At 62.7% G+C, this 56,513-nt stretch carries 54 protein-coding genes and 1 other RNA gene (2 of these 55 only partly in view); 35 read left to right on the forward strand and 20 right to left on the reverse strand.

What is annotated here, in order from left to right; all coding sequences use genetic code 11:
• The 8 genes from VPH40_RS26485 to VPH40_RS26520 form a co-directional block, all read left to right on the forward strand.
• Nucleotides 1-56, forward strand: partial view of a class I SAM-dependent methyltransferase gene (locus tag VPH40_RS26485; RefSeq protein ID WP_442906692.1) — the 3' portion only. Its footprint begins 1,186 nt before the window's first position; 56 of the gene's 1,242 nt are visible here — the last part of the coding sequence; its start codon lies off the left edge, out of view; it ends in the stop codon at nt 54-56.
• A gap of 2 nt (nt 57-58) precedes the next feature.
• Nucleotides 59-607 carry a chalcone isomerase family protein gene (locus VPH40_RS26490; RefSeq protein WP_305054614.1) on the forward strand — a complete coding sequence of 183 codons (549 nt, stop codon included), beginning with the start codon at nt 59-61 and terminating at the stop codon, nt 605-607.
• The gene (locus VPH40_RS26495; RefSeq protein WP_328574916.1) at nt 604-1,887 is read left to right on the forward strand and encodes an MFS transporter; all 1,284 of its coding nucleotides are present in this window, start codon (nt 604-606) and stop codon (nt 1,885-1,887) included. Before VPH40_RS26490 ends, VPH40_RS26495 begins: the two co-directional genes overlap by 4 nt.
• Nucleotides 1,875-2,435, forward strand: coding sequence for a DUF3833 domain-containing protein (locus tag VPH40_RS26500; RefSeq protein ID WP_442906693.1), 561 nt, complete (start codon nt 1,875-1,877; stop codon nt 2,433-2,435). The genes VPH40_RS26495 and VPH40_RS26500 overlap by 13 nt, the downstream gene beginning before the upstream one ends.
• Nucleotides 2,432-3,199 carry an SDR family NAD(P)-dependent oxidoreductase gene (locus VPH40_RS26505; RefSeq protein ID WP_328574917.1) on the forward strand — a complete coding sequence of 256 codons (768 nt, stop codon included), beginning with the start codon at nt 2,432-2,434 and terminating at the stop codon, nt 3,197-3,199. The genes VPH40_RS26500 and VPH40_RS26505 overlap by 4 nt, the downstream gene beginning before the upstream one ends.
• A complete protein-coding gene (locus VPH40_RS26510) occupies nt 3,196-3,633 on the forward strand; it encodes a nuclear transport factor 2 family protein (protein ID WP_289900372.1) in 438 nt (145 codons plus the stop codon). The genes VPH40_RS26505 and VPH40_RS26510 overlap by 4 nt, the downstream gene beginning before the upstream one ends.
• A gap of 975 nt (nt 3,634-4,608) precedes the next feature.
• Nucleotides 4,609-5,688 (forward strand): porin, encoded by a 1,080-nt coding sequence (locus tag VPH40_RS26515; RefSeq protein ID WP_099665437.1) that lies wholly within the window; start codon nt 4,609-4,611, stop codon nt 5,686-5,688.
• 151 nt (nt 5,689-5,839) lie between these two features.
• Nucleotides 5,840-6,382, forward strand: a complete 543-nt coding sequence (locus VPH40_RS26520) for a hypothetical protein (RefSeq protein ID WP_328574918.1) — start codon at nt 5,840-5,842, stop codon at nt 6,380-6,382.
• A 73-nt stretch (nt 6,383-6,455) separates the two neighbouring features.
• On the opposite strand, the gene VPH40_RS26525 is transcribed toward VPH40_RS26520, so the two are convergent.
• On the reverse strand, nt 6,456-8,159 hold the full coding sequence (locus tag VPH40_RS26525; protein WP_328574919.1) for a thiamine pyrophosphate-binding protein: 1,704 nt from the start codon (nt 8,157-8,159) through the stop codon (nt 6,456-6,458).
• A gap of 232 nt (nt 8,160-8,391) precedes the next feature.
• Between VPH40_RS26525 and rnpB the strand changes: the two genes are divergently transcribed.
• From rnpB to VPH40_RS26610, 17 genes are all read left to right on the forward strand, one after another.
• Nucleotides 8,392-8,731: RNase P RNA component class A (gene rnpB, locus VPH40_RS26530), an RNA gene on the forward strand.
• 660 nt (nt 8,732-9,391) lie between these two features.
• Nucleotides 9,392-9,820 (forward strand): division/cell wall cluster transcriptional repressor MraZ, encoded by a 429-nt coding sequence (gene mraZ / locus VPH40_RS26535; protein ID WP_034748899.1) that lies wholly within the window; start codon nt 9,392-9,394, stop codon nt 9,818-9,820.
• Between the two features lie 9 nt (nt 9,821-9,829).
• Nucleotides 9,830-10,807, forward strand: a complete 978-nt coding sequence (gene rsmH, locus VPH40_RS26540; protein ID WP_099665434.1) for a 16S rRNA (cytosine(1402)-N(4))-methyltransferase RsmH — start codon at nt 9,830-9,832, stop codon at nt 10,805-10,807.
• Entirely contained in the window at nt 10,804-11,073 is a 270-nt protein-coding gene (ftsL, locus tag VPH40_RS26545) for a cell division protein FtsL (protein ID WP_034748894.1), read from the forward strand. The genes rsmH and ftsL overlap by 4 nt, the downstream gene beginning before the upstream one ends.
• On the forward strand, nt 11,073-12,851 hold the full coding sequence (locus VPH40_RS26550) for a peptidoglycan D,D-transpeptidase FtsI family protein (RefSeq protein WP_034748891.1): 1,779 nt from the start codon (nt 11,073-11,075) through the stop codon (nt 12,849-12,851). Before ftsL ends, VPH40_RS26550 begins: the two co-directional genes overlap by 1 nt.
• 8 nt (nt 12,852-12,859) lie before the next feature.
• Nucleotides 12,860-14,368 (forward strand): UDP-N-acetylmuramoyl-L-alanyl-D-glutamate--2,6-diaminopimelate ligase, encoded by a 1,509-nt coding sequence (locus VPH40_RS26555; protein WP_305054619.1) that lies wholly within the window; start codon nt 12,860-12,862, stop codon nt 14,366-14,368.
• 11 nt (nt 14,369-14,379) lie between these two features.
• Nucleotides 14,380-15,810, forward strand: a complete 1,431-nt coding sequence (locus VPH40_RS26560; protein WP_328574942.1) for a UDP-N-acetylmuramoyl-tripeptide--D-alanyl-D-alanine ligase — start codon at nt 14,380-14,382, stop codon at nt 15,808-15,810.
• Between the two features lie 2 nt (nt 15,811-15,812).
• Nucleotides 15,813-16,988 (forward strand): phospho-N-acetylmuramoyl-pentapeptide-transferase, encoded by a 1,176-nt coding sequence (gene mraY / locus VPH40_RS26565; RefSeq protein WP_077399841.1) that lies wholly within the window; start codon nt 15,813-15,815, stop codon nt 16,986-16,988.
• Nucleotides 16,988-18,544, forward strand: a complete 1,557-nt coding sequence (murD, locus tag VPH40_RS26570) for a UDP-N-acetylmuramoyl-L-alanine--D-glutamate ligase (RefSeq protein WP_328574920.1) — start codon at nt 16,988-16,990, stop codon at nt 18,542-18,544. The genes mraY and murD overlap by 1 nt, the downstream gene beginning before the upstream one ends.
• The gene (ftsW, locus tag VPH40_RS26575) at nt 18,544-19,755 is read left to right on the forward strand and encodes a putative lipid II flippase FtsW (protein ID WP_099665431.1); all 1,212 of its coding nucleotides are present in this window, start codon (nt 18,544-18,546) and stop codon (nt 19,753-19,755) included. Before murD ends, ftsW begins: the two co-directional genes overlap by 1 nt.
• A complete protein-coding gene (gene murG / locus VPH40_RS26580; protein ID WP_328574921.1) occupies nt 19,752-20,846 on the forward strand; it encodes an undecaprenyldiphospho-muramoylpentapeptide beta-N-acetylglucosaminyltransferase in 1,095 nt (364 codons plus the stop codon). The genes ftsW and murG overlap by 4 nt, the downstream gene beginning before the upstream one ends.
• Nucleotides 20,847-20,856: 10 nt before the next feature.
• A complete protein-coding gene (gene murC, locus VPH40_RS26585) occupies nt 20,857-22,260 on the forward strand; it encodes a UDP-N-acetylmuramate--L-alanine ligase (protein ID WP_328574922.1) in 1,404 nt (467 codons plus the stop codon).
• Nucleotide 22,261: 1 nt separating this feature from the next.
• Nucleotides 22,262-23,230, forward strand: a complete 969-nt coding sequence (locus VPH40_RS26590) for a D-alanine--D-alanine ligase (RefSeq protein WP_289906882.1) — start codon at nt 22,262-22,264, stop codon at nt 23,228-23,230.
• 1 nt (nt 23,231) lies between these two features.
• Nucleotides 23,232-24,050 (forward strand): cell division protein FtsQ/DivIB, encoded by an 819-nt coding sequence (locus VPH40_RS26595; RefSeq protein ID WP_099665427.1) that lies wholly within the window; start codon nt 23,232-23,234, stop codon nt 24,048-24,050.
• Nucleotides 24,051-24,099: 49 nt separating this feature from the next.
• Nucleotides 24,100-25,332 (forward strand): cell division protein FtsA, encoded by a 1,233-nt coding sequence (ftsA, locus tag VPH40_RS26600; protein WP_010394955.1) that lies wholly within the window; start codon nt 24,100-24,102, stop codon nt 25,330-25,332.
• Nucleotides 25,333-25,486: 154 nt separating this feature from the next.
• Nucleotides 25,487-26,695, forward strand: coding sequence for a cell division protein FtsZ (gene ftsZ, locus VPH40_RS26605; protein ID WP_034748865.1), 1,209 nt, complete (start codon nt 25,487-25,489; stop codon nt 26,693-26,695).
• A 184-nt stretch (nt 26,696-26,879) separates the two neighbouring features.
• Entirely contained in the window at nt 26,880-27,386 is a 507-nt protein-coding gene (locus VPH40_RS26610; RefSeq protein WP_034784976.1) for a peroxiredoxin, read from the forward strand.
• A gap of 141 nt (nt 27,387-27,527) precedes the next feature.
• Here VPH40_RS26610 and VPH40_RS26615 read toward each other — a convergent pair whose 3' ends face one another.
• Nucleotides 27,528-28,295: a class I SAM-dependent methyltransferase gene (locus VPH40_RS26615; protein WP_328574923.1), complete on the reverse strand. Its 768-nt coding sequence runs from the start codon at nt 28,293-28,295 to the stop codon at nt 27,528-27,530.
• A gap of 104 nt (nt 28,296-28,399) precedes the next feature.
• Between VPH40_RS26615 and VPH40_RS26620 the strand changes: the two genes are divergently transcribed.
• The 3 genes from VPH40_RS26620 to lpxC all read left to right on the forward strand — a co-directional run bounded on the left by VPH40_RS26620 (nt 28,400) and on the right by lpxC (nt 31,187).
• Entirely contained in the window at nt 28,400-29,173 is a 774-nt protein-coding gene (locus VPH40_RS26620; RefSeq protein ID WP_328574924.1) for a helix-turn-helix transcriptional regulator, read from the forward strand.
• 160 nt (nt 29,174-29,333) lie between these two features.
• Complete coding sequence (locus VPH40_RS26625) at nt 29,334-30,176, forward strand: DMT family transporter (RefSeq protein ID WP_328574943.1); 843 nt, start codon at nt 29,334-29,336, stop codon at nt 30,174-30,176.
• A gap of 75 nt (nt 30,177-30,251) precedes the next feature.
• Nucleotides 30,252-31,187, forward strand: a complete 936-nt coding sequence (lpxC, locus tag VPH40_RS26630; protein WP_077399869.1) for a UDP-3-O-acyl-N-acetylglucosamine deacetylase — start codon at nt 30,252-30,254, stop codon at nt 31,185-31,187.
• Nucleotide 31,188: 1 nt separating this feature from the next.
• Here the strand turns inward: lpxC and VPH40_RS26635 are convergent, their stop codons facing one another.
• Nucleotides 31,189-31,698, reverse strand: coding sequence for a DciA family protein (locus VPH40_RS26635; RefSeq protein ID WP_099665424.1), 510 nt, complete (start codon nt 31,696-31,698; stop codon nt 31,189-31,191).
• A gap of 279 nt (nt 31,699-31,977) precedes the next feature.
• Between VPH40_RS26635 and secA the strand changes: the two genes are divergently transcribed.
• Entirely contained in the window at nt 31,978-34,746 is a 2,769-nt protein-coding gene (secA, locus tag VPH40_RS26640) for a preprotein translocase subunit SecA (RefSeq protein WP_289906887.1), read from the forward strand.
• 80 nt (nt 34,747-34,826) lie between these two features.
• On the opposite strand, the gene VPH40_RS26645 is transcribed toward secA, so the two are convergent.
• Complete coding sequence (locus VPH40_RS26645) at nt 34,827-35,906, reverse strand: alpha/beta hydrolase (protein WP_328574925.1); 1,080 nt, start codon at nt 35,904-35,906, stop codon at nt 34,827-34,829.
• 505 nt (nt 35,907-36,411) lie between these two features.
• Here VPH40_RS26645 and argJ point away from each other — a divergent pair.
• From argJ to VPH40_RS26670, 5 genes are all read left to right on the forward strand, one after another.
• Nucleotides 36,412-37,650, forward strand: a complete 1,239-nt coding sequence (gene argJ, locus VPH40_RS26650) for a bifunctional glutamate N-acetyltransferase/amino-acid acetyltransferase ArgJ (protein ID WP_230541469.1) — start codon at nt 36,412-36,414, stop codon at nt 37,648-37,650.
• Nucleotides 37,647-38,528, forward strand: a complete 882-nt coding sequence (locus tag VPH40_RS26655; RefSeq protein ID WP_289906890.1) for an ATP-binding protein — start codon at nt 37,647-37,649, stop codon at nt 38,526-38,528. The genes argJ and VPH40_RS26655 overlap by 4 nt, the downstream gene beginning before the upstream one ends.
• Complete coding sequence (locus VPH40_RS26660; protein ID WP_251351085.1) at nt 38,525-38,947, forward strand: NUDIX domain-containing protein; 423 nt, start codon at nt 38,525-38,527, stop codon at nt 38,945-38,947. Before VPH40_RS26655 ends, VPH40_RS26660 begins: the two co-directional genes overlap by 4 nt.
• Nucleotides 38,948-39,066: 119 nt before the next feature.
• Nucleotides 39,067-39,276, forward strand: coding sequence for a FitA-like ribbon-helix-helix domain-containing protein (locus VPH40_RS26665; protein WP_099668226.1), 210 nt, complete (start codon nt 39,067-39,069; stop codon nt 39,274-39,276).
• A gap of 6 nt (nt 39,277-39,282) precedes the next feature.
• Nucleotides 39,283-39,699 (forward strand): PIN domain-containing protein, encoded by a 417-nt coding sequence (locus tag VPH40_RS26670; protein WP_289900361.1) that lies wholly within the window; start codon nt 39,283-39,285, stop codon nt 39,697-39,699.
• 3 nt (nt 39,700-39,702) lie between these two features.
• Here the strand turns inward: VPH40_RS26670 and yacG are convergent, their stop codons facing one another.
• The 6 genes from yacG to VPH40_RS26700 form a co-directional block, all read right to left on the reverse strand.
• On the reverse strand, nt 39,703-39,894 hold the full coding sequence (gene yacG, locus VPH40_RS26675; protein WP_034748814.1) for a DNA gyrase inhibitor YacG: 192 nt from the start codon (nt 39,892-39,894) through the stop codon (nt 39,703-39,705).
• 18 nt (nt 39,895-39,912) lie between these two features.
• On the reverse strand, nt 39,913-40,668 hold the full coding sequence (zapD, locus tag VPH40_RS26680) for a cell division protein ZapD (protein ID WP_077399896.1): 756 nt from the start codon (nt 40,666-40,668) through the stop codon (nt 39,913-39,915).
• A gap of 62 nt (nt 40,669-40,730) precedes the next feature.
• Nucleotides 40,731-41,378 (reverse strand): dephospho-CoA kinase, encoded by a 648-nt coding sequence (gene coaE, locus VPH40_RS26685; protein WP_099665417.1) that lies wholly within the window; start codon nt 41,376-41,378, stop codon nt 40,731-40,733.
• A 31-nt stretch (nt 41,379-41,409) separates the two neighbouring features.
• Entirely contained in the window at nt 41,410-42,279 is an 870-nt protein-coding gene (locus VPH40_RS26690; protein ID WP_289900359.1) for a prepilin peptidase, read from the reverse strand.
• Between the two features lie 106 nt (nt 42,280-42,385).
• A complete protein-coding gene (locus VPH40_RS26695) occupies nt 42,386-43,582 on the reverse strand; it encodes a type II secretion system F family protein (RefSeq protein ID WP_305054628.1) in 1,197 nt (398 codons plus the stop codon).
• Between the two features lie 73 nt (nt 43,583-43,655).
• Entirely contained in the window at nt 43,656-45,128 is a 1,473-nt protein-coding gene (locus VPH40_RS26700; protein WP_305054629.1) for a DHA2 family efflux MFS transporter permease subunit, read from the reverse strand.
• 207 nt (nt 45,129-45,335) lie between these two features.
• On the opposite strand from VPH40_RS26700, the gene VPH40_RS26705 reads away from it, so the two are divergent.
• Entirely contained in the window at nt 45,336-46,493 is a 1,158-nt protein-coding gene (locus tag VPH40_RS26705; protein ID WP_328574926.1) for a hypothetical protein, read from the forward strand.
• A 3-nt stretch (nt 46,494-46,496) separates the two neighbouring features.
• Here the strand turns inward: VPH40_RS26705 and VPH40_RS26710 are convergent, their stop codons facing one another.
• From VPH40_RS26710 to VPH40_RS26755, 10 genes are all read right to left on the reverse strand, one after another.
• Complete coding sequence (locus tag VPH40_RS26710) at nt 46,497-47,951, reverse strand: cobyric acid synthase (protein WP_328574927.1); 1,455 nt, start codon at nt 47,949-47,951, stop codon at nt 46,497-46,499.
• Entirely contained in the window at nt 47,948-48,769 is an 822-nt protein-coding gene (locus VPH40_RS26715) for an ABC transporter substrate-binding protein (RefSeq protein WP_328574928.1), read from the reverse strand. The genes VPH40_RS26710 and VPH40_RS26715 overlap by 4 nt, the downstream gene beginning before the upstream one ends.
• Nucleotides 48,766-49,677, reverse strand: a complete 912-nt coding sequence (locus tag VPH40_RS26720; protein ID WP_289919537.1) for a cobalamin-binding protein — start codon at nt 49,675-49,677, stop codon at nt 48,766-48,768. Before VPH40_RS26720 ends, VPH40_RS26715 begins: the two co-directional genes overlap by 4 nt.
• A complete protein-coding gene (gene cobD, locus VPH40_RS26725) occupies nt 49,674-50,660 on the reverse strand; it encodes a threonine-phosphate decarboxylase CobD (protein WP_328574929.1) in 987 nt (328 codons plus the stop codon). The genes VPH40_RS26720 and cobD overlap by 4 nt, the downstream gene beginning before the upstream one ends.
• Nucleotides 50,653-51,606: an adenosylcobinamide-phosphate synthase CbiB gene (gene cbiB / locus VPH40_RS26730; protein ID WP_328574930.1), complete on the reverse strand. Its 954-nt coding sequence runs from the start codon at nt 51,604-51,606 to the stop codon at nt 50,653-50,655. Before cbiB ends, cobD begins: the two co-directional genes overlap by 8 nt.
• Nucleotides 51,600-52,166: a bifunctional adenosylcobinamide kinase/adenosylcobinamide-phosphate guanylyltransferase gene (cobU, locus tag VPH40_RS26735; RefSeq protein WP_289919534.1), complete on the reverse strand. Its 567-nt coding sequence runs from the start codon at nt 52,164-52,166 to the stop codon at nt 51,600-51,602. The genes cbiB and cobU overlap by 7 nt, the downstream gene beginning before the upstream one ends.
• Before the next feature lie 7 nt (nt 52,167-52,173).
• Nucleotides 52,174-52,806 (reverse strand): cob(I)yrinic acid a,c-diamide adenosyltransferase, encoded by a 633-nt coding sequence (gene cobO, locus VPH40_RS26740; RefSeq protein ID WP_099665407.1) that lies wholly within the window; start codon nt 52,804-52,806, stop codon nt 52,174-52,176.
• Between the two features lies 1 nt (nt 52,807).
• Nucleotides 52,808-53,575, reverse strand: coding sequence for an ABC transporter ATP-binding protein (locus tag VPH40_RS26745; RefSeq protein WP_328574931.1), 768 nt, complete (start codon nt 53,573-53,575; stop codon nt 52,808-52,810).
• The gene (locus VPH40_RS26750) at nt 53,572-54,597 is read right to left on the reverse strand and encodes a FecCD family ABC transporter permease (RefSeq protein WP_305054639.1); all 1,026 of its coding nucleotides are present in this window, start codon (nt 54,595-54,597) and stop codon (nt 53,572-53,574) included. Before VPH40_RS26750 ends, VPH40_RS26745 begins: the two co-directional genes overlap by 4 nt.
• A gap of 85 nt (nt 54,598-54,682) precedes the next feature.
• A protein-coding gene (locus tag VPH40_RS26755; protein ID WP_328574932.1) for a TonB-dependent receptor domain-containing protein crosses the window boundary here: on the reverse strand, nt 54,683-56,513 show its 3' portion. 32 nt of this gene lie beyond the right edge of the window; the window shows 1,831 of its 1,863 coding nt (coding positions 33-1,863); its start codon lies beyond the right edge, outside the window; the stop codon is at nt 54,683-54,685.

Genomic DNA, 56,513 nt, shown 5'->3' on the forward strand with positions numbered 1-56,513 from the left:
CCGCCTTCCAGGCGCACAACACGGATGTGATGCAATTTACCCTGATCAAGGAGTGATGATGCGCCAGCTGCTTGCCACTGTCGTGCTGTCGTTGACCATGTTTGGCGCCGCGGCCGCGCCGCCGGCCTTTATCGCGGCCGACGTGCCCGAAGCCCGCCTGGCGGGCGAGGGGGAATACACGTGGTTCGGCATGCGTATTTATCGGGCGCAACTTTGGGTGGGCGCGAACGGTTACCAGGGCGCGGCGTCGGCAACGGCACCCTTCGTGCTGGAATTGCGTTACGCGCGTTCGCTCGACGGCAAGAAGATCGCCGAAGCCAGTTATGAACAGATGCAGAAAATCGGCGCCGGCACGCCGGAGCAGCGCCTGGCGTGGCTGGCCACCATGCAGCGCATCTTTCCTGACGTCAAGGAAGACCAGCGCATCGCGGGCGCCTACCGGGCCGGCATCGCGCCCGGCGTGCGCTTTTATCTCGATGGCAAGGTGCTGGCCGACGTGAACGATGGCGACTTCGCGCGCGCCTTCTTCGCCATCTGGCTGTCGCCGTCGAGCACGGCGCCGAAGCTGCGCGCCGCCTTGCTGCAGAGTGCGGCGCCGCTGCCATGAATGCCGGGGCCTGCGCCTTGAGCCTGCCGGCCTTGTTCAGTTATGGCCTGTTCGGCTTGCCGCTGGCCATGCTGGCGCTGCCCATCTATATATATGTGGCGCCGTTTTATGCGCAGCGCAGCAGCCTTGATCTGGCGCAAATCGGCGCAGTGCTGCTGGCGGCGCGCATTGCCGCCGCCTTCATCGACCCGGCCCTCGGCGCCTGGATGGCGCGAGGCGGGCGCAGCTATGCCGTGCTGGTCGGCGCATCGCTGCCGCTGCTGTTGCTGGGCTTTGGCGCCCTGTTCCATCCGCCGGCCATGCCGCAAGCGGCCACCCTGGCCTGGTTCCTGGCTGCCTTGCTGCTCGTGTACGCCGCCTATGGCCTGGCCGGCATCGCGCATCAGAGCTGGGGCGCGGCCTTGAGCCAGGCGCGCGCGCAGCGGGCGCGGGTGACGGCCGTGCGCGAAGGTTGCGGCTTGCTCGGCGTGATCCTGGCGGCGGGGCTGACTTCCGTGCTCGGCTATGACGGCCTGTCGCTGGCCTTTGCCTGCTGCCTGCTGGCGGCAGGTGCGTTGCTGCTGGCGCGCGCGCCGCGTCCGGTCTTGCGCCAAGGCACGGCGGCGCTGCCCGCTGGCGCCTGGCGCCTGCCATTTCGCCAGCGCGCGTTTCGCTGGCTGTTTGCCATCCTGCTCGTCAATGGCGTGGCTGCCGCCATTCCCGCCACCCTGTTCCTGTTCTTTGCCAGCGACTATTTGCGTCTGGGCCAATACGCGGGACCGTTCCTGATCGTCTACTTTTGCGCGGCGGCCGCTTCCATGCCCGTGTGGGTGGCCCTGGCGCGCCGCTTTGGCGAGGCGCGCGCCTGGGGCGGCGCCATGCTGCTGGCCGCCAGCGTGTTTGTCTGGGCGTATGGCCTGGGCGAGGGCGCCGCCTGGGGTTTTGCCGCCATCTGCCTGCTGTCGGGCCTGGCGTTGGGCGCCGACCTGGCCTTGCCGCCGGCCCTGCTGGCAGGGTTGATCGGCGCGGCTGGCCATGCCGGGCGGCACGAAGCGGCGTATTTCGGCTGGTGGAACTGGGGCGTGCAAATGAGCCTGGCGCTGGCGGCCGGCATCGCGTTGCCCCTGCTGGCCTGGCTCGGCTATGTGCCGGGCAGCGGCAGCGGCGGCTTGCCGGCCCTGTCTGCCGCCTACGCCGTGCTGCCCTGTGTTTTGAAACTGCTGGCGGCGCTCATGCTGTGGCGCGCGCCGCTACAACATATATATAGTGACCATCGGGAGAATCGCGCATGCGCTTCATGACTTATTGCAAACGTTGCCTGCCGCTGGCCGCCTTGCTGCTGGCTCTGGCCGCCTGTTCCACGCCGCCCACGCCGGCCACGTACGCGCAGGAATTGCCCGTACTGGATCTGCAACAGTATTTCAACGGCACGCTCGATGCCCACGGCATCTTCCAGGATCGCTCCGGCAAAGTGGTCAAGCGTTTCACCGTGGTGATGCGGGCCAGCTGGGTGGGCGAGACGGGGACCCTGGACGAGGATTTCACGTATGCGGACGGCAGCCGGCAACGACGCGTGTGGACCTTGCACAAGACGGCGCCCGGGCGCTTCATCGGCACGGCGCCCGACGTGATCGGGGAAGCCATCGGCGAAGTGGCGGGCAATGCGCTGCGCTGGCAATACGTGCTGGCGCTGCCCGTCGATGGCACGCTCTACCACGTCGACTTCGAGGACTGGATGTTCTTGATGGATGACAAGGTCATGCTCAACCGCGCCGCCATGAGCAAGTTCGGCTTCAGCCTGGGCGCCGTCACCTTATCGTTCAGCAAGCGTCCACAGGCGGCCCCATGAATCGCAAGATCCGCAATTGGGCCGGCAAGCGCGTGTGGATCATCGGCGCGTCCAGCGGCATCGGCGCCGCGTGCGCCACCTTGCTGCTGGAGCAGGGCGCGTGCGTGGCCTTGTCTGCCCGCCACCGCGCCAGCCTGGAACAGCTGTGCGAGGGACAGCCGCTGGCACAGGCCTTGCCGCTCGATATCACGCAGCATGCGCAAGTGCGGGCCGTCTGCATGCAATTGCAGCAGCAGTGGACGCATATCGACCTGATACTGGTGGTCGCTGGCGGCTATCAGGCCATGCGCGCCGATAGCTTCGACCTCGAGGCGGCCCAGGGCTTGCTGGCCCTGAACGTAGGTGGCGTCTTCAATTGCCTGGAGCCGGCCTTGCCGTGGCTGTTGCGCCAGGGCAGCGGCGGCATCGGCATCGTCGGCTCGGTGGCCGGCTATGGCGGCTTGCCCAAGGCGCTCGCGTATGGCGCCAGCAAGGCGGCGCTGATCAACCTGACGGAGTCGTTGTATTTGGACTTGCATCCGCGTGGGATTGATGTGTATCAAATCAACCCTGGTTTTGTCGCCACGCCTTTGACGGCGAACAATGATTTCACCATGCCGGCCCTGATGACGGCACAGGACGCGGCCGCCGCCATGCTCGACGGGATCGAACGGGGGCAATTCCACATCCACTTTCCGAAACGCTTTACCAATACCATGCGCCTGGCGCGGCTGTTGCCGTACCGCGCCTATTTTTGGCTGATCCGCAAGGTGACGGGCCTATGAGCGCAACCATGGAAGGTGCGCTGGCGCGCCTGGTGGCGTTTTACGAGCACCTGAGCCTGGAGAGCCTGGCCCAGCTGGGTGCCGTGTACGCGCCAGACGCCCATTTCAAGGACCCGTTCAACGAGGTGGAGGGCCATGCCGCCATCCTGGCCATCTTCGAGCACATGTTCGTGCAAGTCGATGCCCCGCGGTTTGTCGTGCTGGAAAGCCTGGGGCAGGGGGAGCAAGCGTTCCTGACCTGGGAGTTTCGCTTTCGCATGAAACGCCTGCTATCTGGCGAACAATGTATTCGTGGAGCAACACATGTACGTTTCGACGGGCTGGGGCGGGTGGTATTGCACCGCGATTATTGGGATGCGGCGGAAGAATTGTATGAAAAATTGCCGGTGCTGGGCCCTTTCATGCGCATGCTCCGGCGCGCAAGCCGGCGCTAAGCATGTTTCTTGATGCTTTTAAGCAAAAAAAGCGAAAAAGAAAAAGTAAATTGTGTGGAATTGGGTTGGCGAAAACTTGATTTCGATCAATGTGTCGTTTTTATGACACAAATATGTCAAAATATTGAGAAGGCAACATTGTAAGAAATTGTTTCAACTGATGCGAAATTTACAAGCAAGAGTCGTCCTCATCCGTTCCAAGCGGGCACCCGGCGCGCGTGCCGGAAAACATGGAAAACATTTCTATGTGAGCAATTTAAATTACCGGAAAGTCAGTAATTATATTGATACTCTGCCTATTTTCCCCACGCGCGCGCCGACATCGAAAATCGCGCCTACGCCCCTGAATAATGCGGCAACGCACCAAAACAGGGCGTCATATTTCCCATTTGCGGGCATCCGGCAGCAAACATTGGCGATGCCGTGTATGCTTCGTCCCGTTTATCCATTATCGCCTGACAAATTGTGCGCTTTGTCGCGTAAATCATGCAGGGCAAATGGCGGGTAAAGCATGTTGACGTTTTAATCATGCGCCTGATACTGTTGCACTAATACAACGGGTGTCGACAAGGCATGCGTTATGATGGAATGGTCAATCAGGCCAATGCATTGGTTGGCAAGGGGCACTGGCTCTGTCGCGTAGTACGGTTGGCGATGACCGGGATGCCTGAAAACGCACTCGGCCTGGTACCGGAAGTAACATGTTGGAACTTGATGGAATGTGAAACGGTCGTTATAGTGCCGCTTCCGGTGCCCTTTGAGCACCGAACCGGCGCATGAAAATACGGTCGCTCTGCAGCCTTCAAGCTTATCGGTGCAATAGCGTGCCGATACCGATATGAATTGTTCCCCTGACCGGAACAGCAATGTGGCAGGTGGAGACCTTGCCCTCACTCATAAAAAGCGCTCTGTTAGAGCGCAGCTCGAGATGCATAGGCTGTATTACTTTTTGCTTCAAAATTAAAGGAAATCGCAATGAAAAAAACTCTGATCACCCTGGCAGTTCTGGCAGCAGCCACCGGCGTAGCCCAAGCTCAATCGAGCGTTGTTATCTACGGTACCGTTGACGCTGGTTTCGTCAGCGAGCGCGGCGGCAAAGCTGGCTCCGTGAATAAACTGGACAGCGGCGTTGCTTCGGCTTCCCGTCTGGGCTTCAAAGGTACCGAAGATCTGGGCAGCGGCCTGTCGGCTCTGTTCGTTCTGGAAGCTGGTTTCGGCGTGGACAACGGCGCGCAAGGTAAAGACGAAGGCCTGTTCGGTCGTCAATCTTACGTAGGTCTGAGCAGCAAAACGAGCGGTACCCTGACCCTGGGTCGTCAATACACCCCTTGGTACAACACCCTGTCGAAAGTTGCTGATCCATTCGCAGTGGGCTACGCTGGTTCCGCCAAGAACCTGTTCCCAGCGAACACCCGCACCAGCAACACCGTGCTGTACACCTCGCCAAACTTCAACGGCTTTGACGCTGACGTGGCTTACACCTTCGGCGAAAAAGCTGAGTCGAACAAGTACGGCCGTCAAATCGGCGCGTCGGCTGGCTACTCGAACGGTCCTTTGAACGCACGTCTGGCTTACAACAACACCAGCAACGACGACATCGGCGTTCAAGCCGCTAGCGCACGTAACTGGTTGGCTGCAGCTAACTACGACTTCGCAGTTGTTAAAGCTTACGTCGCATACGGCGCAAACAAAGGCCTGAAGAGCGCCCAGTTGAATAACAAAGGTGTTGATGCTAACGGCAACAACTACTACAACTACGCTCCAGCTGCTGCTAGCACCGACAGCAACAACATCCTGGTCGGCGCAACCGTACCTGTTGGCCCAGCTGGCACCGTGATGGCTTCGTTCATCCGCACGAACGACAAAACCGCTGCTAACGCTGATGCTGATCAATGGGCAGTGGGCTACTCGTACGCTCTGTCGAAGCGCACCAGCACCTACGCTTCGTACGCCAAGATCAAGAACAAAAACAACGCTACCTACACTGTTGGTAACAACAGCAACGTTGGTTCGGGCGACAAAGCCTTCAACGTTGGCGTTCGTCACTCGTTCTAATATTCGCGCAAGCGAAGCTTAGTACCGCTGTCAGCATCCCTTCGGGGATGCTGACAAGCAAGGAAACGCGTCTCCAGGCTAGTCCTGGCGGCGCGTTTTTGCATTGGCGGCGCCAGTTATAATGGCGCCGTTACTCAAGTAAAGGAATGCCATGTATTCATCCACTTCGCCGCGCCTGGCTGTCTTGCTGGCCGCGCTGCTGTTCGCTGGCGCCACAGGCGCCTCAGTCGCTGCCGTCAAGGGCAAGAAGCCGGCCGGACTGGAGCGCTATGGCGTGGCCGTCTATTCCGACCTGTGCCTGCAAAAGGATAGCGGCGAAATCGGTGGCCAGCGCGTGACCCTGCATCGCTTCGCCGAGGCCGATTCCGTCATCTATGAATTCACGGCAGGCGCCCTGAGCTGGCCCATCGTGGCCAACGACGTCAACCTGGACGCCGCCACGGGCGCCTTCGACTTCACCATCGCCGGCGCCGACAGCGAAGAGCGCACCATCGTCGGCAAGTTTTCCAAGGACGGCCAGACCCTGACCCTGGAAGGCGATTATTGCGGCGGCAACGTGCGCATGCCCATGAAGCTGAACCGCGTGCGCGATTTCGGCCGCCCTTTGAAAAACTGCACGCCATGCCCGCCGATGCCGCAGGCGCCCGCCGAGGCAGTGCCTGCAGAGGAAAGCGCACCAGCACCCGCTGCCTGAGCGATTGCCGCTGTGAAAAAGAAAAAGGCCCGGTATCGACCGGGCCTTTGCTATTTTCAGCGCAGCAAGGGGCTTACTGGGCCGCTTGCGCTTTTTCCGCATTCGCCCGGATGGTGGCCAGGGTCGCGTTCGGCGTGATCAGGTTGCCGTCGTAGCGCAGCTCGATCAAGGCCGGCAAGTTGTTGGCCTTGGCGTGTGCCAGCGCCCGCCGCAGGGCAGGAGCGAACTCTTCTGTCGTAGCCACCACTTCGCCATGCGCGCCATACGCTTGCGCCAGCGCCGCAAAATCCGGGTTGTGCAGGGTCGTGCCCGACACGCGGCCCGGGTAATCGCGTTCCTGGTGCATGCGGATGGTGCCGAACATCTGGTTATTGAAGACGATGATGACCACGCCCGCCTGGTATTGCACGGCGGTGGCCAATTCCTGGCCATTCATCATGTATTCGCCGTCGCCGGCGAAGGTGATCACGGTGCGCTCGGGGTGCACGATCTTCGCCGCCACGCCGGACGGCACGCCATAGCCCATGGCGCCGTTGGTCGGCGCCAGCTGCGTGCGCATGCCGCCGTAGCGGTAAAAACGATGCGCCCACGAGGCGTAATTGCCGGCGCCGTTCGTCAGGATGGTGTCAGCGGGGGCCTGTGCCATGATCTCTTGCGTCACTTGCCACAGGTCCAGCGGCGCCTGGCCATCCTGGAAGATGGGCGGGCGCTCCTGGTAGGCGGCCAGCTCGGCTTTCGCTTCGGCCGGATTATGTTTCCATGCGGCAGCATCGACAGGGGCCATGGCGGCCAGCATGGCGCACACTTGCGGCATGCCGCTGTTGATCATCAGTTCGGCCTGGTAAACGCTGCCCAGCTCTTCGGCATCCGTATGGATGTGCACCAGGCGCTGGCGCGGCACGGGCGAGTCGAACAGGGTGTAGCCGCCCGTCGTCATTTCGCCCAGGCGCGGGCCGATGGCGATGACCAGGTCGGCATTTTTCACGCGCGCGGCCAGTTTCGGGTTGATGCCGATGCCGACGTCGCCGATGTAGTTCGGGTGGGCATTGTCGAGCAAGTCCTGGAAGCGGAAGGCGCAGGCGACGGGCAGGTGATTGCTTTCCGCGAACTGTTGCAGGTCGGCACACGCTTGCGGCGTCCAGGTGGTGCCGCCCAGCAAGACCAGCGGCTGTTTCGCGGTGGCCAGCATGCTGCGCAGCTGCTGCAGCTGGGCGTCCGATGGCGCTGCCTGCACCGGCTGGTAGGCGCGCGTGTCGGCCACTGTGGCCAGCGAAATGAGCATGTCTTCCGGCAAGGCCAGCACGACGGGGCCGGGACGCCCGCTGGTGGCCACCTGGAAGGCGCGCGCCAGGTATTCGGGGATGCGCTGGGCGCGGTCGATCTGCGCCACCCACTTGGCCATCTGGCCGTACATGCGGCGGTAGTCGATTTCCTGGAACGCTTCGCGGTCGACGAAATCATTGCCCACCTGGCCGATGAACAGGATCATTGGCGTGGAATCCTGGTAGGCCGTGTGCACGCCGATCGAGGCGTTGGTGGCGCCCGGTCCGCGCGTGACGAAGCAGATGCCTGGCTTGCCCGTCAGCTTGCCATAGGCTTCGGCCATGAAGGCGGCGCCGCCTTCCTGGCGGTTGATGATGAAGCGGATGCCCGAGTCGTGCAGGGCGTCGAGCACGTCGAGGTAGCTTTCGCCAGGCACGCCAAAGGCGGTGTCGACACCGTGGATCTGCAGGGCATCGACCAGGATCTGGCCGCCGGTACGGGATTGTTGCGTCATGTTCGGCTCTTTATATTCTAGTGGGTGGCAAAGAAATGGGGCAAGCGGTGCGCATGCGCTTGCATGCAAGCAGCTTGCCTCATTCTATGTGAGCCGATTTGGCCCGGCTTTTGAAATGGCGACACCGAATTACACAATCCCCCGGGGTGACGACGAGGGCGCCCGGCGGGCGGCGCCGCGCCTGTACCGGCCTTTTTGCAGAAACATGCTGCGGCGCGGTACAATGGCGGGTGAAGCAGGCCAGACAGTCGCTGGCCGGCGCAGCAATGCGCTGGCGGGAGGAAGGTCCGGACTCCATAGAGCGGGGTGACGGTTAACGGCCGTCCGTCGAAAGCCGCAAGGTATAAGGCGAGGAATAGGGCCACAGAGACGAGCGTATTAAGTTACGGTGAAACGCGGTAACCTCCACCTGGTGCAATTTCAAATAGGCACGCGATGATGCTGCTCGCGGAGCGTGCGGGTAGAAAGCTTGAGCGCCCGAGTAATCTGGCGCCTAGAGGAATGACTGTCATAGCGCCAACCTGCAAGGGAAGGCGCCGTAACAAAATCCGGCCTACCGGCCTGCTTCACTTGAATTCCGTTCCCTGGCCTGCCAGGGAGCACCTCGGCAGCGGCGGCTTTTCCTGCTGCGCGCCACGCAAAAGCCCCGCAACGGGGCTTTTTTTGTTTCTAAAAGTATAGCACTTAAGATAAAGTTGTATATACAACTAAAAGTGAATAATTGGTTAAAGTTTCTTATCTACAATTAATTGCTGCATTGCAAAAATAGTTTTCCTGCGTCAGGCCAACCCCTGAAAACAGGGCCGATACGCGCCGTGGATGATTATTTTTTGCTTTAAACCAAGTCTTACGTTGCGGCTGATTGCTGTTGTGTCTGGATGACGAAATTATTGTCATGTGTCAACTAACTGTAAAAAATTCAATTTTTCGATTTCGTTTTTTTCGATGTTTACGGTAGGAAAACACATGTGTGCAGATGAGGTAGCACATTCACTATCTTTCATAAGTATCTAATTTATCGATATATTTTTATTTGAGACTCCTTCAACGATATGCGCTAAGTCCTTAATTTCATTAATAAAATTCCTGTTTTGCCAATCGGAAACCGCTTGACCACTATCTTTGCTTCCTCTAAAGTGGGCAACTGTGTGAAAAAGTGTGTTTTTGTGGGAAATTTTCCCTTTTCATCATGATGCGCAAGCGTCGCAACCCAAGCTCAAAAAAGGTCTTCCGTGTTTCAAGGCGCGTCCGCAATCAATCTCGATGCCAAAGGCAGGATGTCTATCCCTGCCAAGCACCGTGACGCGCTGGCGATTCAATGCGAAGGCCGCTTGACCCTGACCAAACACCCCGATGGTTGCCTGCTGTTTTTCCCCCGTCCCGTGTGGGAAAGCCACCGCCAGCAAATCGCCGCCTGGCCCATGTCGGCGCGCGCCTGGCAGCGCATCTTCCTCGGCAACGCCGTCGACGTCGAGCTGGACTCGGCCGGCCGCGTGCTGATCTCGCCTGAATTGCGTAACGCCGTCGGGCTGGCGCGCGAAGTCATGATGATCGGCATGGGCAGCCACTTTGAAATATGGGATGCCGCCAAGTTGGCCGACAAAGAACAGCAGGCGATCGATGCCGGCACCCCCGATGTACTTTCCAATTTTTCTTTCTAAGGCTCCGTAATGACACAACTCACGGTGCCGGAATTTCAGCATCGCACGGTGCTGCTCGATGAAGCGGTCGATGCGCTCGACCTGTCGGGCGACCGCGCGCACGGCGTTTACGTCGACGGCACGTTTGGCCGCGGCGGCCATAGCCGCCTGATTTTGTCGCGCCTGGCCGCCGATGCGCGCCTGATCGGCTTCGACAAGGACTTGCAGGCGATCGCCACGGCCGAACAGATCGGCGACCCCCGCTTTGAAATCGTCCACGACAGCTTTGCCACCATGACGGCCAGCCTGGCCGAACGCGGCGTGCAGCAGGTGGACGGCATCCTGCTCGACCTGGGCATCTCGTCGCCGCAGGTCGACGACGCGGCGCGCGGTTTCAGCTTCCGCAACGACGGACCGCTGGACATGCGCATGGATACCACGCGCGGCATCTCCGCGGCCGAATGGCTGGCGGTGGAAACCGAGCAGAATTTAGAGAAAGTGATACGCGATTATGGGGAAGAACGGTTTGCTTTTCAGATTGCAAAGGCGATTGTTGCTGGCCGGGCAGTCCAGCCAATTTCAAGCACACGACAGCTTGCCGGCATCGTGGCAGGCGCCGTCAAGACCCGCGAGAAGGGTAAGGACCCCGCTACCCGCACCTTTCAGGCCATACGCATTTTCATTAACAAAGAGCTCGAGGATCTCGAGATCGGCCTGAACCAGGCGTATGCCTGCCTGGCGCCCGGCGCGCGCATGGCCGTGATCAGTTTCCATTCGCTGGAAGACCGCATGGTCAAGCGCTTCTTCGCCTCGAAGGCGAACGTGGAGCAGCCTGACCGCCGCCTGCCGATCCGCGCGGTGGACTTGCCGCAGCCGGAAATGAAGCTGATTTCGAAGATGAAGCCGTCCGACGCCGAGATCGAGGGCAACCCCCGTTCGCGTTCGGCCGTGATGCGCGTGGCGCAGCGCCTGCCGCTGGCCGCCCCTGCAAACGGCGGCGCCCGATGACTGGCAAGCTGTGTGTCGTGCTGTCGGCCCTGCTGGTGTGCTGCGGCCTGTCGCTGGTGAACGCGCAATACCAGTCGCGCCACCTGTTGATCGACCTGGAGCGCGCGCAAGCGCTGTCGCGCCAGCTCGACATCGACTGGGCGCAACTGCAGCTGGACCAGTCCACTTTGGGCAAGCATGAACGCATCGAATCGATCGCGCGGCGCGACCTGAGCATGACGCCGCTGACGGCGGCGCGTACGCAATACCTGACGGAGGGCGAATAATGAAGTTGGGCGGTAACAGCAACGGCCGGGTGGCGGCATCGAAAGGCGTGCCATTCTCGAAGAACCCCGTACTGGCGGTGCGCCTGCCCGTCTGGCGTTCGCGCGTCGTGCTGTTCCTGCTGTTCTTCGCTTTCGCCGGCCTGGGCGCGCGCGCGCTGTGGCTGCAGGGCGTCTCGACGCAGTTCCTGCAAAAGCAGGGCAAGGCGCGCTATGAGCGCACGCTGGAATTGCCGGCCACGCGCGGCAAGATCACCGACCGCAATGGCCAGGTGCTCGCCTCGTCCGTCCCCGTGAAAGCCATCTGGGCCATTCCCGACGACGTGCTGCAGGCGTCGCCCGAAAAAATCAATGCGTTGGCCGGCCTGCTGGAAATGAACGTCAACGAATTGCGCAAGAAGCTCGATTCGGACCGCAGCTTCGTTTACCTGAAACGCCAGGTCGAGATGGACGTGGCCGACAAGATTTCCAAGCTGGGCATCGACGGCATCGACGAGCGCAAGGAATACAAGCGCTTTTATCCACAGGGCGAAGTGATGACCCACGTGGTGGGCTTTACCAACGTGGAAGACGTGGGCCAGGAAAGCATGGAGCTGGCGCAGCAGAAGACCCTCGTCGGCACCACCGGCAGCCGCCGCGTGATCAAGGACCGCCTGGGCCACATCGTCGAAGATATCGGCTTCATCCACGAACCGCACGACGGCAAGGACCTGACCCTGTCCGTCGACAGCAAGATCCAGTACATCGCCTTCACGCAGTTGAAGGAAGCGGTGGAAAAATTCAATGCGAAGGCCGGCGGCGCCGTGGTGCTCGACGTGCACACGGGCGAAGTGCTGGCCCTGGCCAATTACCCCAGCTACGACCCGAACGACCGCCGCAAGCTCACGGGCCAGCAGCTGCGCAACCGCGTCATGACCGATACTTTTGAACCTGGTTCGACCCTGAAACCGATTACGGTCTCGCTGGCGCTCGACACGGGCCGCGTCAAGCCGGGCACCCTGATCGACACGGGGCCGGGCCGCTACACCATCGCCGACCGCACGATCACCGACACCAAGCCGCATGGCGTGATCAATGTCTCCGAAATCATCGAAATGTCGTCGAACATCGGCACCTCGAAGATCGCGCTGGGCATGCCGTCGCAGGAAATGTGGGAAATGTTTACCAAGGTGGGCTTCGGCCAGCAGCCGAAATGGGGTTTTCCCGGCGCCGTGGCCGGCCGCGTGCGTCCGTATAAATCGTGGCGCCCTGTGGAACAGGCGACCATGAGCTACGGTAACGGCATTTCCGTCTCGCTGATCCAGCTGGCGCGCTCGTACATGATGTTCGCGCGCGACGGCGACACGATTCCCCTGTCGTTCCAGAAGGTCAATGAACTGCCCGTGGGGCAGCAAGTGATCAAGCCGAAGACGGCCGCCGAAATGCGCGCCATGCTGGAACTGGTGGTCTCCGGCGCGCACGGCTCGGCCAAGCGCGCCCAGGTCGCCGGCTACCGCGTGGGCGGCAAGACGGGTACCGCCTATAAAGTGGAAAACGGCCGCTATGCGATGCCGCGCAAATATATCGGCTCGTTCGTGGGCATGGTGCCGATGTCGGCGCCGCGCTTCATCATTGCCGTGATGATCGATGAACCGACCGGCCCTGCCCACTATGGCGGCCAGGTTGCCGCTCCCGCTTTCGCGGCGATTGCGACCAACGCGCTGCGCGCGATGAACGTACCGCCCGATTCCTCCGTTACCGAAATCGTGGTCCCGGCCAATGCCGGTCCGGAGGCCATGTGAAGTCACTCATGACCATACAAGACATCAGTTTGTGGATCAAAGCGGCTGCCCCGTCCGGGCAGCTGACGTCCGACTCGCGCCGCGTGCAGCGCGGCGACGTGTTTTTCGCCTATGCGGACGCCACCCATTTCATCGACGCCGCCATCGAGCAGGGCGCCGCTGCCATCGTGCATGACGCCGTTGAATGGAACGCCGCATGGAATGTGCCGCATCTGCTGGTCGGCGACCTGAAACGCCTGGCTGGCCCCGTGGCGCATGCTGTTTACGACATGCCCGACAGCGCCATGTTCAGCGCCGGCGTCACGGGCACGAACGGCAAGACCTCGTGCGCGCTGTGGCTGGCGCAAGCTCTGGCACGCCTGGGTGAAACGTCGTCCGTCATCGGCACCCTGGGCGTGGGCCTGTGCAAGCCGCGCGGCGCCATCGAATTCGACGTGACCGGCTACACCACGCCGGACGCCGTGCTGCTGGCGCGCAAACTCGCCGCCATGCGCGACGCCGGCGCCAAGGCCGTCGCCATCGAAGTGTCGTCGATCGGCCTGGACCAGGAACGCGCGGCCGGCATGCATTTCGATGTCGCCATGTTTACCAATTTGACGCGCGACCACCTCGACTACCATGGCGACATGGCAGCCTACGAGGCGGCCAAGGTCAAGCTGTTCGACTGGCCCGGCCTGAAAACGGCCGTCATCAACCTGGACGACCCCATGGGCTTGCGCCTGGTCCGCCACGTGGACGGCAAGCTGGCGGGCGAGTATCCGGTCATCGGCTATACCTTGCAGGATGCCGCCGCCTTGCCCGATTTGCCCGGTGTGCTGATGCTGCGCGCCAGCCAGTTCCGCAGCCGTAATGCCGGCACCGACTTCCATCTGGAATGCGCGCTGGGCGTTGCGCTGATCAAGACGCAGCTGGTGGGCCACTTCAATATCAGCAACGCGCTGGCCGTGCTGGGCGCCTTGCTGGCGCACGGAACCGGTCTGCGCGCCGCCATCGACGGCATCGAATCCCTGCAGCCGGCCCCGGGCCGCATGCAGCAGGTGGGCGGCCAGGAAGCGCCGATGGTCGTCATCGATTACGCGCATACGCCTGACGCGCTGGAAAAAACCCTGGCTGCCTTGCGCCAGGTGGCGCAGGAGCGGGGCGGCCAGCTGTGGTGCGTGTTCGGCTGCGGCGGCGACCGCGATCCGGGCAAGCGTCCGCAGATGGGCGCCATCGCGCAGCTGGCCGATCACGTGCTGGTCACCAGCGACAATCCGCGCAGCGAAGACCCGCACGCCATCATCGCGCAGATCGTCGCCGGCATGCGTGCCGACGGTCCGCAGCCGCAAGCCATCGAAGACCGCGCCGGGGCCATTTTGTCGGCCATCAAGCACGCGGCCAAGCCGGATGTGATCCTGTTGGCGGGCAAGGGCCATGAGCCGTACCAGGAAATCAAGGGCAAGAAACTGCCGTTCTCCGATGCCGACCATGCGCAGCTGGCCCTGTCCGCGCGCCTGACGATGATGAGGACGAATTGATGGATAGCCTGATGCACGCAAGCCTGGCTGAATTGATGCCGTCGCTGGACGGCGCACAGCTGACGGGCGACACCGTTTTTGACGGTGTGTCCACCGACAGCCGCAGCGCCCAAGCCGGTTCGCTGTTCGTGGCCCTGCGCGGCGAGAGTTTCGATGCCCACGATTTCCTCGACCAGGTGGCCGCGCGCGGCGTCGCCGCCGTGGTGGTCGAGCGCCTGCCGGCGGGCTGGGACAGCAGCAAGGTGCCAGCCATCGTGGTCGCCGATACCCTGGCCGCGCTGGGCCGCATCGCCAACCACTGGCGCTGCCGTTTCAATTTACCCGTCATCGGCGTCACCGGCAGCAATGGCAAGACCACCGTCAAGGAGATGATTTCATCCATCCTGGCGGCAGCCTTTGGCGAAGAAGGCCGGCTGGCCACGCGCGGCAACCTGAATAACGAGATCGGCGTGCCTCTGACCCTGTTCCGCCTGAGCGAACAGCATAAGGCAGCCGTCATCGAGATGGGCATGAACCATCCGGGCGAGATCGCCCGCCTGGCGGCGATTGCTGCGCCGACCCTGGCGATGGTCAACAACGCACAGCGCGAGCACCAGGAATTCATGCACACGGTGGTAGCGGTGGCACGCGAGAACGGCGCCGCGCTGGCAGCCCTGGCGCATGACGGCGTGGCCGTCTTCCCGCATGGCGATGAGTTCACGCCAGTGTGGCGCGAGCTGGCCGGCGCGCGCGCCGTCATCACCTTCGGCCTGTCGAAAGAGGCGGATGTCAGCTGCACGCACCGCGCGGCCGAGGATTTTGGCAGCGATCTGTTCGTCAGCGTGCGCGCACAGGACGGCGGCTTGCGCCAGTTCTTCGTGGGCTTGCAGGCGGCAGGCGAACACAATGTGCGCAATGCGCTGGCGGCCGTGGCATGCGCTATCGGCGCAGGCATCGCGCCAGAACATATCAAGCAGGGCCTGGAGGCGTTTTCTCCCGTGAGCGGCCGGCTGCAGAAAAAACGCGCCGCCAATGGCGCCACCATCATCGACGACACGTATAACGCCAATCCGGATTCGGCGCGCGCGGCCATCGATGTGCTGGCGCAGGCAGCGGCACCGCGCATCCTGGTGCTGGGCGAGATGGGCGAAGTCGGCACGCAGGGGCAGCAGTTCCACGAAGAGATCGGCGCCTACGCCGCCGCCAAAGGCATTGAACACGTGCTGGCGACGGGCGGTCTGGCGCGCCATCTGGTCAATCCGGCGCAGGCAGCCGCGAGCCAGGAATCAGGCACGGTCGTGGAGTATTTCGAACAGTTCGACGGTTTGCTGGCGGCGCTCGATGCGCATTTGTCCGGCCGTTCGGATGCAACAGTATTAATCAAGGGCTCCCGTTTCATGAAGATGGAACGGGCCGTGCAGCATTTGATTGGTTCAAACAACAATAACAAGGAAGCTCACTAATCATGCTGCTCTGGCTCGCTCATTATTTCCAGGACGACATTGGCCCATTGCGGGTCTTTAACTTCATCACGTTCCGCGCCGTCTTCGCCACCCTGACGGCGATCTTGATCGGCCTGTGCGCCGGTCCTGCCGTGATCCGCATGCTCACGCGCATGAAGGTTGGCCAGGCCGTGCGTACGGATGGCCCGCAAACGCATCTGAAAAAACACGGCACCCCCACCATGGGCGGTGTGCTGATCCTTATCGCCATCGGCATTTCCACCTTGCTGTGGGCCGACCTGTCGAACCGTTTCATCTGGCCCGTGTTGATCGTCACCTTGGGCTTTGGCGCCGTCGGCTGGGCCGACGACTACCGCAAGGTGGTGCACCAGGATCCGGAAGGCATGCGCTCGCGCGAAAAATACTTCTGGCAGTCGCTGATCGGCATCGCCGCCGCGTTTTACCTGGCGTTTTCCGTCTCCATCTCCGAGCCCAATGCCGGCCAGGTGTGGAATCTGATCTACGCCTGGGTGCAGTCGGGCTTCGCCATGGACTTGCCGCCGAAGGCCGATCTGATCGTCCCGTTCTTCAAGACCATCAGCTATCCGCTGGGTGTGTGGGGCTTCATCGCGCTGACGTATTGCGTCATCGTCGGCACCAGCAACGCCGTCAATTTCACCGATGGACTTGACGGCCTGGCCATCATGCCGACCGTGATGGTGGGCACGGCCCTGGGTCTGTTCGCCTACCTGACGGGTAATGCCACGTATGCGCGCTACCTGTTCATCCCGCATATCCCGGGCGCCGGCGAACTGGTAATCTTCTGCGGCGCGCTGGCCGGTTCCGGCCTGGCCTTCCTTTGGTATAACACCCACCCCGCGAAAGTATTCATGGGCGACGTGGGCGCGCTGGCACTGGGCGGCGCACTGGGTACCATCGCCGTCATCGTGCGCCAGGAAATCGTCCTGTTCATCATGGGCGGCATCTTCGTGGTTGAAACGCTGTCCGTGATTATCCAGGTCGTCTGGTTCAAGTACACCAAGAAGCGCTTTGGCGTTGGCCGCCGCGTCTTCCTGATGGCGCCATTGCATCACCATTTTGAACAAAAAGGCTGGAAGGAGACGCAGGTTGTCGTGCGTTTCTGGATCATCACCATGATGCTGGTGCTGCTCGGCCTGACCACCTTGAAGCTGCGCTGATGATGTACGACGCTAAAACCGCACTGGTACTGGGCCTCGGGGAGTCAGGCCTGGCCATGGCCCTGTGGCTGGCCCGCAGCGGTGCGACCGTGCGCGTGGCCGACACAAGGGAAAGCCCGGAGCGCCTGGCCGCGTTGCAGGCCGCCGTGCCGCAGGCGCAGTTCATCGCCGGCGCCTTCACGGCCGACTTGCTTGACGGCGTGGACTTTGTCACCGTCAGCCCAGGCCTCGCGCCGGGCCGCGAACTGGCGCAGATTGCGCCGGCCGCTACTGAGAAAAACATCCCCGTGTGGGGCGAAATCGAACTGTTCGCACAAGCGCTGGCCGCCTTGAAGGCGGAACGCGGCTATGCTCCGAAAGTCATCGCCATTACGGGAACGAATGGCAAGACGACCGTCACCAGCCTCGTAGGCTTGTTGTGCGAACGCGCCGGCCTTGCCACGCGCGTGGCCGGCAATATCAGCCCGGCCGCGCTGGACGTGCTGCGCGAAGTGCTCGATGCCGAGCCTGCGCCGCAGCCGGTGGATGCGGAGGCTGACGTGGCGGAACCCGCCGCCAGCACCTTGCCGCAAGCGTGGATCCTGGAATTATCCAGCTTCCAGCTGCACACGACATTCAGCCTGCAGGCCGATGCGGCCACGGTCTTGAATCTGTCGCAGGACCATCTGGACTGGCATGGCGACATGGCCGCCTACGCCGCAGACAAGGCGCGCATCTTCGGCGACCAGACCGTGCGCATATTGAACCGCGACGATGCGGCCGTGATGCACATGGCCGACCCGTTGGCCGAAACCATCACCTTCGGCACGGGCGAACCGGCGGAAGTCGACAGCTTTGGCCTGGTCAATGAACGGGGCATCTTCTGGCTGGCGCAAGCCGTACCCAGCGAAGAAGTGATCGAGAAAAAACGCAAGAAGAACGATCCGGCGCCGGAACCGGTGCCGACGATGGCGAAAAAGCTGATGCCGGCCGACGCGCTGAAAATCCGCGGCCAGCACAATGCCTCGAATGCGCTGGCGGCGCTGGCCCTGTGTCGCGCCATCGGCCTGCCATTCGCGCCGCTGCTGCATGGTTTGCGCGAATACCAGGGCGAGCCGCATCGGGTGGAGCTGATCACGGCGGTCAATGAAGTCGAGTACTACGACGACAGCAAGGGTACGAATGTGGGCGCGACCGTGGCGGCCCTGTTCGGCCTGGGCAAGGCGTTTGGCGGCGCGGAACAGCGTCTGGTGCTGATCGCCGGTGGCGATGGCAAGGGACAGGATTTCTCGCCGCTGGCCGAACCTGTATCGCGCTACGTGCGCTCCGTGGTGCTGATCGGACGCGATGCACCGGCCTTGCGCGCGGCCCTCGAGCCGGCCGGCGTGGACATCGTCGACTGCGCCACCTTGCCGGAAGCCGTCAAGCGCGCCAGCAGCCTGGCGCTGGCTGGCGATGCCGTGCTGCTGTCGCCCGCGTGCGCCAGCCTGGACATGTTCAAGAACTATGCGCACCGCGCGCAGGTGTTTGTCGACGCCGTGCGCGATATCGCGCTGGAAAACGGACAGGATATCTGATGGCTTTCCAACTGCCCTTCAGCTTTGGTTCCGGCTCGGCTGCCAAGCCGCTGGATAGCCGCGCGCGGCAATCGAAGATGATGGACTATGACAAGCCGCTGGTATGGGTCGTCCTGCTGCTCATGTTGCTGGGCATGGTGATGGTGTATTCGGCGTCGATCTCGCTGTCGGATGCGCGCAAGTTTGCCGCCTATACGAACAATTATTTTGTCGTGCGCCAGGCGCTGTTCATCGGCGTGTCGATCGTCGTCGGCGCGCTGGTGTTCCGTATCCCCGTCGCGACCTGGCAAAAGATGGCGCCGTGGCTGTTCATCGGCACCCTGGTGCTGCTGGTGATGGTGCTGATACCTGGCCTGGGCGTGTCGGTCAACGGCGGCCGCCGTTGGCTGAACCTGCCGGGCCTGCGGCCGCAGCCGTCCGAGCTGATGAAGGTGGTGATGGTGCTGTACGCGGCCGATTACACGGTGCGCAAGCAGGAATACATGCACAAGCTGACCAAGGGCTTCATGCCGATGGCGCTGGCCGTCAGCTTCGTCGGCCTGCTGCTGCTGATGGAGCCCGATCTGGGCGCCTTCGGCGTGATCGTCTGCATCGCCATGGGCATTTTGTTTTTGGGTGGTGTCAACGCCATCTGGTTCGGCGGCATCGGCGCCATGCTGACGGCGATTTTCGTTACCATCATCGCCCTGTCGAAATTCCGCCGCGAGCGGTTTTTTGCGTATCTTGACCCGTGGCAGGAAGACAATGCCCTGAACAAGGCTTACCAGTTGACACACTCGCTGATCGCCTTCGGGCGCGGCGAACTGTTTGGCGTGGGATTGGGCGGCAGCGTGGAAAAACTGCATTACCTGCCCGAAGCCCACACGGACTTTTTGCTGGCCGTGATCGGCGAGGAGCTGGGCCTGGTGGGCGTGCTGGTCGTGATCGGCATGTTTTACTGGATTATCAAGCGGGCGTTCGACATCGGCCGCCAGGCGATCGCCATCGACCAAACCTTCGCGGGACTGACGGCGAAAGGCATCGCCATCTGGATCGGCGTGCAGACCTTCATCAACATGGGCGTGAACCTGGGCCTGCTGCCGACCAAGGGCCTGACCTTGCCCTTGATGAGTTATGGCGGCACGGGCGTACTGATTAACTGTATCGGCCTGGCGATTTTGCTGCGCATCGATTACGAAAACCGGATCCTCATGCGGGGAGGCCGGCTATGAATAACGCGACGAACTTGAAAACGACGAAAAGACTGATGATCATGGCGGCCGGTACCGGCGGCCATATTTTCCCTGGCTTGGCGATTGCGCAGACGATGCGCGCGCGCGGCTGGGAAGTGAGCTGGCTGGGCACGACTCACGGCATGGAGCAGGAGCTGGTGCCGAAGAGCGGCATTCCCATGGATGCCATCGCATTTTCCGGCATGCGCGGCAAGGGCTTGGCGCATACCATTCAAGGCGGCTTCAAGATGCTGGCCAGCTTTTTTGCCATCCGCCGTTTCATCGCCAGCCGCAAGCCGGACGTGGTGATGGGCATGGGCGGCTACGTCACCGTGCCGGGTGGCCTGATGGCGCGCCTGAAAGGCGTGCCGCTGGTGCTGGTCAATGCCGACGCGGCGCTGCTGTTGTCGAACAAGACCCTGGTGCCGCTGGCGCAGCAAGTGTGCTTCGGCTTTCCCGCCGATTTCGGCAGCGCCGCCGGCAAGGCCGTCGTGACGGGCAATCCCGTGCGCGCGGAAATCCTCGCCATGGAGCCGCCGGCGCCGCGCTTTGCGGGCCGCAGCGGCTCATTGCGCATCCTCGTGGTAGGTGGCAGCCTGGGTGCGAAAGCGCTGAACGACAGCCTGCCTGCCGCGCTGGCGCTGATGCCGGAAGGCGAGCGTCCGCTGGTCACGCACCAGTCGGGCAAGAAGAATATCGACGCCCTGCATGCCGCGTATGCGCAGGCGGGCGTGCAAGCCAATGTGGTCGATTTCATCGACGACATGGCCAAGGCGTATACCGAGGCCGACCTGGTGATTTGCCGCGCTGGCGCCATCACCCTGTCGGAATTGACGGCGGCCGGCGTGGCCAGCGTGCTCGTGCCGCTGGTGGCGTCGACCACCAGCCACCAGCGCGACAACGCGCAATGGATGGCGCAGCAAGGCGCGGCGATTCATCTGCCGCAAACGGAAATGAGTGCCGCGTCGCTGAGCGCGCTGCTGGCGTCGCTGAGCCGCGACACTTGCCAGCAGATGGCGCAGGCAGCACTGGCAGCAGGCAAGCGCGATGCCAATGAGGCGATCGCACACGTATTGGAAAAACTGGCATGAGGTTAGCTCTGTGAAGCATAAAGTAAACAATATCCACTTTGTCGGCATTGGCGGCAGCGGCATGAGCGGCATCGCCGAAGTGCTGGTCAACCTGGGCTACAAGGTGTCGGGCTCCGACCTGGGCAGTAATGCGGCGACGCAGCGTCTGGCGAGCCTGGGCGCGACCGTCATGCTCGGTCACGCGGCAGAAAATATCGGCGACGCCGATGCGGTGGTGACGTCGGGCGCCGTCCCGCAAGACAATCCGGAAGTGGTGGCCGCCCGTGCGCGCAAGATTCCTCTGGTACCGCGCGCCGTGATGCTCGGCGAGTTGATGCGCCTGAAACGCGGCATCGCCATCGCCGGCACGCATGGCAAGACGACGACGACCAGCCTGGTCGCTTCCGTGCTGGCGCAGGGCGGTCTCGATCCGACTTTCGTCATCGGCGGCCGCCTGACCAGCGCAGGCGCGAACGCCAAGTTGGGTTCGGGCGACTACCTGGTGGCCGAAGCCGATGAATCGGATGCCTCGTTCCTGAACCTGACGCCGATGATCGAAGTGATCACGAATATCGACGCCGATCACATGGACACCTACGAGCACGATTTTGAAAAGCTCAAGCAAGCCTTCGTGCAGTTCACGCACCGCTTGCCGTTCTATGGCCGCGCCATGCTGTGCATCGACGATCCGCACGTGCGCGCCATCATCCCGTCCGTCACCAAGCCCGTCACTACCTACGGTTTCGCGGAAGACGCGCAAGTGCGCGCCATCAACGCGCGCGCCGTGGGCCTGGAAATGCATTTCACCGTGCTGCAGGAAGGCTATCCGGACCTGGACGTGGTGCTGAACCAGCCCGGCATGCACAATGTGCAGAATGCCTGCTCGGCGATTGCCATCGCGCGCGAAATCGGCATCGCCGACAGCGCCACGCAGCAGGGCCTGGCCGAGTTTTCCGGCGTGGGCCGGCGCTTCACGCGTTACGGCGACGTGGCGCTGCCGAACGGCGGTACTTTTGCGCTGGTTGACGATTTCGGCCACCATCCGGTGGAAACGGAAGTGACCCTGGCCGCCGCGCGCGCCGCCTATCCCGGCCGCCGCCTGGTGCTGGCGTTCCAGCCGCACCGCTACAGCCGCACGCGCGATCTGTTCGAGGATTTCGTGAAAGTGCTGGGCGCGCCCGATGTGCTGCTGCTGTCCGAAGTGTATGCGGCGGGCGAAGCGCCCATCGTCGCCGCCGACGGCCGCGCACTGGCGCATGCGCTGCGCGCGCGCGGCAAGATCGAACCGATTTTCGTCGAGTCCATGAAGGACATGGCCGACACCATCATGAGCGTGGCGCGCGACGGTGACGTCGTGCTGACCATGGGAGCCGGCTCGATCAGCGGCATCCCGAATCAACTGACAACGTATCAATCTCACACTGTAAAGGCCTGACGTGAACCAAGCTTCAGCTATCGACGTTAAACAATTGGGCAAGGTCGGCGTCCTGTTCGGTGGCCGTTCGGCCGAGCGCGAAGTGTCGCTGATGTCCGGCGCGGGCGTGCTGGCAGCCCTGAAAAGCCATGGCGTGGATGCGCATGGCTTCGATACGGGCGAACGCAGCCTGGCCGAATTGGCCGCTGAGCAATTTGACCGCGTCTTCATCGCGCTGCACGGCCGCTTCGGCGAAGACGGCAGCCTGCAGGGCGCGCTGGAACAACTGGGCATTCCATACACGGGCAGCGGCGTGATGGCCTGCTCGGTGGGCATGGACAAGGTTTATACCAAGATGATCTGGTTGATGCACCAGCTGCCGACGCCAAAGTACGCGGTACTGGACGACAGTTCCGACCTGGCCAAGGTCGCCGCGGAACTGGGCTTGCCGCTGATCGTCAAGCCGCCGCATGAAGGCTCGAGCATCGGCATCACGACTGTCAACGAAGCGTCGGCCTTCCAGGCCGCCTACGACATCGCCGCCGGCCTCGATGATTCGGTACTGGCCGAGGAATTCATCAAGGGCCGCGAATTCACCGTCGCGATCCTGGGCAAGGGCGCCACGGCGCGCGCGTTGCCGCCGATCGAAATCGTCGCGCCGCAAGGCAATTACGACTACCAGAACAAGTACTTCACGGACGACACGCAGTATTTCTGCCCGCCGCAGCTCGATGGCGCGATCATCGCAGAGATGGAACGCATCGCTCTGGCCGCCTACCGCGCCCTGGGCTGCGAAGGCTGGGGACGGGTCGATGTCCTGATGCGCGCGGCAGACAGCGCGTTGTTCCTGCTGGAGGTAAATACCTCGCCCGGCATGACGGGGCACTCGCTCGTGCCGATGGCGGCGCGCGCGGAAGGCACCAGCTATGAAGACCTGTGCCTGGAAATCGTCGCCGGCGCAAGCCTGAAAATGCACAAGGGACAGCGCTGATATGTGGCATGACGCTAAAAGCCTCAATACGACTGCCAACGGCTTGCTGGCCGCGGTTCTGGTCGTGTGCGTGGCCGCCGGCGTCTGGTGGGTGTCGCAGCGTCCCATGTTCGACCTGCGCACGATCAAGGTGGAAAGCGCGGACGACAAGGGCCTGCGCCACGTGAATTACCTGACCCTGCGCAGTGGCACTCTGGGCCGCATCAAGGGCAATTTCTTCACGACCAACCTGGAAAGCGTGCGCGGCGTGTTCGAATCGGTGCCTTGGGTGCGCCGTGCCAGCGTACGGCGCGAGTGGCCGAACCAGCTGATCGTGGCGCTGGAAGAACATGAGGCGCTGGGTACCTGGGGCGAGGACGGGCGCCTGCTGTCGGTCAAGGGCGACGTGTTTACGGCGAACGTGGCCGAGGCGGAAGACGACCATGAATTGCCTGCGTTTGCCGGCCCCGATGGCAGCGAAAAGGAAGTGCTGGCGACCTACGTGCAGCTGGCAAAGTGGTTTGCGCCGCTGAAGATGGTGCCGGAAACCCTGTCGCTGTCGAGCCGCTATGCGTGGACCGTAAAACTGGATAACGGCATGAGCGTGGCGCTGGGGCGCGAACAGAATCATACGACCCTGAAGGCGCGGGTCGACCGGCTGGTGGGCATTTACCCGCAGCTGGCGAGCCGGCTGGAAAATATCGACACGATCGATATGCGTTACCAGAATGGCCTGGCGCTCAGTTCCGCCGGCCTGGTGATACCGGCCGAAGGCAAGGATGGCAGGCCGGCAGCGGCAATCAAGAAGAAAAATGGCAGTCCGATTAAAAAACCGACTTAACCGAATAATCAATTAATTAATTAATAGCCCAAAAAACTAGGCGAAAGAAATGACAAAAGACGCGAAAAACCTGATCGTCGGCCTCGACATCGGCACCTCGAAAGTGGTGGCGGTGGTAGCCGAAGTGATGTCCGACGGGCGCCACGAAGTGATCGGGCTGGGCCAGCACGAATCGAAGGGCCTGAAAAAGGGCGTGGTGGTCAATATCGAGGCCACGGTGGAGTCCATCCAGCGCGCGCTGGAAGAGGCCGAGCTGATGGCCGACTGCAAGATCCGTAATGTGTATGCGGGCATTGCGGGCAGCCATATCCGCAGCTTCAATTCCAGCGGCATGGTGGCCATCAAGGACAAGGAAGTGACGGCGACCGACGTGGCGCGCGTCATCGAGACGGCAAAAGCGGTTAACATTCCGACCGATCAGCAATTGTTGCACACGGTGCCGCAGGAGTTCATCGTCGACAGCCAGGAAGATGTGCGCGAGCCTATCGGCATGAGCGGCATCCGCCTGGAGGTGAAGGTGCATATCGTCACCGGCGCCGTGTCGGCGGTGCAGAACATCGTCAAGTGCGTGCGCCGCTGCGGCCTGGAAGTGTCGGACCTGATCCTGCAGCCGATGGCGTCCGCCGATGCGGTGCTCACGCCCGACGAGAAGGAACTGGGCGTGGTGCTGATCGACATCGGCGGCGGCACGACCGATGTGGCGGTATTCTCCGATGGCGCGATCCGCCATACGGCAGTCATTCCCATCGCCGGCGACCAGATCACCAACGACATCGCCATGGCCTTGCGCACCCCGACCGCGGAAGCGGAAGAAATCAAGATCCGCTATGGCGTGGCCAAGCAGGTCCTGGCCGATCCCGGCGAATCGCTGGAAGTGCCGGGCCTGGGCGACCGCGGCCCGCGCAACCTGTCGCGCCAGGCGCTGGCGGCAGTGATCGAGCCACGTGTCGAAGAGTTGTTCGCGATGGTGCACCAGGTGGTGCGCGAATCCGGTTACGAAGGCGTGCTGTCGTCGGGCATCGTGCTCACGGGCGGTACCTCCATCATGCCCGGCATGGTGGAAATGGCGGAAGACATTTTCCTGAAACCGGCGCGCCTTGGCACGCCCGAGTATCGGGGCCAGCTGGCCGATGTGGTGCGCAGTCCGCGCTATGCCACGGTATTGGGCCTGCTGCTGGAAGCGAAGAAGCAATACCTGCGCGGCCACATCGTGACGCGTCAGGACGGCTCGGTGAAGGCAGTCTGGCAGCGCATGAAGGAATGGTTTTTAGGGAATTTTTAAGGGCTTGATTTACGCCCGGCAGGTCAGGTTTTTTGGCAGCATCGCAGGTACACACACATAACTTTATTTTATATTTAACCGCAGTTTTCAATCTCCAGTTCTCCTACCAATATGAGGCCTGGCGCTTGGAAACCGCATCTGATAGGAGCACATCATGGAGTTCGATATGGTCGATAACACAGCTTTAGGTACCGTCATCAAGGTCGTCGGCGTCGGCGGTGCGGGTGGCAATGCAGTCCAACACATGATCAACAAAGGCATGTCGGGTGTGGAGTTCATTGCCGCCAACACCGACGCACAGGCCCTGTCGACATCGAAGGCCCACAACATCATCCAGATCGGCGATACCGGTCTGGGTGCCGGCATGAAGCCTGCCGTCGGCCGCCAGCTGGCGGAAGAATCGCGCACGCGCATCGCCGATTCGCTGCGCGGCGCGCACATGGTCTTCATCGCTGCCGGCATGGGCGGCGGCACGGGCACGGGCGCCGCTCCTATCGTGGCTGAAGTGGCCAAGGAACTGGGCGCGCTGACGGTGGCCGTGGTTTCCAAGCCATTCTCGTATGAAGGCCAGAAGTGCATGGACATCGCCGACGAAGGCCTGGAGCAGCTGTCCCTGCACGTCGATTCGCTGATCATCATCCTCAACGAAAAACTGGAAGAGATCTACGAAGATGAAAGCATGCTGGAATGGATGCAGCATGCCGATGATGTGCTCAACAACGCAGTGGCTGGCATTGCCGAGATCATCAACGTGCCGGGCCATATCAACGTCGACTTCAACGACGTGAAAACCATCATGGGCGAGCAGGGCAAGGCCATGATGGGCACGGCGACGGCATCCGGCGTCGACCGCGCGCGCATCGCCGCGGAACAGGCTGTCGCTTCGCCGCTGCTGGATGGCATCGACCTGTCCGGCGCGCGCGGCGTGCTGGTCAACGTCACGGCCAGCCGTGGCTTGAAAGGTAAAGAAATCAAGGAAGTCATGGCCGCCGTGCGCGCGTTTGCCGCGCCGGACGCGTCGATCGCGCAAGGTATCGCCTACGACGACGCCATGGGCGACGACATCCGCGTTACCGTGGTGGCCACGGGCCTGGGCCGCGCGAAGAAAAACATCCAACTGGTACCGCAGCAAGTGCTGCGCACCGGCACCCACAACAGCCCGTTGACCCCTTCGGCAGCCATGGGTAGCGCGCAAGCGGCGACGACGACAGTTGGCGTGGCTACGCCGGCTGCCGGTTTCGACGGCATGAAGGCGCCGGCAGTATGGCGTCGCGAATCGGCTTCCGAGCAGGTGCGCGCGATGGAAAAGAATGGTATGGAGACGTACGATATTCCAGCCTTCCTGCGCAAACAGGCCGACTAAGGTGATGTGATGCATGCAACGATGACGGCGGCCTGAGGGCCGCCGTTTTTTTTTGCCGGCTTTTGACTTTTGACTTTGCCTTTTCGGCCGTTTTCTGCACAAATACGGCAAGTCAGGCATACTATCGCGCAGTGTCGGCATCATGCCGGCAGCATCCTCAACCGACAGTACACAAGGAGTCAACATGACCATCAAGATCGGCGACACCCTGCCAGAAGGCACCCTGGCTGAATTCATCGAAAGCGAAACCGAAGGCTGCGCACTGGGTCCGAACACGTTCAACGTGCAAGACCTGGTCAAGGGCAAGAAGATCGCCATCTTCGGCCTGCCAGGCGCTTACACCCCGACCTGCTCCGCACAGCACGTGCCGGGCTACGTCAAGCACGCCGCGGACCTGAAAGCCAAGGGCGTCGATGAAATCTGGTGCATCTCCGTCAACGACGCGTTCGTGATGGGCGCCTGGGGCCGCGACCAGAAAGCTACCGGCGTCGTGCGCATGATGGCTGACGGCAACGCCGCCTACAGCAAGGCCCTGGGCCTGGACGCCGATTTTTCCAAGCACGGCATGGGCACGCGCTCGCAGCGCTACTCGCTGCTGGTCGACAATGGCGTCGTGACGCAATTGAACATCGAGCAAGGCGGCAAGTTTGAAGTGTCGAACGCGGAAACCTTGCTGGGCCAACTGGCTTAAGTCCCTGAGAAAAAGTCCATGGCGGCGTTGCACTGCCTTGGCGTACTACTCGTACTGCCTGCGGCAATGCGCCTTGCCCTGAACATTTTTCAGGGACTTGTCCTTTTTTGACGTAAAAACGGCGCCATCGGCGCCGTTTTTTTATTGTACCGACGGCTTGCTCGCCTCGAACATGGCCGCATCGATGCTGAACGAATAATCGTCCTGCAGTGCGAAATACCGGCGCGCTTCCTCGGGCGCGCCATCGAACAGGTTGCGGATGGCGGCCACTCTTTCGCTTGGCGTGCGCATGCGGGCCACCCACTCGTCGAACTGCATGGTCAGTTTCCACACGCTGCGCAAGCTGTGCGTAAAACCCGCGTTGTCAAACTTGGCGCCCCATTCGCAGCTGCGGTAGTCGCGTACGTGGGACGCGTCGCGCAGCATTTCCACCGCTTGCAGGGTGCTGTCGTACAGGGCCGTCTTGGGCGCGACGATGTCGACGACTAATAAGGTGCCGTTCGGGCGCAGCACGCGCCACGCTTCGGCCAGCGCTCCCGCCACGTCGTTCCAGTGGTGCGCGGAAAAGCGCGTGACGACCATGTCGAAGCTGGCGTCGGCAAACGGCAGGCGGGCCACGTCGCCCTGTTGCGTGCTGATGTTGTGCAAGCCGCGCTGCACCCTGGCGCAGTCGACCACGTCGAGCATGGGCTGCGCCAGGTCATAGGCGACCACCGATTGCGCCACGGGGGCGACGGCGAAGCTGGCGTGCCCGGCGCCGCAGCCCAGGTCCAGGACGATGGGCTTGCCATGGCGGCGCGCGCATTCCTGCATCAGCACCAGGTCGGCGCCTTGCGCGTGTACGGCGCTGCTCAGGTAGGCATTGGCCGTCTTGCCAAACTGTTCGGTAACGACATCGTGCTGCTGCATGGTTTTCTCCTGTGGATGGCTGAGTTCCTGCAGAATAGGGATAAAATTATCCTGTAACAAGACCATAACTTATACTGGTATATCTACTACCATGCTTCCCCGTCATGTCGAACAAACTTGCTGAATTCATCCGCGCCCGGCGCGAAGCCGTCACCCCCGCCATGGCCGGCTTGCCCGGTGGCGGGCGGCGGCGTACGCCAGGCTTGCGGCGCGAAGAGCTGGCACAGCTGTGCGATGTCAGTCCCACCTGGCTGACGTGGCTGGAGCAGGGGCGGCCCGTGTCGGCATCGGCCAGGATGCTGGCCCGCCTGGCGCAGGTGCTGCAGCTGAGCGCGGCCGAGCGCGCCTACCTGTTCGAGGTGGCCGATAAGCATGACCCCAGTCACGGCACGGGCGAGGGCGGGGGACCTGCCGCCGCCGAGTTGGCCGCCATCGTCGCCGCCATCGACGCGCCCGCGTATATCCTGGACCGCGCATGGAATGCCGTGGCGTGGAACGGGGCGGCGTCCACGCTGTTTACGGGCTGGCTGCACGGCGACGGGGACGCGCCGAACCAGTTGCGCTTCATGTTCCTGGAACCTGGTGCGCGCGATCTGGTCGTCGGCTGGCCCGAGCGGGCGCAGCGCCTGGTGGCGGAGTTTCGCGCCGATATCGGCCGGCAGGCGGACCAGGCGCCGCTGGCTGGCCTGATCGCCGAACTGGCCGATGCCAGCCTTGAATTTCGCCAGTGGTGGGGCGCGCAGCAGGTGCAGGGCCGTGATGGCGGCTTGCGCCAGTTCCGGCATGCGCAACAGGGCCTGCTTGCGTTCAATCAAGTGACCCTGCACCTGGCGCGCCAGCACGACTTGAAACTGGTGATGCTGTTGCCTGTGTCATAAGGTAAAACGGCCGCGCTTGTTATAATCGGGCTGACCGCCTGGCCCTGCCTGTCCAGACCATGCTGTCCTGGCTCCGGCCGTCGCCATGATGACGGTCCCGCTCTTTCGCCAGGAGTCTGTCCTGATACCCCGCAATCCCAACCTGCGCAGCATCTATGTGATGCTGGTCGCCGTCGCCATGTTTTCCCTGATGGACACAGCCATGAAGCTGTTGTCCGCCCATTATCCGCCCATGCAGGTGACGGCCTTGCGCGCCCTGTCGTCGTTGCCGCTCGTCTGCCTGTACCTGCTGTACCGCGGCGCCTTCAAGAACGTGCTGAAGGTGCGCTGGCCGCTGCACCTGTTGCGCGGCGTCCTGGGCGTGCTGATGATCACCCTGTTTGCCTACGGCCTGAAGCGCATGTCGCTGGCCGAGACGTATGCGCTGTTCTTCGTCGCCCCCTTGCTGATCACCGTCCTGTCCGTCTTTATCTTGAAGGAGAAGGTTGACTTTGCGCGCTGGTGCGCCATTGCCGTGGGTTTGCTGGGCGTGCTGGTGGCGCTGCGCCCCGACGGTTCGGGATTCTTTTCGCTGGCCGGACTGGCCGTGCTGGGCTCGGCCGCCTGTTACGCCATTTCCGCCGTCACGGGCCGCATCCTCAGCCGCACGGATGCCAGCGAAAGCATGGTCTTCTGGCTGATGGTGATGATGGCCCTCGGCGGCGTGGCCCTGTCGGCGCACGAGTGGGTGAGCATCCGCCGCGAAGACTGGTGGCTGCTGGCGGGCTTGTCGCTGAGTGGCTTCCTGGGGCAGCTGGCGATTACGGAAGCGTTTCGCCATGGCAAGGCGTCCAGCGTGGCGCCGTTCGAATACTCGGCCCTGGCCTGGGGCATGGCCCTGGACTGGATGCTGTGGCGCGCCTTGCCCGACGAATACACCCTGATCGGTGCGGCCATCATCATCGGCAGCGGCATTTACCTCGTGCGCAGGGAGGCTGTCCACGCCGAGAGCGAGCATCCGTGAGTAGCGGTTGTGGTATTTCTGGCGTGGGCCATGCCATGCCGCAACGAAAATCCGGCAAATAGATATAATCGACAGATGTTAAAACAACGCACCATCAAACAACAGGTCCGCACCATCGGTGTCGGTTTGCACTCTGGCACCAAGGTGGAGCTGACTCTGCGTCCTGCCGCGATCGACACGGGCATCGTGTTTCGCCGCATCGACCTTGATCCCATCGTCGAGTTCCCCGCCAGCGCCATGGCCGTGGGCGATACGCGCATGGCTTCCGTGCTGATCAAGGATGGCGCCAGGGTTTCTACAGTGGAACACCTGATGTCGGCCGCGGCCGGCCTGGGCGTCGACAATATGTATATCGACGTGAATGCGGAAGAAATCCCCATCATGGACGGTTCCGCCTCGTCCTTCGTCTACCTGCTGCAGCAGGCTGGCGTGGAAGAGCAGCAAGCGCCAAAGAAATTTATCAAGGTCATCAAGCCTGTGGAAGTGCGTCACGGCAAGGGCGACGCGGAGAAATGGGCGCGCTTGTCGCCGTATGACGGCTTCAAGCTCGATTTCTTTATCGAATTCAATCACCCGGCCGTCGATGGCACGATGCAGCGCGCCTCCGTCGATTTCGGCGACGTGTCGTATGTGCACGACGTGGCGCGTGCGCGCACGTTTGGCTTCATGCAGGACGTGGAAAGCTTGCGCGGCATGGGTCTGGCCCGTGGCGGTTCGCTGGAAAACGCCATCGTGATGGACGAATACCGCATCCTCAACGCCGATGGCTTGCGCTATGAAGACGAGTTCGTGCGCCACAAGATCCTCGACGCGATTGGCGACCTGTACCTGGTGGGCCACCCCTTGCTCGCGTATTACACGGCGCACAAGTCGGGCCATGCGCTGAACAACCAGCTGCTGCTGGCGCTGCTGGAGCAGCCGGAATCGTATGAAATCGTTTCCTTTGATACCAATGAGGCGGCGCCGCAATCGTACCTGCGTCAAATGGAGCGCGAGTGGTCTTTGACCTGAGTTAATCCTTCGGTTCGCGGTGGTGGCGCACCATATTGCGCAGCGCCGCGATCAACTGCTCGTTCTGCTTCGACGCTGGCAGGGCCGTGCTCAGCTCTTCCAGGGCCGACATGGCTTTTTCCGGCAAGACCAGTGCCCGCGTATGCACGATGGGCGCGATGCTCTTGATCACTTGCACTTTCAGCTTGATGCCTGAAATCTGCCAGCCTTTTCTTTCCAGTTCCCCTTGTAACTTTGGCAATTGCTGCTTGAGCTTGGCCGCCAGCGCCGCGTTCGGCGTGGCCAGCACCAGTTGGCCGCTCTCGAACTGCAGGATGTCGCAATGCTCGAACATGGCCGGCAAGGCCTTGGCGCAATCTTTTTGCAGGGCGGCCAGGCGCGTGACGGTGGGCATCAGGGAGGCCATCGTCGCATTGCCGCGCAGAAAATCGGTTGCGCCCGTGACGGCCGGGCCGGAGCGGGCAAAGCCGTAGCCGCGGCGCGGCGCCGGAGAATAAGTGGGAGTTCGCATGGCCGAAACATAGCACACTAGCCCGCGCATGACGAGTGCGGCGGCGGGTGCGGTGCAGGCGGGCGGACCGTATTGCCTTACAGTATGGAAAATGTCCGCAATTTCTGCTATTTGTTTGTCATTAAGCTATTGTTATATGGCGCATTACCCCAACCATGTCGGGAACGCATGATAAAATCATCGTCTTTTGCCATAGTCGAACTCCGTGCGGTGACGCGATTACTACCGCGTTGTTCCCTACCGAGCTTTTTTTAACGGCGTTTTTTCAAGAATTCAAGCATGTCATTACTGACCCAGATTTTCGGTAGCCGCAACCAGCGGCTGCTCAAGCAATACCAAAAAACGGTACGCGAGATCAATGCGCTCGAGCCGGCCATCGAAAAGCTGTCGGATGCCGAGCTGCAAGCGAAGACGCCTGCCTTCAAGGAACGCATCGCCGCCGGCGAATCGCTCGATGCCTTGTTGCCGGAAGCCTTTGCCGTCTGCCGCGAGGCCAGCAAGCGCGTCCTGCGCATGCGCCATTTCGATGTGCAGATGATCGGCGGCATGGTCTTGCATTTCGGCAAGATCGCGGAGATGGGCACGGGCGAGGGCAAGACCCTGATGGCAACGTTGCCAGCCTACCTGAATGCCTTGTCGGGCAAGGGCGTGCATATCGTCACCGTCAATGATTACCTGGCGCAGCGCGATGCCGAGACCATGGGCCGCCTGTATGCATGGCTGGGCCTGTCGACTGGCGTAAACATGTCGCAGATGGAGCACAGCGCCAAGCAGCAGGCGTACAACTCCGACATCACGTATGGCACGAATAACGAATTCGGTTTCGACTTCCTGCGCGACAACATGGTCTACGAAGCGCGCGAGCGCGTGCAGCGCAGCCTGAACTTCGGCATCGTCGATGAAGTCGACTCGATCCTGATCGATGAAGCGCGTACGCCGCTGATCATTTCGGGCCAGGCCGAGAACCATACGGACCTGTATCACAAGATCAATGAAGTGCCTGCGCGCCTGACTTTGCAGATCGGCGAAGAAACGCCGGACGGCAAGGGCAAGGTTGAAGTACCGGGCGACTACACCAAGGATGAAAAAGCGCACCAGGTGCTGCTGACGGAAGCCGGCCACGAAAAGGCCGAAGGCATCCTGATGGAGATGGGCCTGCTGCCGGAAGGCGCCTCGCTGTACGACTCGGCCAACATCACCCTCGTGCATCACCTGTATGCGGCCCTGCGCGCGCATGCGCTGTACTTCAAGGATCAGCACTATGTGGTGCAGAACAATGAAGTGGTGATCGTCGATGAATTCACGGGCCGTCTGATGACGGGCCGCCGCTGGTCCGATGGCTTGCACCAGGCCGTCGAAGCGAAAGAGGGCGTCAAGATCCAGAACGAGAACCAGACCCTGGCCTCGATCACCTTCCAGAACTACTTCCGCATGTACGCCAAGCTGGCCGGCATGACGGGTACGGCCGATACGGAAGCGTACGAATTCCAGGAAATCTACGGCCTGGAAACGGTCGTGATTCCGCAAAACCGTCCGCTGCAGCGCAAGGACCGCCAGGATCAGGTCTATAAATCGTCGGCGGAAAAGTACAACGCGATGTTGAACGACATCCGCGACTGCTACGAGCGCGGCCAGCCCGTGCTGGTGGGTACCACCTCGATCGAGAACTCGGAACTGTTGTCGGGTATCCTGACCAAGGCCGGTTTGCCGCATAACGTGCTGAACGCGAAACAGCATGCGCGCGAAGCGGAAATCATCGCCCAGGCAGGTCGTCCGAAAGCCATCACCATCGCCACCAACATGGCCGGTCGCGGTACGGACATCGTGTTGGGCGGTAACGTCGAGAACCAGATCAAGTTTATCGAAGCCAATGCTGAACTGAGCGACGCCGACAAGGCAGCCCAGTCGCAGACCTTGCGCGATGAATGGCAATCCCTGCACGACCACGTGGTCAATGCGGGCGGCTTGCACATCATCGGCACCGAACGCCACGAATCGCGCCGCGTCGACAATCAGCTGCGCGGCCGTGCCGGCCGCCAGGGTGATCCGGGTTCGTCGCGCTTCTACCTGTCGCTCGACGACGCGCTGCTGCGCATCTTCGCCGGCGACCGCGTGCGCGCCGTGATGGACCGTTTGAAAATGCCGGAAGGCGAGCCGATCGAGGCAGGCATCGTCTCGCGTTCGATCGAATCGGCCCAGCGCAAGGTCGAAGCGCGCAACTTCGACATCCGCAAGCAATTGCTGGAATACGATGACGTCGCCAACGACCAGCGTAAAGTCATCTACCAGCAGCGTAACGAGCTGCTGGAAACGACCGATATTTCCGACATGATCGCTTCCTTGCGTCATGGCGTGTTCACCGACCTGGTGCACGAGTACGTGCCGCATGAATCGGTGGAAGAACAGTGGGATATCAAGGGCCTGGAAAATACCCTGGCGAGCGAATGGCAGCTGGACTTGCCGCTGCATGAAATGCTGGAAGCCGATTCGACCCTGACGGACGAAGAGATCCTGGAAAAAGTGCTGGCCGCGGCCGATGCCGTGTACCAGTCGAAGATCGATATCGTCGGCAAGGAATCGTTCGGCGGCTTCGAACGCAATGTCATGCTGCAAAGCGTGGACAGCCACTGGCGTGAACACCTGGCGGCGCTCGATCACCTGCGCCAGGGTATTCACCTGCGCGGTTATGCGCAGAAGAATCCGAAACAGGAATACAAGCGCGAAGCGTTTGAACTGTTTGGCCAGATGCTCGACATGATCAAGAACGACGTCACGAAACACGTGATGACGGTGCGTATCCAGTCGCGCGAAGAAGTCGATGCGGCCGAACAGGCGATGCAGCAGTCGCACGTGGAAAACGTGCACTACCAGCACGCCGAATTCGACCCGAACGCGGCGCCGGAAGAACTGCTGGCTCCTTCGGCCGGCGGCAACATGGACAACGTCGACGACATGAGCGTGAGCATGGGCGTCAAAGTGGGCCGTAACGACCCATGCCCTTGCGGCAGCGGCAAGAAGTACAAGGCTTGCCACGGCAAGCTGGCGTAAAGCCCGCTGCATGGCCTGAACAAGAACGGAGACCGCGGTCTCCGTTTTTTTATGCCCGGCATGCCTTGCCCGGTCCCGGCTCAGGGAAAGGCCCAGTATTGCGGCGCCTGCGAGGGAATGCCCTTCAAGCCGCCGCGATTTTTTGCCCGTTGCCCCGTCTTGATCATGGTGGCGATATCGGTCAGCAAGACGCGGTTGCTGGCGAAGTAATCGTGCCCCATGAAGTTCATGATGACGGCCGAGGCATCGACGAGCTCCATGCCGGGAATGCCGACGACGGGACCGCGGATGTCGCCTATCCTGTCCCAGTCGGCAAAGTTGTAGGAAGCGCGGATGGCCTTGTCGTTCGCGGACGCGTACAGGGTGGCGGAGAGCTTGAGGCTGGCAAAGCGGGGGGCGATCTGGTCGCGGAAGACATCGGCATTGATGTCCGGCGCCGCCAGCACCACCTGCTTGAACAGGGGCAGCAGGTCGGGGCGCTTTTCCAGCAGGTTGGCCAGGGCCACGGTCATCGGACGGTTGCCCATGCTGTGGGCGATGAGGTAGATATCGGTGGCCGAGGAGTGCTCCGCGAAATCGGCCAGGAACGCCTGCAGGTGCGCCTGCGTCCATTCGGCGGAATTCTGGTCGTATTCGTAGCCGGCCATCGAGCCTTTCGATGGCCAGCTGTAGAACACGGGCAGGGCGCCGATATCGAGGTCGACCGCCATCTGCGCCGTGCGCCGGGCGGCGTCGTCAAAGGAATTGCTGTAGCCGTGGATATAGATGAAGGCGGCGCGGCGTTCCGGTGCGGCTTGAATGCTTGCCTTGACGGTGGCGAGGAAATCCGCGCGCGACAGGCGCGTGGTTCCCTTGATCAGCACATATTTTTGCGCATCGTCGCCGGACAGGATGGCGTACCACGGCGGCAGCGGCAGTTCGCCCGGCGCTCTTTTTTCCGGGATGCTGACGAGGACGCTGCCGTAGCTCAGGTGGGGCGCGGCGCGGTTGGGCTGCCAGCCATAGCTGCGGCTGCTGGCCTGGTATTGCCTGTCGGTGGCGTAGTACACGGTGACGTGCACGGCGCCGGCCGGCGGTGGATCGTTGCCAGGCTTGGCCATGCCGCTGCTGCCCGTGAGCATGCCGCTGCTGCCGGCCAGGTTGCCCAGATTGCCGACCAAGCCGCCGATGCCTAACCATGAGCTGTTCCATGGGAAGGTTGGCGGTGGTCGTCCCACCCCGGTCGCGGGTGGAAATTCTGCGGCTGGCGGCGTTTCAGCGGCCGGCGGCGCTGTGGATGCCAGATCGGTGGCGTGGCCGATGGCATGATCGGCCGGTTCGCCTGGCAGCGTACAGGCCATCAACGAGGCAAGCAGGCAAAGCAGGCAGCATAAACACCATAGACGCAACGGGCGTGACGAGCCTGAATCGCTGCGATGCATGCGGTAGGATTTTCCATGCGCCATAACATTCCCTCCCCGGGCGCTTGTGCGAGACGTGTGATCGTCTGTTCCTATACCTTAGCGCCGCCAGGCGGCGGCGTTCTGATAAATCGCAAGCTTGGTCATGTTGCCGACCCGCTTCGCGACTGCCCTGGCCGGCGCGACTATTCCCTTGCCGCATGTTCACCGGCGCCGCGAAGGCGCTACAATAGCGCTTCCCTTTTCCCTCGCAGAAGAAATCACCATGGCCGTCAATTCCCCCAAGCCCGTCGCCGCCGACTTGAAAGCCGTCGCCGGCATTGAAATCGGTGTTGCCGAAGCCGGCATCAAGAAACCCAACCGCAAGGATTTGCTGGTATTGAAACTGGCGCCGACGGCCACCGTGGCCGGCGTGTTCACCTTGAACCGCTTCTGCGCCGCGCCCGTGCAAATCTCGAAGGCCAACCTGGCCGCCGTGACGGCCGGCGCCGCGCCGATCCGCGCGCTGCTGGTCAATACGGGCAACGCGAATGCGGGCACGGGCGAATCGGGCCTGGCTGACGCGCAGGCCAGCTGTGCCGCGCTGGCTGAGCTGCTGGGCTGCACGCCGCAGCAAATCCTGCCGTTTTCCACCGGCGTGATCCTGGAACCCTTGCCCGTGCAGCGCCTGGTCGCCGGCTTGCCGCAAGCCGTGGCCGCACTGACGCCGGACAACTGGTTTTCGGCCGCCGAAGCCATCATGACCACCGACACGCAGCCGAAAGCCGGCTCGCGCACCGTCACCATCGGCGGTCACGCGGTGACCCTGACGGGCATCAGCAAGGGCGCCGGCATGATCAAGCCGAACATGGCCACGATGCTGGGTTTCCTCGCGTTTGACGCCACCGTGGCGCAACCGGTGCTCGACCAATTGGTGAAGCAGGCGGCCGATAAATCGTTCAACTGCATCACCATCGACGGCGACACCTCCACCAATGACTCGTTCATGCTGGTAGCCACGGGCGCCGGCAGCCTGGTCATCGATTCCATCGATTCGCCGCACTATGCGGAACTGGCCGCTGCCGTGACCGAACTGTCTACTTTTCTCGCGCAAGCCATCGTGCGCGACGGCGAAGGCGCGACGAAATTCATGACCGTGACCGTGGAAGACGGCCGCAACGTGGAAGAGTGCCGCAAGATCGCCTATTCCATCGCCCATTCGCCGCTGGTGAAAACGGCGTTCTTTGCCTCCGACCCGAACCTGGGCCGCATCCTGGCCGCCATCGGCTACGCGGGCGTGGACGACCTTGATGTGGGTCAATTGAACCTGTATCTGGACGACGTGTGGGTGGCCAAGAACGGCGGCCGCAACCCGGACTACCAGGAACAGGATGGCCAGCGCGTGATGCAGCAAAGCGAAATCACCATCCGCGTGAAACTGGCGCGCGGCGATGCCACGGCTACCCTGTGGACGTGCGATTTGTCGCATGACTACGTGTCGATCAACGCCGACTACCGCTCATGACCGGCCTCGATCAATTCCTGATCCGCGCCGAACGGGTACTGGCGCGCCTCGAGTCGATCTTGCCGCCGGCCTTGCCGGCGACGGACTGGAACAGCTTTGCCTTCCGCTGGCGCCGGCGCCAGGGCGCGGCCAGCCATCTGCAGGCCGTGGCCCACGTGTCGTCCATCGCCTTGGATGACTTGCACAATATCGGCACGCAAAAGGCGCAGATCGAGCAAAATACGCGCCAGTTCGTCAGCGGACGTCCCGCCAACAACGTGTTGCTGACGGGCGCGCGTGGCACGGGCAAGTCGTCGCTGATCAAGGCATGCCTGAACCAGTTCGCCGATCAAGGCCTGCGCCTGATCGAAGTGGACAAGGCGGATCTTGCCGACTTGCCCGACATCGTCGACCTGGTGGCAGCGCGCCCCGAGCGCTTCATCATCTTTTGCGACGACCTGTCGTTCGAAGAGGGCGAGAGCGGCTACAAGGCGCTGAAAGTGGCGCTCGACGGCAGCATCGCCGCGCAATCGGACAATGTGCTGATCTACGCCACGTCGAACCGCCGTCACCTGATGCCGGAACGCATGTCCGACAACAGCAGCTACAAGACGGACGATGACGGCGATTTGCATCCGGGCGAGACGGTGGAAGAGAAAATCTCGCTGTCCGAGCGCTTTGGCCTGTGGCTGTCGTTCTACCCGTTCAAGCAGGATGACTACCTCGATATCGCAGCGCACTGGCTCGCTTCGTTCGGCTGCACGCCGGAACAGATCGCGCAGGCGCGCGGCGACGCCCTGCGCTGGGCCTTGCAGCGCGGTTCCCGTTCGGGCCGGGTGGCGTGGCAATTCGCACGCGATTATGCTGGGAAACTACCTGCGGGAAAGTTGCCGCAATGAGTGATATGAAAGTGACACCGGTGGATGTCGCCGTCGGCATTCTGATGAAACCGAATGGCGACGTGTTGCTGGGCCAGCGCCCGGCTGGCAAGCCGTATGACGGCTATTGGGAGTTTCCTGGCGGCAAAGTCGAGCCGGGCGAAGCCATTTTTGACGCCTTGAAGCGCGAGTTTGTCGAGGAACTGGGTTTATATATCGACAGTGCCGAGGCCTGGTGCGGCGTCGAATATGTGTATCCGCACGCCCACGTGCGCCTGCATTTCTATATCAGCCGAGAGTGGCGGGGCGAGCCGCAAAGCCTGGAAGGGCAGGCGTTTGCCTGGCAGGGCACGGTCGGCGTGGAACCCTTGCTGCCGGCCACCATTCCCTTGCTGGAATGGCTCGACGAGGTACGCCGGGAATCGCTGGCGCTTGCCTGATTGACACTTGTGCCAGCGGGCAGCACCATGCTGCGTGCTGGCGCAAGCTTTCCTGTGACTTTCCTTGTATCGCGCGCGCTTTGCGCTACAGTGCTTTCATCTAGCATTGGGAGTTGCGCATGCCGCTGACACTGACCTTTACCGATACCGATGAATTGCTGATTGCCGCCCTGCACAAGCGTGCGCGCGCGCATGGCCGCAGCATCGAAGACGAGCACCGCGACATTCTGCGCAGCGCCTTGCGGCCGCTGTCGAAGCGTCCGCTCGACGATATTTTGCGCGGCATGCCCGACGTGGGGCTTGATGCGGATTTCGAGCGCCGCACTTGACGTGCGATGTCCGCCTACCTGGTCGACACGGATGTGATCGTTGCGGCGCGCAAGGGCAGCGCTGCGCCGGAGGGTGTGCGCACTTTTTTTGAACGGGTGGCGCCGGAAATGCGCTATGTGCCGGTACAGGTGATCGCGCAGTTGCGCGCAGGCATACAGCGCAGCTGGCGGCGCGAAGCGGCGCTGGAAGCACTGGCGCTGGAAGGCTGGCTGGAAGCAGTGCTGGCGGACTATGCGCCGCGGCTGCTGGAATTCGACCTCGATTGCGCCCTCGTGTGCGCCCGCCTGTGTGAGCGGGGCCATGCGCATGGCGTCGATGGGCAGATCGCGGCGATGGGTATCGCCTATGGCTTGACGGTGGTCAGTGGCAGGCTCGACAGTTTCGCGGCGCAGGGGCTGCGCCTGGAAAATCCGTTTCGCTGAGAATTATTGCGGCTTGTTGTCTTCGTCTGCCAGCGGATCTTCGAACGGGTCGGCGGCGGGGATCGTGTATTTCTCTTCGGCCCAGGCACCCAAGTCGATCTGCTTGCAGCGTTCCGAGCAGAAGGGGCGGAATTTGTTGGCTTCAGTCCATTCGACTTTGGCGGCACAGGTAGGGCAATTAACGACGGTCATGATGGGGCAAATAAGTAACAGTTAAAAATTACAGAGCGTGAGCTCGAATGGGACATCTTCTTCCAGCGGCTTGGGCTTCAAGTCGCCGCCCTGGGTAGTGAAGCGTACCCACAGCATGTATTTGTTGGCGGAAATTTCTGGGATGGCGCCGCTGCTTTCGTCCAGGCTCAGGCGCAGCATCTGGTATACCTTGCCTTGCAGCATTTGCTGGTAGCTGCCGCCATTGGCGATCAGTTTAACGGGTCCGCCGGAATCGCGCAGCAGGCGCAATACGAGGGCCAGCGCGTCGAACAGCGGGGCGAGCGGGGCGAACCAGGCGTGGATATCGGTCAAGCGCTGTTCCGAGCTGCGTTTTTGCCAGGCAAAGTAGGACGGCAAGTCGAATTCGCAGGCGCCGCCGGGGATGATGGTGCGGCCGCGGATGCTCATCAGCCATTCATTGTCGCGGATATTCTGGCCCGTCTTGCCTTGCGCCGCCACCAGGGCGCCGCTGACACTGTCGAGTTCGCCAAGGATGGCATCGAGCGTTTCCGGTTCCACATTTGGATTGCTGCGGTAACCGAGCAGGCTTTGGCGCTGGCGCTCGAGTTCTTGCAGCAGGTCGGACTTCAGGTCGGCGCGGCCAGCCACTTCGAGCATATCGAAAATAGTTGCCAAGGCAACATGGTGTTGCATTGCATGCTCTTGCTGGATGAAGAACTTGAATTTGTCGTACAGGTCTTCCAGCCGCAACAAGGTACGTATGCGTTCGTTGAAAGGGTATTCGTAGACAATCAAAATAATTCCCTTAAGTAAGGACCTGCAAACAATCCCGTGATTTTGAACCAAGCGTCGACAAATTACAAACGTTGCGGCCCGATTCCGGCCATTCTTTTTGAAAATGCCAGATATAAATCGTGCAACTGGGCAATCTGCGGCGCCAGGGCGACCAAATCGCCATTATTGTCGATCACATCGTCCGCCGCCGCCAGGCGCATGGCGCGCGTGGCCTGCGTGGCCATGATGGCTTTGACTTGTTCTTCCGATAAGCCATTGCGCGCCATCACGCGCGACACTTGCAGGCTTTCCAGGCAATCGATGACGAGCACCCGGTTGACGCGTTCCACCCATCCGCCGGACTCGACGAGCAGGGGAACGGCAAAGATCACATAGCTGCCCGTCGCTTCGGCGGCGGCCACCAGGGTCGCCTGGCGGATGCGCGGGTGCAGGATGGCTTCCAGTTTTGCCTTGGCGGCGGCGTCGGCGAATACGAGGTTGCGCATTTTTGTGCGGTCGAGGGCACCGCGCGCATCGGTGTAGTCGGGGCCAAATTCCGCCACCAGGGCCGGCATGGCCGCGCCATTGGGTGCCGTCAGGCTGTGCGCGATCTGGTCCGTGTCGACGATGGAGGCGCCCAGCGCGGCGAACTGGTCGGCCACGGTGCTCTTGCCGCAACCGATGCCGCCGGTGAGACCCACGCTGAAATACGGTGCGTTATGAAGTTGCATGTGTTTTTCCATAGGGGCAGTGTTGCGCGGGTCAGCTGGTCAGGCCCAGCGTGAGGCGCGACAGGGGCGTGCCGTACAGCAGCGCGATCAGGCCTGCCGCCGCCAGGTAGGGGCCGAACGGAATCGGTTTGTCGCGCCCCCGCTTGGCAAACACGATCAGGCCGATGCCGACCACGGCGCCCACCAGCGACGACAACAGGATGATCGTCGGCAGCATGGTCCAGCCCAGCCACGCACCGAGCGCCGCCAGCAATTTGAAGTCACCATAGCCCATTCCCTCCTTGCCTGTCGCCAGCTTGAAGGCCCAGTACACGGCCCACAGGGCCAGATAGCCGGCGGCAGCGCCGATGACGGCGTCCTGCAGGGGTACGAAAGTGCCATTGATATTGATCAGCAAGCCCGCCCACAGCAGGGGGAAGGTGAGGTCGTCCGGCAGCATTTGCGTATCGGCGTCGATGAAGGTCATGGCGATCAGCAGCCAGGCAAACACGAGCGTTGCCAGGCCCGTCCAGCCGCTGCCGAAGTGCCAGACCAGGAGGGCCGACAGCGCGCCCGTCAGCAGCTCGACCAGCGGATAGCGTACGGAGATCGGTGCCTTGCAGGCGCTGCATTTGCCGCGCAGCAGCAGATAGCTGATGACGGGAATGTTTTCCATGGCCGTGATGCGGTGGCCGCAAGCGGTGCAGTTCGAATGCGGCAGCATCAGGTTGTAGCGGTCCGTGTGCGGCAAGGGCAAGCCGCTTTCTTCCGCCACATAATTATCGGATTCGCGCTGCATCATTTTCGGCACGCGGTGGATCACCACATTCAGGAAGCTGCCGACGATCAGGCCGAACAGGGCGGCAACGAGGGCGACGGGCAGATTGCCGGGCGCGGCGAACAACAGGGTATCTTGCAGCATGGTGAACTTGTCTGAGGTGATGAATGTTGCCGTGCAAACATTGCCTGGCACTGCCGCAGTGTAAAACATCCGCCGGCACATGGGGACGTTTTAGGCGGGTGAATGGTCAAATCACGGCCCCCAGCTTGAAAATCGGCAAATACAGGGCGATCACGAGGGAACCGACGAGCACGCCAAGCACCACCATCAGCGCCGGTTCCAGCAGCGTGGAAAGGGTGGCCACGGTGGCGTCGATATCGGCCTCGATGATGTCGGCCGCGCGCGACAGCATGGCGTCGAGCGCGCCGGACTCCTCGCCGATCAGGGTCAGCTGCGTCAGCAAGGGAGGGAACACGCCGCTGTGTTCCATGGCCAGGGCCAGGCTGCCGCCGGCGCGGATTTCGCGTTCGATGCGCGTCGTCGCTTCCTGGTACAGCGCGTGGCCGGAGGCGGCGCCCACCAGACCGAGCGAGTCGAGCAGCGGTACGCCGGCGGCGAACATGGCGGCCAGGGTGCGCGTCCAGCGGGCGATCGCCGCTTTGCGCAAGAGGGAGCCGAACACGGGCAGGCGCAGCGCCCGCAGTTGCGTGTTGCGCCGCCACGCGGGAGAGCGGCGCCAGGCCAGGTGCAGCAGCACGCAAGCGAGCACGAGCACCGCCAGCAAGGCCAGCCAGTAGCGGACAACAAAGGCGGACACGCCCATGACGAGCAGGGTGGGCAGCGGCAAGGGCGCGCCGAAGCTGTCGAAGACCTGGCGGAAAGCGGGCACGACCACGCTCATGATGATGGCCGTGACGACGAAGGCGACAAGCACGATGGCCAGCGGATACATCAGCGCGCCGCGCACCTTCCGCCGCAGGGCGATGGCCTTTTCCTGGTGCGTGGCCAGGCGCGCCAACAAATCCTGCACGATGCCGGCCTGTTCGCCTGCCGCCAGCAGGTTGCAATACAGTTCGTCAAACAGCAGCGGGAACTGGCGGAAAGCCTGCTGCAGGCTGCTGCCCGCTTCGATGTCGTGGCGCAAGTCGCGCATCAGCGCCGTGATCGCGGGCTTGGCATGGCCCTTGCCGGCGATGTCGAAGGCGTGCAGCAGCGGCACGCCAGCCGCCATCATGGTCGACAGCTGGCGCGTAAACAGCGCGATATCCTTGCGCGTGATGGCCTTGCCGGGTGCGCTGCGCGCGGCCTGCACCCGGTTGGCCAGGATGCCCTGGCTTCTCAATATTGCTTTGGCAGCGCAGGCGTCGGCGGCGCGCAAGACACCATCGACCGGCTTGCCATGGCGGTCCGTGCCCTTCCACGCAAAGCGCCGCTCGGCCGCCATGTGCACCTCCTGCGATCACGATAGCAGCGTCAGGCAAAAGTACCAGCGGTGCTGGCGGCAAGCTTGATGTGGCTCAGCCTTTCGTGGTTTGCACTTCCGTCTGCACAACGGCCTGGGCCTTGACGTCGGCCGCATCCTCCTCGTCGCTGTCCGTGCCCTTGCTGATGCTTTCGCCATCGTCGCGGCGCAAGGTCCAGAAGGTCAGCGAGGACAGCACCGTCAGGGCGGCCAAGGTGAGGAAGGCGTGATGCAGGGCCGTGCTGAGCATGGCGCGGTCCGACTGCGGCATGTCGCCCAGGTACCAGCCCGTGATCAGCGAACCGAAGGCGAGGCCAAAGCTCATCGACAGTTGCTGCATCGAGCTGGCGATCGTACTGGCCATGCTCGAATCGTTCTTGTCGACGTCGGCATACGCGATGGTATTCATGCTGGAAAACTGCAGCGAATTGAAAAAACCCATGCACAGGCTGATGGCGACGATGACGTATAGGGACGTGCCCGCGCTCACCTGCGAAAACATGGCGATGGTCACGCCGATCAGCACGGTGTTGACGATCAGTACCTGGCGATAGCCGAAGCGGGCCAGCACGCGCGCGGAAATGAATTTCATGCCCATGGCGGCAGCGGCCGACGGCATCATCAGCAAGCCCGATTGCCAGGCGGGCAAGCCCAGGCCCAGCTGGTACAGCAGCGGCAGCAGGAAGGGCAGGCCACCCACGCCCAGGCGCGTGACGAAGCCGCCCACCACGGAAACGCGGAAGGTGCGGATCTTGAACAGGGTCAGGCGCAGCAGCGGGTGCAGCACTTCGCTTGAATGCCAGACATACGCGGCCAGCAGGCTGATGGAGATGAACAGCAGCACGGCAAACGAGGTACCGTCGATGCGGTGTTCGCCGAAAATTTCCAGCAGCCATGACAGCAGCGCGATACCCGTGCCGAACAACACGAGGCCGATCAGGTCCAGCGGACGGGGCTTGTCGCCATAGTAGTCGGGCATGTAGCGGTGCGCCAGATACAGCGCCGCCAGGCCGACAGGCACGTTGACGAAGAAAATCTCGCGCCACGACAGCCAGTGCACGATCAGCCCGCCGACCGTGGGCCCCAGCAGGGGACCGATCAACGCGGGGATGATGACGAAATTCATGGCCGCCAGCAGTTGCGACTTGGGAAAGGTGCGGATGATGGTGAGCCGGCCCACCGGCATCATCATCGCCGCGCCTACCCCTTGCAGCAGGCGCGCGGCCACCAGCATGGGCGCGTTCACGGACAGGCCGCACAGGATGGAGGCGAGGGTAAAGATGGCGACGGCGGCGGAAAACACGCGCCGCGTGCCGAAGCGGTCGGCCATCCAGCCGCTGATGGGAATGCACACGGCCAGGCTCAGGATGTAGCTGGTGACGACGGCTTTCAGGCTCAGCGGCGTAACGTTGAGGCTGGCGGCCATGGCGGGGATGGCGGTGTTGACGATGGTGGAGTCGAGTTGCTCCATGAACAAGGCGGTGGCGACCACCCAGGGAAGGTAGCTTTTAATGGGGGAACTGGTCATGGATGTGAGCCTGAGGAGGAGAAACGGAGCCGACAGTACGATGAATTGTCACATAAATGGCGCCCGCGTGCCGCCCGCGCCCGTCATTCTGGCAGCGTGCCGGGGGCTCAGTCCATGGAACATTTGTTCTATGGCAATAGATTGCGGGCAAGGCTAGCATGTGTTTTCTGACAGCGTCGGCCTCCTCTTTCCCGAAAGTCACACCACATGAAAAATGCACTTACGTTCCTTGTCCTGGGCGCGGCCCTGTCCGCATGCGGTGGAGGCAGCGATGGCGGCACGCCAGCGACGCCGGTGACACCGCCGGCCGTCGTGACGCCTCCCGTCGTTCCCGCCGACAGCGTGACGGTGGCGTCAGTTGCCGTGGCCAGGGACGCCGGCTTGAGCGTCATTGCCGGTGCCAGCGTCGATGAAAGCGTGTATGACGTGGCTGCCGATATCGGCGACACCTGGCGCATCACGTTCGACAGCGTCAAGAAAACCTACACTATCCGCGTGCTGTCGACGCAGTTCGGCTTGAGCGACCGCAGCGGCACGTTTACCGCGTCCACCAGCGGCAATCTCACCACTTATACGGCAACGGATTTCAGCGTCACCGTCGATGCGCGCACGCGTCTTTTGTCTGGCAACGTCAAATTGGGCAACATGGTCTCGACCGTCAGCGGCACCGGCTATGCGGTGGGTGACGTGGCCAAGCTGGCCGGCAACTATATCTTCCTGGGCGGCATGCGCAATGCCTCGAACGGCGGTGACCGTTTCAATCCGAAAGGCAGTCTCAAGATCGCTGCCGACGGGGCGGCCCAACTGTGCAATGGCGGCGTGTTCAATGCGCAAGGCGTGTGCTCGCCAGTATCGCCGCTGCTGGAAGCGGAAAACGCCAGCCTGACCCTGGTCAAGGATGCGAAGAACGGCTTGCTCGTCGCCCGCCAGGGCAGCCAGGACTTCGGCATCGTGCACGTGCATGCGGGGGACCGGGGGCTGGCGCTGTTCATCGACCGCTACAGCCGCAACCAGGAAAACGTCCTGCGCGTGGGCACCATCGTGGCGGCCAGACAGCAGAAAATCGGCATGGAAATCAATGGCAGTTATGCCTGTGCGGCGCAGGGTGGCACGACGGGCAAGATCGACATCGCCAGCAATGTGGCGACCATCACCAATAACGGCACGGGCAAGGTGCACGCGGAAAACGTGACCCTGAACAAGCTGGGCCTGGGTGCGCAAGCCGTCGATGTCGATGGCATCGCCGTGTTCAAGGACCCCGCCGACGTGCCGGCCGACTATTCGATGTTCATGCCCGTGTCATCGAGCATGGCCGTCGAATTTTCGACCGACCGCTCGTACATGGGCATGTGCCTGAAAAAATAATCGTTAGCGATTGATGCGATCCAGGGCCGCCAGCAGCGGGATGGCCGCATCGGCGATGCGCTCCAGGCTGGCCTCGCGCAGGGCGGCGGTATCCACCGTGTGGCCGGAGTCCAGCCCCGCCCAGCGCAGCAGCGCCGCACACGCGGCGGGCGTGTCGAACATGCCGTGCAAATAGCTGCCGAGGATTTGCCCGTCGCCCGATACGGCTCCTTCAGGACGGCCGTCGATGAGGAAGGCCGGCTGCGCCAGCGCGGCGCCATGCGAGACACCCATGTGGATTTCATAGCCTGCCACGGGCGCCTCGGCCGCGCCGGCAAACGCGCAGTAGCCGCGCACCTGTTCCAGCCGCTTGTCGCGCGTCAGCTCCGTCGCCATGTCGAGCATACCCAGTCCCGCCGACTCTCCCGCCGCGCCTTCCACGCCCAGCGGATCGCGTACGGACTGCCCCAGCATCTGGAAGCCGCCGCAAATGCCGAGCACCTTGCCGCCATAGCGCAGGTGTTTTGCCAGGTAGGCGGGCCAGCCTTGCTGCTGCAGCCACGCCAGGTCGCCGCGCGTGTTCTTGCTGCCGGGGAGGATCACCAGGTCGGCCGCTGGAATCGGCTGTCCCTGTTTGATGAATTGCAGGTCGATATCGGGATGGGCGCGCAGCGCGTCGACATCCGTGTGGTTGCTGATGCGCGGCAGTTGCGGCACCACCACCTTGAAGGCGCCGCGTTCGGCCTGCATGGCTTCGACGGCGTCCTCCGCATCGAGGAACAGGCCTTGCAGGTAGGGCAGCACGGCCAGCACGGGTTTGCCCGTCTGCTGTTCCAGCCACTCGATGCCGGGTTGTAGCAGCGAGATATCGCCGCGGAAGCGGTTGATGACGAAGCCAAGGATGCGCGCCCGTTCGCTGTCGGACAAACAGGCCAGGGTGCCGATGATGTGGGCGAAGACACCGCCACGGTCGATGTCGGCCACCAGGATCACGGGACAGTCGACGGCTTCCGCAAAGCCCATGTTGGCGATGTCGCGTGCGCGCAAATTGACTTCGGCGGGGCTGCCCGCGCCTTCGACGACGACGGCGTCGTACTGCTGGCGCAAGCGCGCGTACGAATCCAGCACGGCGCCCATGGCGATGGTTTTATATTGCTGGTAGTCGCGCGCATCCATCTCGGCGCGCACCTTGCCGTGGATGATCACTTGCGCACCCGTGTTCGACGAAGGCTTCAGCAGCACCGGATTCATGTCCGTGTGCGGCGCGATGCCGCAGGCCAGCGCCTGCAGGGCTTGCGCGCGGCCGATCTCGCCGCCGTCGCTCGTCACCGCGCTATTCAAGGCCATGTTTTGCGGCTTGAACGGCGCGACCGTCACGCCACGGCGTTTCAAGAGGCGGCACAGGGCTGCGACGACGGTGCTTTTGCCCGCGTCCGACGTCGTGCCTTGCACCATCAAGGCGGGGAAGGGACTCTTCATGCCTGCCGCTCTTTCTGATTCTCCTGCCACTGCGCGATGATGTCGCTGATCTGGCGCAAGCCTTGCGTGATGGCGGCCGGACCGGGCGAAAGAATGTCGGGCGACTTGATCTCGAACAGCATGTCATTGCGTATGGCGGGAATCGTATCCCAGCCCGGGCGTGCCGTCAGCTGCGCCGGCTGGAACTTCTTGCCGCACCAGGTGGCGATGATGATGTCGGGCGCGCGTCGCACCACTTCTTGCGGATCGGCGATGATGCGCTCTTTCGCGCCCGGCTGCGCGGACAATTCCGGGAAGGCGTCCGTGCCGCCGGCGATGTCGATCAATTCCGCCGCCCAGCCGATGCCGCTCATCAGCGGATCGTTCCACTCTTCAAAGTAAATCACGGGCTTGCGCGTCCAGGCTGCGGCGCGGGCCCGGGCGGCTGCGATGTCGGCGCGCAGACTGGCGACCAGTTCACGTCCCGCTTCCTCGCGCTGCACCAGTGCGGCCAGCACGCCGATCATGCGCAGGATGCCGTCCACCGTGCGCTGGTTGAACTGGTGCACTTCGATACCGGCTTTCACCAGGTCGCGGCAGATATCGGCCTGCATGTCGCAAAAGCCGATCACGAGATCGGGCTGGACGGCCAGGATGCGCTCCAGGCTGGAAGAGGAAAAGCCGCTGATCTTGGTCTTTTCCTCGCGCGCGCGCGGCGGACGCACGGTAAAGCCGGAAATGCCCGCGATGACGTCTTCGGCGCCCAGCGCATACAGCGTCTCCACGGCTTCCGTCGACAGACAGGCGATGCGCTGGTAGTGACTCGCTGCGTGACTCATGGCGCGGCCTTGGCGGCGGGCGTGTTGCGGCGCTGGCGGGCCACTTCCAGCTGTTCGCACATGGCGGCCGTGCCCTCGATCATGCGCGGGCCGGCGCGGTTCAGCAGGTCGCCGTTCAGGCGGAACAGGTTATTCTTGCGCACGGCCGTCATCGACGGGAAGGCGCGCCACATGGCCAGGCCGCCTTCGCTGCGCGGATCGCTTTTTTCGCTGGTGCCGAAGATGACTTCCGGGTCTTCCTGCAGCACGCCTTCCGGCGTGACGACGGGCGCCACCACCTTCATCGCGGCAAAGATATTTTGCGCGCCGCACACGCGCATGGAATCGCTGATGATGCTCGCGCCGCTCAAGGTATATAAAGGTTTGTCCCACACCTGGTAAAACACGCGCACGGGCGGGCGCTGCGTGTATTGCGCCGTCAGGCTGGCCAGTTTGGCGCGCAGCTGGGCCGCCGCCGGTTTGGAGGTTTTTTCCGTTCCCATCAGCTGCCCCAGGCGCTCCATGCTGTCGGGGATGTCGGCCAGCTTGCGCGGTTCGCTGTGATAGATGGGCACCTTCAGCTGGCGCAGCATGGCGATCTGGCGCTCGGCGCTGCCATGCATCCACACGACGATCAGGTCCGGCTTCAGGGCGATGATGCGTTCCATGTCGTACTGGCGGTTGTCACCCACTTGCGTGATCTTCTTTGCAGCTTCCGGGTAGTCGCTGTAGCTGACGACACCGGCGATCCTGTCGCCGCCACCGGCCGCGAACAGCAGTTCCGTCACATGCGGCGCCAGCGCCAGAATGCGCTGCGCCGGTTTTTGCACGGTGACGGTGTTACCGTCGTCGTCGCGCACGGTGATGGCGGCCTGCGCCTGCAGCGAAACCAGTCCGGCCAGTAGCAGTGCTGTTTTCAAGTGATTCATATGTGTTTCCATGTAGTGAGGGCCTGCTGCAGGCGCAGCCAGGAATGTTCGTCGGGGGGCAGGCCCAGGCGGATGCCATGGGCGGCGTGGCGGAACAGGCGCACCCAGATACCCGCTTCCGCCATGTGGCGCCAGAACGCCTCGGCGCGCTCTTCCTGCCACCACTGGAACAGCGCCGTGCCGCTGCTGGCGATGCCGTGCGCTGCCAATAGCTGGCGCAGGCGCTTGCCTTCGCCGCGCAGGCGCTCGCGCATCGCGTCCTGCCAATGCGTGTCGGCGAGGGCAGCCAGCGCCATGTGCTGCGCCGGGCCGCTGACGGTCCACGGGCCCAGCATGTCGGCCAGCTGTGCCAGCAAGGCTGGAGAGGCGGCGACAAAGCCCAGGCGCAGTCCCGCCAGGCCGAAGAATTTGCCGACGGAGCGCAGCATGATGAGTCCCGGCCGGGCAGAGTGGGAGCCCAGGCTGGCGCACGATTCCGTATCGCCAAACGCTTCATCGACCACCAGCCAGCCGCCGCGCGCGGCCAGTTTGTCCGCCCACTCCAGCAGCAGCTCGGGCGCGATGCGCTCGCCCGTGGGATTGTTCGGGTTGCAGACGACCAGCACGTCGCAGCGGTCGACCGCTTTGGCCAGCTGCGCATACGGCACTTGGCGCAACTGGTGGCCGTGCTGGCCCCAGTGGTGCGCATGTTCCGCATACGACGGCGCGGCCACCACCACGCGCGACGGCGCGCGCAGCCGGGGCAGGGCCTGGATGGCGGCCTGCGTGCCGGCCACGGGCAGCATGGCTGGCGCGCCGTAATACGCGCAGGCGGCAGCGGCCAGCGCGGGATCGGCTTCCGGCAGCCGGTGCCAGGCGTTGGCGTTCGGTGCTGGCGCTGCATACCAGTGCGGGTTGATGCCGGTCGACAGGTCGATCCAGTCTTCCAACGGCCTGCCGTATTCGCGCGCGGCGTCGTGCAGGTTGCCGCCATGTTCAAGCAAGGTATTTTCCCTTCAGGTAGAACAGGCCTGCCAGCAGCGCCATCCAGGTCAGCCACAGCACGGCCGTTTCAGCCACCAGGCGCCAGGCGCGGTCGATATCGCGCGCTTCGGCGGGACGGCCACTACCCAGCGGCGGGCGGCGTTCCAGTTCGCCGTCGTAGATGGCGTCGCCGCCGAGGGCCAGGCCCAAGGCGCCGGCGCCGCTGGCCATCACGGGGCCCGCATTCGGGCTGCCCCAGTTGGGTGCCTGGCTGCGCCAGCACTGCCACGCGCGTTTTTTGTCGGCCACGGTCTTGCCCAGCAAGACGTACGACAGGGCCGTCAGGCGCGCCGGCAGATAATTCAACAGGTCGTCGATGCGCGCGGCGCAGCAGCCGAACCAGTTGTAACGTGCGTTGCGGTAGCCCCACATGGCGTCCAGCGTGTTCGCCAGGCGGAACAGCACGGCGCCGGGGCCGCCCGCCACGGCAAACCAAAACAGGGTGCCGAAGACGGCGTCGTTGCCGTTTTCCAGCAGGGATTCGGTGCTGGCCTTGGCCAGGCTGGCCGCGTCGGCATTGGCCGTGTCGCGGCTGACGATGCGCGCCGTCAGCAGGCGCGCGTTGTCCAGGTCATCGATGGCCAGGGCGTCGGCGATCGGCTGATTGTGGTCGCGCAGGCTGCGTAAACCCAGGCATAGATAGAGCAGGAAAACGTGGAGGGCTGCACCGGCGAGGCCGCACAGCCAGTAGGCGGCATAGCTGATGGGCAGCACAACCAGCGACCACGCCAGCGCGCCGCGCAGGAAGCGCCCACGGCCCCGGTTCAGCAGGCACTCCAGCGCGCTGGCGAGGCGGCCAAAGCCCACCAGCGGATGCCAGCGGCGCGTCTCGCCCAGCAGCAGGTCGAGCAGCACGCCGGCCGCCATCAAAGCAGCCAGCATGGGCAGCGACAAGCCGCTCAGCATGGGCCGCCTTTCAGGTGCAGCGGCAGGCCGGCGGCGACAAAGACAGCCTTGTCGCACACGGCCGCCACGGCCTGGTTCAAACGGCCCGCTTCATCGGTAAAGCAGCGCGAGATGGCGCCGTAGGGCACGATGCCCATGCCCACTTCGTTCGACACGAGAACGAGGTCGCAGCCGGTGTCTTCGCTTTCGGCCAGCGCATACAGCAGGTGCGCGCGCTCGCTGTGGAACAGTTCAGGCAGGGCGATGTCGCCTACGTCCGGATAGGTTTCGCCGCTGGAAAACATCAGATTCGTCAACCACAGGGTCAGGCAGTCGACCAGCAGCAGCCGGCCTGGCAGTGCTTCCCGCAGGATGGCGTCGCCCAGGCGCAGCGGTTCTTCCAGGGTTACCCACTCGGCCGGGCGTTGTGCTCGGTGGTGCCTGACGCGCGTGGCCATTTCAGCATCGCCCGCCTGCGCGGTGGCGATGTAGATCACTTCCTTGCCGGACTCGCGGGCCAGCGTTTCCGCATGGGCGCTCTTGCCGGAACGGGCGCCGCCGAAGACCAGGGTGCGCGTCATGGCGCTGTTACCACTCGGTGCCGATTTGCGCGCCGATGCCGGCCGCATAGGCATGCTTGACAACGGCCATTTCCGTGACGGTGTCGGCGATGGCGATCAGTTCGTCCGGAGCGCCGCGGCCCGTGATGACCACGTGTTGCATGGCCGGGCGTTCCAGCAGGTCGGCGATGACTTTATGCACGTCGAGGTAGTTGTACTTGAGGGCGATATTGAGCTCGTCGAACAGCACCAGGCCGTAGCTGGGGTCGGCCAGGAAGGTCTTCGCCTGTTCCCACGCCAGTTCGGCCTTTTCGATGTCGCGTTCGCGGTTTTGCGTTTCCCAGGTATAGCCTTCGCCCATCGCATGAAAACTGATTTCATCGGGGAAGCGGCGCAGGAATTTTTCTTCGCCCGTCGACATGGCGCCCTTGATGAACTGAACCACGCCCACTTTCATGCCGTGACCCATGGCGCGGATGGCCATGCCGAAGCCGCTCGAACTCTTGCCCTTGCCATTGCCCGTGTTGACGATGATGATGCCGATTTCCTTGTCGGCCTTGGCGATGGCCGCGTCGATGATGGCTTTTTTGCGTTCCATGCGTACGCGGTGGCGTTCGTTGATGGCCGCGGTGTCCGCATCGATTGTCTTCTTGTCGCTCATGTCAGTCCTCTTTCGGTATGAATATCTTGCGTTTGCCGTGATCGATGATCTCGATCGGGTGACCCAGGTAGTCGCCCAGGATGGATGCCCGCATTACCTCGGCCACTGGACCGGCCAGCCAGCCGCCGTCGCCCATCAGCAGTAGCGCATGGGTCGAGACGCTGTGCGCCAGGTTCAGGTCATGCCCCACCATCACCACGGTTTTATTCTGTTCGCGGCACAGCTTTGACAGCAGGCCCATGACGCTGACCTGGTGCGCCAGGTCCAGCGCGTTGGCCGGTTCGTCCAGCAGAAGCAAGGGCGTGTCCTGCGCCAGCATTGCAGCGATTGCCACGCGCTGGCGTTCGCCGCCGGACAGGCTGCGCACGTCGCGCTCGGCCAGGTGTTCCACTTCCATCGACGCCAGCGCCGCCAGGGCGATGCGCTGGTCGTCGCTGCCTTCCCAGTAATGGTTGTCGTGATACGGGTGGCGCGCCGACAGTACCGTTTCGATGACGCGGTATGAGAACGCATCGTGGCGCGCCTGCGCCAGGAAGGCCCGTTCACGCGCCAGTTCGTCGAGCGGCCAGTCGACCAGGGCGCGGCCCTGTATGGTCACGTGGCCCGCATCCGGTTCGCGCAAGCCGGCCAGGGTGCGCAGCAAGGTGCTCTTGCCCGCGCCATTGCGGCCGATCACGCTCCAGCATTCGCCATCCTTGATTTGCCAGATGAGGTTTTCCACGAGAGAGCGCGTGCCTGCCTTCAGGCCGAGTTGGTAGGTACGTATCATGTGCGTCGCAACCGGTGCAGTTGGTACAGGAAGACGGGCGCGCCTATCATGGCCGTGACCACGCCGACGGGCAGCTGTAACGGTGCCAGCACGGTGCGCGCAAGCGTGTCGGCCAGTACGAGGAAGGTGCCGCCGGCCAGCGCGGCAGCCGGTATCAACAGGCGATGGTCGGGGCCGCAGGCAAAGCGCAGCGCGTGCGGCACGATCAGGCCGACAAAGCCCACGCTGCCGGCGCTGGTGACGGCGCTGGCCGTGAGCAGGCCGGAACAGAAGAACAGGCCCTTGCGCAGGGCGCCCACGCGCACGCCCAGGGTGCTGGCCGCTTCCGCGTGCAGCGCCATGACGTTCAGCGAGCGCGCGCAGCGCAGTGCGAAGACCAGGGCACCGGCCAGGACCAGCCAGGGCATCAGCCGCGCGGGCGCGCCGGACAGGTCGCCGATCATCCAGAACACCATGCTGCGCAAGCGGCTTTCCGGGGCGATGGAGAGCATCAGGGTGACGATGGCCATGCAGGCCGAGGCCAGGATCACGCCCGTCAGCAGCAAGAGCGAGGCGCCGCCTTCGGCCGCCGTGCCGCCGCGCAGGTCGCGGCGCGCAAAAAAGTACAGCAGCATGGACACCCCGACGGCGCCGGCAAACGCAGCCGCGTCGACGACCCACAGCGCGCACATGAACAGCAGCGCGGCCAGCGCGCCAACGGAAGCGCCGGCGGAAATGCCCAGCACGTACGGATCGGCCAGGGGATTGCGCAGCAGCGCCTGCATCATCAGGCCGGCCAGCGACAGTGCCGCGCCGGTGACAAAAGCGGTCAGCGCGCGGCCAAGGCGCAGGTCGAGCAAGGTGGCGGCGAGGGTATCGGTCTTACCCTGCATGACATGGAACAGGGCGGAAGGCAGGTCGGCGAGCGGAATCGCGATCGAACCGATCATGCCGGAGAAAATCAGGCTGGCAACCGCGCACACGATCAGCACCGTGAGGATCACGGTGGCGCGGTGGCGCATATTGCGGAAAAATGGGTGCATGTACTGCCTTAAAAACGGGGACTGCAGAACTGCATCTGCGGGCGACGGCATGCCATCGCCCGCAGCTTACATCATTACGACGCGGTTACTTCATGCCGTAGCGTACGCCAACGAAGAGGTTCGAGCGTGGCGTCGCATAGAAACGGCCCAGTTCATAGTCTTTGTTGGTGATGTTGTTCCAGCGTGCCAGCACCGACCAGTCGCGTGCGAACTGGTAGGTTGTGTACAGGTTCAGCAAGCCATAGCCACCGAGGGTGGTCTTGTTGGCAGGATCTGCAAAACGTTTGTCCGACAACTGCCATTCCGTACCGGCGGTCAAAGGACCGGTCGTGTAATCGACAGCGAAATTGGCGTGCTTTTTCGCGCGGAGTGTCAGTTGCTTGTCAATGGATTCATTGCGTGGATCTTGCAGGTCGATATTGCCACTGACGTTGAAGGCGCCGAACTTGTGCGCGCCAGCCAGCGTCACGCCTTCGAGCAGGGCTTTGTCGACATTCGTGCTGCAGCCATAGCCTGGTTTCCATCCAATAACTGGGCAAGCCGACACATAGTTGATCATATCGGTAATCTTGTTATGGTAGTAGATCGCGCTCAGTTGCGATTGGCCGTCGTTGTAGTGCAATCCAATTTCAGCATTGCGGCCTTTTTCTGGCTTGTTCGTGGGGGTGCCAAAATCAGGGTAGTAGAGATCGTTGAAGGTCGGTGCGCGGAAACTGGTGCCATAGCTGGCGTTGGCGCGCAAGGCATTGCTGAAACGATAGCCATAGGCGACGCTACCCGTGTTGTGCGTACCAAACGCCGAGCTGTCGTCGCGACGGCCGCTGATGCTGGCCAGGTGGGCGCCGCGTACCAGGTTGTACGATGCCGCGAAAGACTTTGTATTGCGTCCGCCGGACAGGCCTTTGGTCGAGCTCACGACATCTTCGTCACGGTATTCACCCAGTAATTGCAAAGTATCACGGCCAATGAGAATATCGTTTTGCCAGCTGATGTCAGTTTGCTTGGTGTCGAACTGGCTTCTGCCGGAGGAGCCGAGCGCGGAAACTGAGGTAAGTTTGTCCTTCGATTCTGCGTAGCGCAGCTCGCTGGTCCAGTTCGGCAAGAACTGGTTCTTCGTGAAGACAGAGGCGCTTTCCTGCTTATTGTAGTTGCGTGCGTCGAAGTTCAAGCCCGCATCGTATTGTGCATCCAGTTTGCTGTTCAGGAAAACCAGGCCGACGTCATGTCCCTTCGCCATCTGATAACCAAACTGGCCGCTGACGCTTTCTTTGTCGTAGCCGTCTTTATCGCCGTTATAGGAAGAATTACCAGGTTTGGTGGCGGAATAGCCATCTGATTTTTCCTTGCCCGCGGTCAGCGCGTAGCTGAAACTGTTGTTGCCACCGGTAGAGCCGGCAACGCTGGCTTCCACCTGGCGGGTGCTGTCGCGGCCGTAGCCGGCGAAGGCGGAAAAGCGCGTCGCGCCGTCGCCTTTCTTGGTAAAGATCTGGATCACGCCGCCGACAGCATCGGCGCCATACATGGTGCTCAGTGGGCCGTAGACGATTTCAACGTGGTCGATGCTCGACAGCGGCAGGGCGCTCCAGTTGGCAGCGCCCGATGTGGCGGAGCCAATGCGCACGCCGTCGACCAGCACGATATTCTGGTTGCTGTTCGCGCCGCGAATGAATACGCTCGAACTTGTGCCTGGGCCGCCATTGCGATTGACTTCGATGCCGCGCTGCTTTTGCAGCAGGTCGATCAGCGTACCGGCGCCCGAGCGCGCGATGTCTTCGGAGCTGATGGTCTGCGTATCGCTCAATACTTCGCTCAGATGCTGCGGGTAGCGGTTGGCGGTAACGACGATAGGATCGAAGGTGTCTGGCGTGGCTTGGGCGAAAGCGGCAGGCGCGGCAATGGCTAGCGCGAGCGACGTG

Source organism: Janthinobacterium sp. P210005 (assembly GCF_036231865.1).
In the GTDB taxonomy this organism is placed as follows: domain Bacteria; phylum Pseudomonadota; class Gammaproteobacteria; order Burkholderiales; family Burkholderiaceae_D; genus Janthinobacterium; species Janthinobacterium kumbetense.

Bases quoted from the DNA above. Each gene is read 5' to 3' on its own strand.
- VPH40_RS26490 (WP_305054614.1), top strand. From the start codon at position 59: ATGCGCCAGCTGCTTGCCACTGTCGTGCTGTCGTTGACCATGTTTGGC.
- VPH40_RS26495 (WP_328574916.1), top strand. From the start codon at position 604: ATGAATGCCGGGGCCTGCGCCTTGAGCCTGCCGGCCTTGTTCAGTTAT.
- VPH40_RS26500 (WP_442906693.1), top strand. From the start codon at position 1,875: ATGCGCTTCATGACTTATTGCAAACGTTGCCTGCCGCTGGCCGCCTTG.
- VPH40_RS26505 (WP_328574917.1), top strand. From the start codon at position 2,432: ATGAATCGCAAGATCCGCAATTGGGCCGGCAAGCGCGTGTGGATCATC.
- VPH40_RS26510 (WP_289900372.1), top strand. From the start codon at position 3,196: ATGAGCGCAACCATGGAAGGTGCGCTGGCGCGCCTGGTGGCGTTTTAC.
- VPH40_RS26515 (WP_099665437.1), top strand. From the start codon at position 4,609: ATGAAAAAAACTCTGATCACCCTGGCAGTTCTGGCAGCAGCCACCGGC.
- VPH40_RS26520 (WP_328574918.1), top strand. From the start codon at position 5,840: ATGTATTCATCCACTTCGCCGCGCCTGGCTGTCTTGCTGGCCGCGCTG.
- VPH40_RS26525 (WP_328574919.1), bottom strand. From the start codon at position 8,159: ATGACGCAACAATCCCGTACCGGCGGCCAGATCCTGGTCGATGCCCTG.
- rsmH (WP_099665434.1), top strand. From the start codon at position 9,830: ATGACACAACTCACGGTGCCGGAATTTCAGCATCGCACGGTGCTGCTC.
- ftsL (WP_034748894.1), top strand. From the start codon at position 10,804: ATGACTGGCAAGCTGTGTGTCGTGCTGTCGGCCCTGCTGGTGTGCTGC.
- VPH40_RS26550 (WP_034748891.1), top strand. From the start codon at position 11,073: ATGAAGTTGGGCGGTAACAGCAACGGCCGGGTGGCGGCATCGAAAGGC.
- VPH40_RS26555 (WP_305054619.1), top strand. From the start codon at position 12,860: ATGACCATACAAGACATCAGTTTGTGGATCAAAGCGGCTGCCCCGTCC.
- VPH40_RS26560 (WP_328574942.1), top strand. From the start codon at position 14,380: ATGCACGCAAGCCTGGCTGAATTGATGCCGTCGCTGGACGGCGCACAG.
- mraY (WP_077399841.1), top strand. From the start codon at position 15,813: ATGCTGCTCTGGCTCGCTCATTATTTCCAGGACGACATTGGCCCATTG.
- murD (WP_328574920.1), top strand. From the start codon at position 16,988: ATGATGTACGACGCTAAAACCGCACTGGTACTGGGCCTCGGGGAGTCA.
- ftsW (WP_099665431.1), top strand. From the start codon at position 18,544: ATGGCTTTCCAACTGCCCTTCAGCTTTGGTTCCGGCTCGGCTGCCAAG.
- murG (WP_328574921.1), top strand. From the start codon at position 19,752: ATGAATAACGCGACGAACTTGAAAACGACGAAAAGACTGATGATCATG.
- VPH40_RS26595 (WP_099665427.1), top strand. From the start codon at position 23,232: ATGTGGCATGACGCTAAAAGCCTCAATACGACTGCCAACGGCTTGCTG.
- ftsA (WP_010394955.1), top strand. From the start codon at position 24,100: ATGACAAAAGACGCGAAAAACCTGATCGTCGGCCTCGACATCGGCACC.
- ftsZ (WP_034748865.1), top strand. From the start codon at position 25,487: ATGGAGTTCGATATGGTCGATAACACAGCTTTAGGTACCGTCATCAAG.
- VPH40_RS26610 (WP_034784976.1), top strand. From the start codon at position 26,880: ATGACCATCAAGATCGGCGACACCCTGCCAGAAGGCACCCTGGCTGAA.
- VPH40_RS26615 (WP_328574923.1), bottom strand. From the start codon at position 28,295: ATGCAGCAGCACGATGTCGTTACCGAACAGTTTGGCAAGACGGCCAAT.
- VPH40_RS26620 (WP_328574924.1), top strand. From the start codon at position 28,400: ATGTCGAACAAACTTGCTGAATTCATCCGCGCCCGGCGCGAAGCCGTC.
- VPH40_RS26625 (WP_328574943.1), top strand. From the start codon at position 29,334: ATGCTGGTCGCCGTCGCCATGTTTTCCCTGATGGACACAGCCATGAAG.
- lpxC (WP_077399869.1), top strand. From the start codon at position 30,252: ATGTTAAAACAACGCACCATCAAACAACAGGTCCGCACCATCGGTGTC.
- VPH40_RS26635 (WP_099665424.1), bottom strand. From the start codon at position 31,698: ATGCGAACTCCCACTTATTCTCCGGCGCCGCGCCGCGGCTACGGCTTT.
- secA (WP_289906887.1), top strand. From the start codon at position 31,978: ATGTCATTACTGACCCAGATTTTCGGTAGCCGCAACCAGCGGCTGCTC.
- argJ (WP_230541469.1), top strand. From the start codon at position 36,412: ATGGCCGTCAATTCCCCCAAGCCCGTCGCCGCCGACTTGAAAGCCGTC.
- VPH40_RS26655 (WP_289906890.1), top strand. From the start codon at position 37,647: ATGACCGGCCTCGATCAATTCCTGATCCGCGCCGAACGGGTACTGGCG.
- VPH40_RS26660 (WP_251351085.1), top strand. From the start codon at position 38,525: ATGAGTGATATGAAAGTGACACCGGTGGATGTCGCCGTCGGCATTCTG.
- VPH40_RS26665 (WP_099668226.1), top strand. From the start codon at position 39,067: ATGCCGCTGACACTGACCTTTACCGATACCGATGAATTGCTGATTGCC.
- VPH40_RS26670 (WP_289900361.1), top strand. From the start codon at position 39,283: ATGTCCGCCTACCTGGTCGACACGGATGTGATCGTTGCGGCGCGCAAG.
- coaE (WP_099665417.1), bottom strand. From the start codon at position 41,378: ATGCAACTTCATAACGCACCGTATTTCAGCGTGGGTCTCACCGGCGGC.
- VPH40_RS26690 (WP_289900359.1), bottom strand. From the start codon at position 42,279: ATGCTGCAAGATACCCTGTTGTTCGCCGCGCCCGGCAATCTGCCCGTC.
- VPH40_RS26695 (WP_305054628.1), bottom strand. From the start codon at position 43,582: ATGGCGGCCGAGCGGCGCTTTGCGTGGAAGGGCACGGACCGCCATGGC.
- VPH40_RS26700 (WP_305054629.1), bottom strand. From the start codon at position 45,128: ATGACCAGTTCCCCCATTAAAAGCTACCTTCCCTGGGTGGTCGCCACC.
- VPH40_RS26705 (WP_328574926.1), top strand. From the start codon at position 45,336: ATGAAAAATGCACTTACGTTCCTTGTCCTGGGCGCGGCCCTGTCCGCA.
- VPH40_RS26710 (WP_328574927.1), bottom strand. From the start codon at position 47,951: ATGAAGAGTCCCTTCCCCGCCTTGATGGTGCAAGGCACGACGTCGGAC.
- VPH40_RS26715 (WP_328574928.1), bottom strand. From the start codon at position 48,769: ATGAGTCACGCAGCGAGTCACTACCAGCGCATCGCCTGTCTGTCGACG.
- VPH40_RS26720 (WP_289919537.1), bottom strand. From the start codon at position 49,677: ATGAATCACTTGAAAACAGCACTGCTACTGGCCGGACTGGTTTCGCTG.
- cbiB (WP_328574930.1), bottom strand. From the start codon at position 51,606: ATGCTGAGCGGCTTGTCGCTGCCCATGCTGGCTGCTTTGATGGCGGCC.
- cobU (WP_289919534.1), bottom strand. From the start codon at position 52,166: ATGACGCGCACCCTGGTCTTCGGCGGCGCCCGTTCCGGCAAGAGCGCC.
- cobO (WP_099665407.1), bottom strand. From the start codon at position 52,806: ATGAGCGACAAGAAGACAATCGATGCGGACACCGCGGCCATCAACGAA.
- VPH40_RS26745 (WP_328574931.1), bottom strand. From the start codon at position 53,575: ATGATACGTACCTACCAACTCGGCCTGAAGGCAGGCACGCGCTCTCTC.
- VPH40_RS26750 (WP_305054639.1), bottom strand. From the start codon at position 54,597: ATGCACCCATTTTTCCGCAATATGCGCCACCGCGCCACCGTGATCCTC.